Annotated in this window: 52 protein-coding genes and 4 tRNA genes; 38 read left to right on the top strand and 18 right to left on the bottom strand. The window is 70.7% G+C overall.

Annotated features, from left to right (window positions below; genetic code table 11):
* The 7 genes from ASG96_RS15385 to ASG96_RS15415 all read left to right on the top strand — a co-directional run.
* Positions 1-1,555 (top strand): DEAD/DEAH box helicase (locus tag ASG96_RS15385; RefSeq protein WP_235509178.1); only part of this gene is annotated, 1,555 nt, incomplete at its 5' end.
* Positions 1,556-1,583: 28 nt separating this feature from the next.
* Entirely contained in the window at positions 1,584-2,144 is a 561-nt protein-coding gene (locus ASG96_RS15390) for a YqgE/AlgH family protein (RefSeq protein ID WP_056759654.1), read from the top strand.
* A 1-nt stretch (position 2,145) separates the two neighbouring features.
* The gene (locus ASG96_RS15395) at positions 2,146-2,997 is read left to right on the top strand and encodes a glutamate racemase (RefSeq protein WP_200958652.1); all 852 of its coding nucleotides are present in this window, start codon (positions 2,146-2,148) and stop codon (positions 2,995-2,997) included.
* Positions 2,994-3,314 (top strand): DUF3039 domain-containing protein, encoded by a 321-nt coding sequence (locus tag ASG96_RS15400; RefSeq protein ID WP_056759497.1) that lies wholly within the window; start codon positions 2,994-2,996, stop codon positions 3,312-3,314. The genes ASG96_RS15395 and ASG96_RS15400 overlap by 4 nt, the downstream gene beginning before the upstream one ends.
* Before the next feature lie 142 nt (positions 3,315-3,456).
* The gene (locus ASG96_RS15405) at positions 3,457-4,422 is read left to right on the top strand and encodes a zinc metalloprotease (protein WP_056759495.1); all 966 of its coding nucleotides are present in this window, start codon (positions 3,457-3,459) and stop codon (positions 4,420-4,422) included.
* 126 nt (positions 4,423-4,548) lie between these two features.
* A complete protein-coding gene (locus ASG96_RS15410; protein ID WP_057588506.1) occupies positions 4,549-6,309 on the top strand; it encodes a DEAD/DEAH box helicase in 1,761 nt (586 codons plus the stop codon).
* A 137-nt stretch (positions 6,310-6,446) separates the two neighbouring features.
* Positions 6,447-8,297: a bifunctional UDP-sugar hydrolase/5'-nucleotidase gene (locus ASG96_RS15415; RefSeq protein ID WP_057588675.1), complete on the top strand. Its 1,851-nt coding sequence runs from the start codon at positions 6,447-6,449 to the stop codon at positions 8,295-8,297.
* A 368-nt stretch (positions 8,298-8,665) separates the two neighbouring features.
* On the opposite strand, the gene ASG96_RS15420 is transcribed toward ASG96_RS15415, so the two are convergent.
* Positions 8,666-9,976, bottom strand: a complete 1,311-nt coding sequence (locus ASG96_RS15420; protein ID WP_057588507.1) for an alpha-amylase family glycosyl hydrolase — start codon at positions 9,974-9,976, stop codon at positions 8,666-8,668.
* 85 nt (positions 9,977-10,061) lie between these two features.
* Positions 10,062-10,571, bottom strand: coding sequence for an Lrp/AsnC family transcriptional regulator (locus ASG96_RS15425; protein WP_056759490.1), 510 nt, complete (start codon positions 10,569-10,571; stop codon positions 10,062-10,064).
* A gap of 107 nt (positions 10,572-10,678) precedes the next feature.
* Between ASG96_RS15425 and hppD the strand changes: the two genes are divergently transcribed.
* The 3 genes from hppD (at position 10,679) to ASG96_RS15440 (ending at position 14,608) form a co-directional block, all read left to right on the top strand.
* A complete protein-coding gene (gene hppD, locus ASG96_RS15430; protein WP_057588508.1) occupies positions 10,679-11,911 on the top strand; it encodes a 4-hydroxyphenylpyruvate dioxygenase in 1,233 nt (410 codons plus the stop codon).
* A gap of 123 nt (positions 11,912-12,034) precedes the next feature.
* Positions 12,035-12,868 carry an RDD family protein gene (locus tag ASG96_RS15435; protein WP_057588509.1) on the top strand — a complete coding sequence of 278 codons (834 nt, stop codon included), beginning with the start codon at positions 12,035-12,037 and terminating at the stop codon, positions 12,866-12,868.
* Between the two features lie 177 nt (positions 12,869-13,045).
* Positions 13,046-14,608 carry a DHA2 family efflux MFS transporter permease subunit gene (locus ASG96_RS15440; protein WP_056759484.1) on the top strand — a complete coding sequence of 521 codons (1,563 nt, stop codon included), beginning with the start codon at positions 13,046-13,048 and terminating at the stop codon, positions 14,606-14,608.
* Between the two features lie 37 nt (positions 14,609-14,645).
* Here the strand turns inward: ASG96_RS15440 and fahA are convergent, their stop codons facing one another.
* The gene (fahA, locus tag ASG96_RS15445) at positions 14,646-15,896 is read right to left on the bottom strand and encodes a fumarylacetoacetase (RefSeq protein WP_369813607.1); all 1,251 of its coding nucleotides are present in this window, start codon (positions 15,894-15,896) and stop codon (positions 14,646-14,648) included.
* A gap of 2 nt (positions 15,897-15,898) precedes the next feature.
* Positions 15,899-16,753 (bottom strand): hypothetical protein, encoded by an 855-nt coding sequence (locus ASG96_RS15450; protein ID WP_057588511.1) that lies wholly within the window; start codon positions 16,751-16,753, stop codon positions 15,899-15,901.
* Positions 16,754-16,835: 82 nt separating this feature from the next.
* Between ASG96_RS15450 and ASG96_RS15455 the strand changes: the two genes are divergently transcribed.
* Both ASG96_RS15455 and ASG96_RS15460 read left to right on the top strand, forming a co-directional pair.
* Positions 16,836-18,110 (top strand): homogentisate 1,2-dioxygenase, encoded by a 1,275-nt coding sequence (locus ASG96_RS15455; protein ID WP_056759478.1) that lies wholly within the window; start codon positions 16,836-16,838, stop codon positions 18,108-18,110.
* A 4-nt stretch (positions 18,111-18,114) separates the two neighbouring features.
* A complete protein-coding gene (locus ASG96_RS15460; protein ID WP_056759476.1) occupies positions 18,115-18,786 on the top strand; it encodes an IclR family transcriptional regulator in 672 nt (223 codons plus the stop codon).
* 66 nt (positions 18,787-18,852) lie between these two features.
* Here the strand turns inward: ASG96_RS15460 and ASG96_RS15465 are convergent, their stop codons facing one another.
* Both ASG96_RS15465 and ASG96_RS15470 read right to left on the bottom strand, forming a co-directional pair.
* Positions 18,853-19,467, bottom strand: coding sequence for an isochorismatase family protein (locus tag ASG96_RS15465; RefSeq protein WP_056759474.1), 615 nt, complete (start codon positions 19,465-19,467; stop codon positions 18,853-18,855).
* A 3-nt stretch (positions 19,468-19,470) separates the two neighbouring features.
* On the bottom strand, positions 19,471-20,784 hold the full coding sequence (locus tag ASG96_RS15470; RefSeq protein ID WP_057588512.1) for a nicotinate phosphoribosyltransferase: 1,314 nt from the start codon (positions 20,782-20,784) through the stop codon (positions 19,471-19,473).
* 72 nt (positions 20,785-20,856) lie between these two features.
* On the opposite strand from ASG96_RS15470, the gene clpS reads away from it, so the two are divergent.
* The 7 genes from clpS to ASG96_RS15505 all read left to right on the top strand — a co-directional run bounded on the left by clpS (position 20,857) and on the right by ASG96_RS15505 (position 26,767).
* Positions 20,857-21,162, top strand: a complete 306-nt coding sequence (clpS, locus tag ASG96_RS15475; protein ID WP_056759470.1) for an ATP-dependent Clp protease adapter ClpS — start codon at positions 20,857-20,859, stop codon at positions 21,160-21,162.
* Positions 21,162-21,917 carry a DUF2017 domain-containing protein gene (locus tag ASG96_RS15480; RefSeq protein ID WP_057588513.1) on the top strand — a complete coding sequence of 252 codons (756 nt, stop codon included), beginning with the start codon at positions 21,162-21,164 and terminating at the stop codon, positions 21,915-21,917. The genes clpS and ASG96_RS15480 overlap by 1 nt, the downstream gene beginning before the upstream one ends.
* Before the next feature lie 56 nt (positions 21,918-21,973).
* Entirely contained in the window at positions 21,974-22,741 is a 768-nt protein-coding gene (locus ASG96_RS15485; RefSeq protein WP_057588514.1) for an MBL fold metallo-hydrolase, read from the top strand.
* 121 nt (positions 22,742-22,862) lie between these two features.
* Positions 22,863-23,732 carry an aldo/keto reductase gene (locus tag ASG96_RS15490; RefSeq protein WP_200958651.1) on the top strand — a complete coding sequence of 290 codons (870 nt, stop codon included), beginning with the start codon at positions 22,863-22,865 and terminating at the stop codon, positions 23,730-23,732.
* Positions 23,733-23,847: 115 nt separating this feature from the next.
* The gene (gene rph, locus ASG96_RS15495; RefSeq protein ID WP_057588676.1) at positions 23,848-24,588 is read left to right on the top strand and encodes a ribonuclease PH; all 741 of its coding nucleotides are present in this window, start codon (positions 23,848-23,850) and stop codon (positions 24,586-24,588) included.
* Positions 24,585-25,205 carry an RdgB/HAM1 family non-canonical purine NTP pyrophosphatase gene (gene rdgB / locus ASG96_RS15500; RefSeq protein ID WP_057588515.1) on the top strand — a complete coding sequence of 207 codons (621 nt, stop codon included), beginning with the start codon at positions 24,585-24,587 and terminating at the stop codon, positions 25,203-25,205. Before rph ends, rdgB begins: the two co-directional genes overlap by 4 nt.
* A complete protein-coding gene (locus tag ASG96_RS15505) occupies positions 25,202-26,767 on the top strand; it encodes a molybdopterin-dependent oxidoreductase (RefSeq protein WP_057588516.1) in 1,566 nt (521 codons plus the stop codon). Before rdgB ends, ASG96_RS15505 begins: the two co-directional genes overlap by 4 nt.
* Here ASG96_RS15505 and ASG96_RS15510 read toward each other — a convergent pair.
* The gene (locus tag ASG96_RS15510) at positions 26,754-27,179 is read right to left on the bottom strand and encodes a RidA family protein (protein ID WP_057588517.1); all 426 of its coding nucleotides are present in this window, start codon (positions 27,177-27,179) and stop codon (positions 26,754-26,756) included. The two genes, ASG96_RS15505 and ASG96_RS15510, sit on opposite strands and share 14 nt — an antisense overlap.
* Positions 27,176-27,400: a hypothetical protein gene (locus ASG96_RS15515; RefSeq protein ID WP_057588518.1), complete on the bottom strand. Its 225-nt coding sequence runs from the start codon at positions 27,398-27,400 to the stop codon at positions 27,176-27,178. Before ASG96_RS15515 ends, ASG96_RS15510 begins: the two co-directional genes overlap by 4 nt.
* A 98-nt stretch (positions 27,401-27,498) precedes the next feature.
* On the opposite strand from ASG96_RS15515, the gene ASG96_RS15520 reads away from it, so the two are divergent.
* The 4 genes from ASG96_RS15520 (at position 27,499) to ASG96_RS15535 (ending at position 28,770) form a co-directional block, all read left to right on the top strand.
* Positions 27,499-27,582, top strand: a tRNA-Leu gene (locus tag ASG96_RS15520).
* A 44-nt stretch (positions 27,583-27,626) separates the two neighbouring features.
* The gene (gene bcp / locus ASG96_RS15525; RefSeq protein ID WP_369813609.1) at positions 27,627-28,121 is read left to right on the top strand and encodes a thioredoxin-dependent thiol peroxidase; all 495 of its coding nucleotides are present in this window, start codon (positions 27,627-27,629) and stop codon (positions 28,119-28,121) included.
* Between the two features lie 29 nt (positions 28,122-28,150).
* Entirely contained in the window at positions 28,151-28,402 is a 252-nt protein-coding gene (locus tag ASG96_RS15530) for a DUF3618 domain-containing protein (RefSeq protein WP_056759456.1), read from the top strand.
* Between the two features lie 74 nt (positions 28,403-28,476).
* The gene (locus ASG96_RS15535) at positions 28,477-28,770 is read left to right on the top strand and encodes a co-chaperone GroES (protein ID WP_056759644.1); all 294 of its coding nucleotides are present in this window, start codon (positions 28,477-28,479) and stop codon (positions 28,768-28,770) included.
* 16 nt (positions 28,771-28,786) lie between these two features.
* Here ASG96_RS15535 and ASG96_RS15540 read toward each other — a convergent pair whose 3' ends face one another.
* Positions 28,787-29,590, bottom strand: a complete 804-nt coding sequence (locus ASG96_RS15540) for a hypothetical protein (RefSeq protein WP_056759454.1) — start codon at positions 29,588-29,590, stop codon at positions 28,787-28,789.
* Positions 29,591-30,182: 592 nt separating this feature from the next.
* On the opposite strand from ASG96_RS15540, the gene ASG96_RS15545 reads away from it, so the two are divergent.
* Positions 30,183-30,722, top strand: coding sequence for a gluconokinase (locus ASG96_RS15545; RefSeq protein ID WP_056759452.1), 540 nt, complete (start codon positions 30,183-30,185; stop codon positions 30,720-30,722).
* Complete coding sequence (locus ASG96_RS15550) at positions 30,722-32,329, top strand: GntP family permease (protein ID WP_235509179.1); 1,608 nt, start codon at positions 30,722-30,724, stop codon at positions 32,327-32,329. Before ASG96_RS15545 ends, ASG96_RS15550 begins: the two co-directional genes overlap by 1 nt.
* A 1,702-nt stretch (positions 32,330-34,031) precedes the next feature.
* Here ASG96_RS15550 and ASG96_RS22715 read toward each other — a convergent pair.
* Positions 34,032-34,295 (bottom strand): DUF6582 domain-containing protein, encoded by a 264-nt coding sequence (locus ASG96_RS22715; RefSeq protein ID WP_200958650.1) that lies wholly within the window; start codon positions 34,293-34,295, stop codon positions 34,032-34,034.
* Between the two features lie 450 nt (positions 34,296-34,745).
* On the opposite strand from ASG96_RS22715, the gene ASG96_RS15560 reads away from it, so the two are divergent.
* From ASG96_RS15560 to ASG96_RS15575, 4 genes are all read left to right on the top strand, one after another.
* Positions 34,746-35,558, top strand: coding sequence for a hypothetical protein (locus tag ASG96_RS15560; RefSeq protein ID WP_057588519.1), 813 nt, complete (start codon positions 34,746-34,748; stop codon positions 35,556-35,558).
* On the top strand, positions 35,558-36,031 hold the full coding sequence (locus ASG96_RS15565; protein WP_057588520.1) for a phage holin family protein: 474 nt from the start codon (positions 35,558-35,560) through the stop codon (positions 36,029-36,031). The genes ASG96_RS15560 and ASG96_RS15565 overlap by 1 nt, the downstream gene beginning before the upstream one ends.
* A 17-nt stretch (positions 36,032-36,048) precedes the next feature.
* Positions 36,049-36,666, top strand: a complete 618-nt coding sequence (locus ASG96_RS15570; RefSeq protein WP_235509180.1) for a DUF3618 domain-containing protein — start codon at positions 36,049-36,051, stop codon at positions 36,664-36,666.
* A 1,329-nt stretch (positions 36,667-37,995) separates the two neighbouring features.
* A complete protein-coding gene (locus tag ASG96_RS15575; protein ID WP_157610919.1) occupies positions 37,996-39,621 on the top strand; it encodes a sialidase family protein in 1,626 nt (541 codons plus the stop codon).
* Between the two features lie 447 nt (positions 39,622-40,068).
* Here ASG96_RS15575 and ASG96_RS15580 read toward each other — a convergent pair.
* Positions 40,069-40,144 (bottom strand) — tRNA-Lys (locus ASG96_RS15580).
* 440 nt (positions 40,145-40,584) lie between these two features.
* Between ASG96_RS15580 and ASG96_RS15585 the strand changes: the two genes are divergently transcribed.
* Positions 40,585-41,004 carry a DUF5994 family protein gene (locus tag ASG96_RS15585; RefSeq protein ID WP_057588523.1) on the top strand — a complete coding sequence of 140 codons (420 nt, stop codon included), beginning with the start codon at positions 40,585-40,587 and terminating at the stop codon, positions 41,002-41,004.
* Positions 41,005-41,038: 34 nt separating this feature from the next.
* Here the strand turns inward: ASG96_RS15585 and ASG96_RS15590 are convergent, their stop codons facing one another.
* The 4 genes from ASG96_RS15590 to orn form a co-directional block, all read right to left on the bottom strand.
* Positions 41,039-42,211, bottom strand: coding sequence for a glutamate--cysteine ligase (locus tag ASG96_RS15590; RefSeq protein ID WP_056759437.1), 1,173 nt, complete (start codon positions 42,209-42,211; stop codon positions 41,039-41,041).
* A 494-nt stretch (positions 42,212-42,705) separates the two neighbouring features.
* Positions 42,706-42,921, bottom strand: coding sequence for a three-helix bundle dimerization domain-containing protein (locus ASG96_RS15595; RefSeq protein WP_056759435.1), 216 nt, complete (start codon positions 42,919-42,921; stop codon positions 42,706-42,708).
* A gap of 174 nt (positions 42,922-43,095) precedes the next feature.
* Positions 43,096-43,171 (bottom strand) — tRNA-His (locus ASG96_RS15600).
* Positions 43,172-43,306: 135 nt separating this feature from the next.
* Positions 43,307-43,930 carry an oligoribonuclease gene (gene orn, locus ASG96_RS15605; RefSeq protein WP_200962705.1) on the bottom strand — a complete coding sequence of 208 codons (624 nt, stop codon included), beginning with the start codon at positions 43,928-43,930 and terminating at the stop codon, positions 43,307-43,309.
* Positions 43,931-43,999: 69 nt separating this feature from the next.
* Here orn and ASG96_RS15610 point away from each other — a divergent pair, with 69 nt between their 5' ends.
* From ASG96_RS15610 to ettA, 7 genes are all read left to right on the top strand, one after another.
* Positions 44,000-45,190, top strand: coding sequence for a PrsW family intramembrane metalloprotease (locus ASG96_RS15610; RefSeq protein WP_235509181.1), 1,191 nt, complete (start codon positions 44,000-44,002; stop codon positions 45,188-45,190).
* A gap of 56 nt (positions 45,191-45,246) precedes the next feature.
* Positions 45,247-45,319: transfer RNA gene (locus ASG96_RS15615), tRNA-Arg, on the top strand.
* 185 nt (positions 45,320-45,504) lie between these two features.
* A complete protein-coding gene (locus tag ASG96_RS15620; protein ID WP_057588526.1) occupies positions 45,505-47,214 on the top strand; it encodes a SulP family inorganic anion transporter in 1,710 nt (569 codons plus the stop codon).
* 188 nt (positions 47,215-47,402) lie between these two features.
* Positions 47,403-49,112: a dynamin family protein gene (locus tag ASG96_RS15625; RefSeq protein ID WP_235509182.1), complete on the top strand. Its 1,710-nt coding sequence runs from the start codon at positions 47,403-47,405 to the stop codon at positions 49,110-49,112.
* Complete coding sequence (locus tag ASG96_RS15630) at positions 49,109-50,815, top strand: GTPase (protein WP_057588528.1); 1,707 nt, start codon at positions 49,109-49,111, stop codon at positions 50,813-50,815. The genes ASG96_RS15625 and ASG96_RS15630 overlap by 4 nt, the downstream gene beginning before the upstream one ends.
* A 149-nt stretch (positions 50,816-50,964) precedes the next feature.
* Positions 50,965-51,573, top strand: coding sequence for a single-stranded DNA-binding protein (locus ASG96_RS15635; RefSeq protein ID WP_056759425.1), 609 nt, complete (start codon positions 50,965-50,967; stop codon positions 51,571-51,573).
* Positions 51,574-51,642: 69 nt separating this feature from the next.
* Complete coding sequence (gene ettA / locus ASG96_RS15640) at positions 51,643-53,325, top strand: energy-dependent translational throttle protein EttA (RefSeq protein WP_057588529.1); 1,683 nt, start codon at positions 51,643-51,645, stop codon at positions 53,323-53,325.
* 61 nt (positions 53,326-53,386) lie between these two features.
* Here the strand turns inward: ettA and ASG96_RS15645 are convergent, their stop codons facing one another.
* Together ASG96_RS15645 and ASG96_RS15650 are read right to left on the bottom strand one after the other, a co-directional pair.
* Positions 53,387-54,430 carry a magnesium transporter CorA family protein gene (locus tag ASG96_RS15645; protein ID WP_056759422.1) on the bottom strand — a complete coding sequence of 348 codons (1,044 nt, stop codon included), beginning with the start codon at positions 54,428-54,430 and terminating at the stop codon, positions 53,387-53,389.
* 35 nt (positions 54,431-54,465) lie between these two features.
* Positions 54,466-55,911, bottom strand: coding sequence for a PLP-dependent aminotransferase family protein (locus ASG96_RS15650; RefSeq protein WP_056759420.1), 1,446 nt, complete (start codon positions 55,909-55,911; stop codon positions 54,466-54,468).
* A gap of 61 nt (positions 55,912-55,972) precedes the next feature.
* Between ASG96_RS15650 and ASG96_RS15655 the strand changes: the two genes are divergently transcribed.
* Complete coding sequence (locus ASG96_RS15655) at positions 55,973-56,704, top strand: YitT family protein (protein WP_056759640.1); 732 nt, start codon at positions 55,973-55,975, stop codon at positions 56,702-56,704.
* Between the two features lie 3 nt (positions 56,705-56,707).
* Here ASG96_RS15655 and ASG96_RS15660 read toward each other — a convergent pair whose 3' ends face one another.
* Positions 56,708-57,220, bottom strand: a complete 513-nt coding sequence (locus tag ASG96_RS15660; RefSeq protein WP_235509183.1) for a 2'-5' RNA ligase family protein — start codon at positions 57,218-57,220, stop codon at positions 56,708-56,710.
* Between the last annotated feature and the right edge of the window lie 50 nt (positions 57,221-57,270).

Raw genomic sequence — 57,270 nt, forward strand, 5'->3', positions numbered from 1 at the left:
CGATGACCGGGGCGGCGACCGCTTCGCCGACCGCGCTCCCGTGAGCTTCGAGGACGCCGAGGCCGAGCGCATGGACGCCGACAGCTGGACCAAGTCGACGCGCGCCGACGTGTCCGACGGTCCCGTCGACGTCGCCGCCGACAACGGTTTCGCAGCCCTCGGCCTGCCCGAGCGGATCGTCGAGCGCCTGGCCCGCGAGGGCATCACCTCGCCGTTCCCCATCCAGACCGCGACGATCCCAGACGCGCTGGCCGGCAAGGACGTCCTCGGCCGTGGCCAGACCGGCTCGGGCAAGACGCTCGCCTTCGGCCTGCCCCTCATCGCCCGGCTCGTCGAGGCGGACCTGCCTCGTCGCCCGCGCAAGCCGCACGCCCTGATCCTCACGCCGACCCGCGAGCTCGCGATGCAGATCTCCGACGCGCTCGAGCCGCTCGTGCACGTCGCCGGCCTGCGCCACAAGCTCGTGGCCGGTGGCCTCAGCTACACGACGCAGATCAACGCCCTCAACAAGGGCGTCGACATCCTCATCGCGACGCCGGGCCGCCTCAACGACCTGCTCGAGCGGGGTGCCATCGAGATGGACGACATCGCGATCACCGTCCTCGACGAGGCCGACCACATGGCCGAGATGGGCTTCATGGCCGAGATCACGACGAGCCTCGACAAGATCCCGTCCGACGGCCAGCGCCTCCTCTTCTCGGCGACGCTCGACCGCGGCATCGACACCCTCGTCGAGAAGTACCTCACCGACCCGGTGACGCACTCGACGAACGACGCGACCGCGTCCGTCGAGGGCATGGACCACCACGTCCTGCTCATCGACCCGCAGCACAAGAAGGTCATCACGGCCGAGGTCGCCAACCGCGAGGGCCGCACCGTCGTGTTCTGCCGCACCAAGCTCGGCGCCGACCGCATCGCGCTCCAGCTGCGTGAGCAGGGCGTCATGGCGGCCGCGCTCCACGGCGGCCTCAACCAGGGCCAGCGCAACCGCGTGCTCGGCGCGTTCCGTGACGGCACCCTCCCGGTGCTCGTCGCCACCGACGTCGCCGCCCGTGGCATCCACGTCGACGACGTCTCGGTCGTCCTGCAGGTCGACCCGCCGGCCGACCACAAGGACTACCTCCACCGCTCCGGCCGCACGGCCCGCGCCGGCGACAAGGGCACCGTCGTGACCCTCGCGCTGCCGCACCAGCGCCGCACCATGGAGCGACAGCTCAAGGACGCCGGCCTCGAGATCTCGCCCGTCCGGGCCACGCCCGGCGACGCGATCATCGCGGCGACCGGTGCGACGACCCCCAGCGGCGTCGCGATCGCCGAGGACGACTTCCAGCGCCTCATCGCCGGTCCGAAGCAGCACCGTCGTGGGCCTGCCGGCCCGCGCGGTCCGCGTCAGGGCCAGCGCGGCGGCTTCCGCCCGCAGCACGGTGGCGGTCGTGACGACCGTCGTGACGACCGCCGTGACGACCGCCGTGGCCGTCGCAACGACCGTGGCGACGGTCTCGTCTCCCGCTGGGGCGACGACGAGCGCGGCGGTCACCGGGGCGCCCGCTTCTGAGCAGTCGCCGGTGTGGAAGGCTGGGCCCGTGAGCTCGACCTTCCACACCGGCCGCCTCCTCGTGGCGACGCCGTCCGTCGGGGGTGACGTGTTCCATCGGTCCGTCATCCTCATGCTGCACCACGACGACGGCGGCGCCCAGGGCGTCGTGCTCAACAAGCCGCTGTCGGCCGAGGTGGACTCGGTGCTGCCGGGCTGGCAGCGCGTCGTGACGGCCCCGCACGTGCTCTTCCAGGGCGGGCCGGTGTCGACGTCGTCGGCGCTCGGACTCGTCACGGTGCCGGGCGACGAGCCCGAGCCGCTCGGGGTCAAGCGCCTCTTCGGCTCGATCGGGCTGGTCGACCTCGACGTGCCGACGCCCGTCGTGGCGGCCGAGCTGGCGGGCCTGCGCATCTTCGCCGGCTACTCCGGCTGGGAGTCCGGCCAGCTCGAGAACGAGGTGCTGCGCGGCGACTGGTACGTCGTCGACGCAGAGGTGCGTGACGCGTTCACGCCCCGGCCGGACGGGCTGTGGCGCGAGGTGCTGCGGCGTCAGCGCGACACCCTCGCGTACGTCGCGAACTTCCCCGACGACCCGTCGATGAACTGACGTGGCCGTGACGGAGCCCGTGCGGCCCGAGACCGAGGACCATCCCGAGATGCCGAGGTCGACCAGGCGAGTTGCCTTCGTCGACAGCGGGCTCGGGCTCCTCGGGTATGCCGACGCGCTCCACGCGTTGCGCCCCGACCTCGGCCTCGTGCTGTCGCTCGACCCCGACAACATGCCGTACGGCCCGCGCACGCCCGAGGAGGTCCAGCGCCTGATCCTCGCGTCGGCGCGGGCCACCCTGCCGCACGAGCCCGACGCGATCGTCGTCGCGTGCAACACCGCCTCGGTGCACGGGCTCGGCGCCCTCCGGGCCGAGCTCGAGCCGGCCGTCCCCGTCATCGGCACGGTCCCGGCGATCCGGCCGGCGGCCGCTGCCGGCGGCCCCGTCGCCGTGTGGGCCACCGCGGCCACGACGTCGAGCGACTATCTCCGCGGACTCGTCGACGCCTTCGCCGCCGACGTCGAGACGTATGCGGTCGCGGCGCTCGGTCTCGCGGAGGCCATCGAGTCCGGCGACCCCCTGGCCGTCGACGAGTGCATCGCGTATGCCGCGTCCCAGACCCCCGCGGGCGTGCGCTCGCTCGTGCTCGGCTGCACGCACTACGGCCTCGTCGCCGACCGGATCGTCGCGGCCCTCGGCCAGGGCGTGACCATCCACGACTCACCGGTCGCCGTCGCGCGTCAGACGTTGCGCCGCATCGGTCTCGAGCCGGCGGCCGACGCGACCGAGGCGGGTGTCGAGGCGGTGCTCCTCAGCGGCCGACCCGGCGCGCTGCCGGCGTCGTGGGGGGCCTACCCGGCGGGGGAGCGGCTCCTTCGGGGTGCGGCAGGGCGGCATACACTCTCGTCATGAGCACGATGCCTCCCGACCCGTTCGAGCCCGAGCCGCTGCGGGGCACCAGCACGGCCACGATCGAGCGCGAGGAGGTCCGCGAGGAGCTCCAGGAGCCGGGCGACCACGAGCGCTTCTCGCACTACGTGCGCAAGGAGAAGATCCTCGAGAGCGCACTGTCGGGCGAGCCCGTCGTGGCCCTCTGCGGCAAGATCTGGGTCCCGGGCCGTGACCCGCAGAAGTTCCCGGTGTGCCCGGTGTGCAAGGAGATCTACGAAGGACTGCGAGACCCCCAGGACGGCGGCGACGGCGACCAGGGCGGCGGCGGACAGTCCTGACCGGCTCGTCCGGAGGTGCCTGACCTCGGGCTTTCCTTACGGGTTCTTTACTCGCCCCGGCGGCGCCACTGACTGTCGCGTACCTACAGTCGCTGGGATCGACGCCCGATCGGGCGTCGGGCCGGACGAGAAAGGTCACCTCATGAAGCTTCGCTCCCTGATGCTCGCGGCACCGCTCGCGCTCGCCGCGGCATCTCTCGTCGCGCCGGCGCACGCCGCGCCCGTGATCGACGGCCACGGCAGCGCCGCGTGCCTCGACCCCGAGACCGTCGGCGCGGTCGGAGCCCGTGGCAGCCACGGCACGGCGAAGGACCCGCACGAGCTGTCCGACGCCCAGGTGCGCGCCAACGAGGCGGCCCTCACGAAGGCCCTCGCGGCCAAGGGGCTGACCCGCGACTCGTCGGGCAAGGTCGTCCAGCAGGGGCAGAAGGGCAATCCCGGCACGGGCATGTTCGCGGCGACGAACGTGAAGGTCTACTGGCACACGATCACCAACGGCACCCAGGGCTCCGTGAGCGCCAGCGCGATCAACAGTCAGATCAGCGTCCTCAACAGCGCCTACTCCGGCACTGGTCTCAGCTTCACCCTCGCCGGCTCCGACTCGACGAGCAACGCGTCCTGGTACACCGTGACGCCGGGCTCCACGGCCGAGCGCAACATGAAGAGCGCTCTGCGCAAGGGCACGATGGCCGACCTCAACCTCTACTCGGCCAACATCGGCCAGGGCCTGCTCGGCTGGGCGACCTTCCCCAGGAGCAGCTACGACGTCATGGACGGCGTCGTCGTCCTCACGGCCTCACTGCCCGGCGGCAGCGCCACCAACTACAACAAGGGCGACACCGCCACCCACGAGGTGGGGCACTGGGTCGGGCTCTACCACACCTTCCAGGGCGGCTGTAAGGGCAACGGCGACTACGTGGCCGACACGCCCGCCGAGGCCAGTCCCGCCTACCAGTGCCCGACCGGCCGCGACACGTGCACGAGCCCCGGTCTCGACCCGATCAAGAACTTCATGGACTACACGTACGACGCCTGCATGAACACCTTCACGACCGGCCAGGTCTCGCGCATGCAGGCGCAGTGGACGGCCTACCGCGCCGGCAGCTGACCGCCCCCGCCCTGGGCGCGCTCGGACGCGAAAGCGACTGAGCGGCATACCATCCAGACCGAGGCCCCGCCCGCAAGGTGGGGCCTCGGCATGTCGTCCCCGGGGATTCGTTACGGTGGCCTCTCTATGAGTTCAGGGGCCGCCTTCCACCTCCCACCCGCCTTTCCCGAGCGGGCTGCGTGGGGTACCGCCAGCAAGCTGCGCGCGTGGCAGCAGGAGGCGCTCGACCTCTACCTCGAGAAGGCGCCGCGCGACTTCCTCGCGGTCGCGACGCCGGGTGCCGGCAAGACGACGTACGCACTGCGCGTGGCCACCGAGCTGCTGAGCGCGGGCATCGTGCACCGGGTCACCGTCGTGGCCCCCACGGAGCACCTCAAGACCCAGTGGGCCGACGCCGCAGCCCGGGTCGGCATCAGCCTCGACCCCAGGTTCAGCAACAGCATCGGCCGGCACAGCGACGACTACCACGGGGTCGCCGTGACCTATGCGCAGGTCGCGTCCCGCCCGTCGCTGCACCGCGAGCTGACGACGTCGCGGTCGACCCTCGTCATCCTCGACGAGGTGCACCACGGTGGTGACGCGAAGAGCTGGGGCGACGGCATCCGCGAGGCGTTCGAGCCCGCGACCCGCCGGCTGTCGCTGACCGGCACGCCCTTCCGCTCCGACACCTCGCCGATCCCGTTCGTCACCTACGAGCTCGACGCCGAGGGCACGCTCGTCAGCTCGAGCGACTACACGTACGGTTACGCCGAGGCGCTGCGCGACGGCGTCGTGCGCCCCGTCCTCTTCATGGCCTACGGCGGCAGCATGCGCTGGCGCACCAAGGCCGGCGACGAGCTCGAGGCCCGCCTCGGCGAGCCCATGACGAAGGACTTCGTCGCGCACGCGTGGCGCACGGCCCTCGACCCCAAGGGCGAGTGGATCCCCGCCGTCCTCGCCGCCGCCGACCGCCGCCTCACCGAGGTTCGTCGTCACGTCGAGGACGCCGGTGGTCTCGTCATCGCCTCCAACCAGACCCAGGCGAGGGCGTATGCCGCCATCCTCCGCTCGCTGACCGGCGAGGCCCCGACGGTCGTCCTCTCCGACGACCTCGGCGCCAGCAAGCGCATCGAGGACTTCGGCGCGAGCGACGAACGCTGGATGGTGGCCGTCCGCATGGTGTCCGAGGGCGTCGACGTGCCGCGCCTCGCGGTCGGCGTCTACGCCACGTCGACCTCGACGCCGCTCTTCTTCGCCCAGGCCGTCGGCCGCTTCGTGCGTGCCCGCAGGCGCGGCGAGACCGCATCGGTGTTCCTGCCGTCGGTGCCGGTCGTCCTCGACCACGCGTCGCGCCTCGAGGAGCAGCGCGACCACGCGCTCGACCGCAAGCCCGACCCCGACGACATCGGCCAGATGTGGGCCGAGGAGCAGAGCCTGCTGGACGAGGCCAACCGCGCGGACAAGGCGAGCGGGGCCCTCGACGAGGGCGCCTTCGAGGCGCTGGAGTCCGACGCGCACTTCGACCACGTGCTCTTCGACAAGCAGCAGTGGGGCATGCACGCCCAGATCGGGTCGGAGGACGAGGAGGAGTACCTCGGCCTGCCCGGCCTGCTCGAGCCCGACCAGGTCTCGGCACTGCTCCGTGAGCGACAGAGCCGGCAGGTCAAGAAGGCGCCGCAGGGGGCCTCGGCCCCGATGCCGGTGGCCGCGCACCGGGCGCTCGCGGCGCAGCGCAAGGAGCTCAACAAGCTCGTCGCCACCTACGCCCGCCAGAAGGGGCTGCCCCACGCCAACGTCCACATGGACCTGCGCCGGGTGTGCGGCGGACCCGATCTCGCCGCCGCCTCGTCCGACCAGGTGTCCGAGCGCATCGACAAGATCCGGCTCTGGCTCGTCGGCCGACGCTGAGGGTTCACGAAACCGGCCACCGCTGTCGGCCGCTGGGTGGATGGTCTCCGGCTATGGTCGTGCCCTGCGCCTCGGGGGCGAGCCGCGCACCGTGCACCGGGACTGCTCCGATCGAGCACCTGACAGCGAAGGACGACATGAGCACCGACCACACCCCTGACCTCCTCGGACCCTCGACCACCCGTCGCCAGCTGCTGGCCCTCGCCGCCGTCGGTGGCGCCGGCCTGGCCGCCATGGGCTCGGCCGAGCCCGCCACCGCCGCTCCGGCAGCGCCCGGTCCGGGCACCGACGGCGAGGTCGTCCGACTGACCGTCCTCGGCACGACCGACCTGCACGGCAACGTCTACAACTGGGACTACTTCAAGAACGTCGAGTACACCGACGGCAAGGCCAACGACATCGGCGTCGCCAAGGCGTCGTCGATCATCAAGGCGATCCGTGCCGAGGTCGGCGCCGAGCGCACGCTGACGATCGACGCGGGCGACACGATCCAGGGCACACCGCTCGCGTACTACTACGCCAAGATCGACCCGATCACGGGCGGCTCGACCCACCCGATGGCGGCCGCGATGAACCAGGTCGGCTACGACGCCGCCGCGCTCGGCAACCACGAGTACAACTACGGCCTCGAGACCCTGCGCGCCTTCGAGAAGCAGCTCGACTTCCCGCTGCTCTCGGCCAACTCGGTCGACTGGAACACCGGCGCTCCCGTCTTCAAGCCGTGGGTCATCAAGACCGTCAAGCTGCCCGACACGAAGGCGATCAAGATCGGCATCCTCGGCCTCGTCACGCCCGGCGTCGCGATCTGGGACAAGGCCAACGTCGAGGGCAAGGTGAGGTTCCCCGGCATCATCGAGCAGGCGAAGGTCATGGTGCCCCGGCTGAAGGCCGCCGGCGCCGACGTCGTCATCGTCGCCTGCCACTCCGGCGACAACGGCAAGTCCTCGTGGGGCGACGCGCTGCCCTACGTCGAGAACGCCAGCGCGCTCCTCGCCGAGCAGGTCCCCGGCATCGACGCGGTCCTCGTGGGCCACGCCCACCTCGAGATCCCGCAGCGCTACGTCACCAACGCGCAGACCGGCAAGCAGGTGCTGCTGTCCGAGCCGTACTACTGGGGCATGCGTGTGACCCGGATGTCGATCGATGTGCAGAAGGTGCGCGGCCAGTGGCAGGTCGTCCACTCCGAGGCGACGCTCTACAACTCCAACGTCGCCCCCGAGGACCCGGCCGTCACGGGGGCCGTGGCCGCCGCGCACCAGAAGGTGCTCACCTACGTCAACGGCGTCATCGGCACGTGCACGCAGGCCATGTCGGCCGCGACCTCGCGCTACGAGGACACCGCCGCGATCGACTTCATCAACTACGTCCAGGCCGACGCGGTCAAGAAGGCGCTCGTCGGCACGCCCGAGGAATCGCTCCCGGTCCTGTCGATCGCCGCACCGTTCAACAAGCTCGCCGCGATCCCGGCGGGCAACGTGACGATCCGCGACGTCGCCGGTCTCTACATCTACGACAACACGCTCCTCGGCATCGTCCTCACCGGCGCGCAGGTCAAGGCGTACCTCGAGAAGAGCGCCGAGTACTTCAAGCCGTGCACGACGACCGGCCCGGTCGCGGCCGACACGATCACGAACGCCAACGCGACGCCCGACTACAACTACGACGTCATGGGCGGGCTCGACGCCGACCTCACGTACGACATCGACCTCGCCAAGGCGGTGGGCTCGCGCATCGTGGACCTCGCGTACGCCGGCAGCCCGGTCGCGTCGGACGCGCGCTTCGTCGTGGCGATCAACAACTACCGCCAGTCCGGCGGTGGCAACTTCCCGGGCGTCGTGACGGCCCCGGTCGTCTACAACCGGCAGATCGAGATCCGCCAGCTGCTCATCGACTGGGCCACCGCCAACAAGGTCATCGACCCGACGGCCTTCGCGAGCATCGACTGGAGGCTCGTCAGCAACGGCAGCCCGATCGCCGTCACGCCCTGACGGCTCCGGCGCCAGGACGTGCCTCTCGACCACGGTCGGGGGGCACGTCCCGTCTGTGCACCGGGGGCGCCCCGCCGCTGGGAGGGCAGCGGGACGGCCCCGCCCCGGCCGACCGGTTGGTGGGATGTCGGCAGAGAGAGGCGTACCCGCCGGGACAGGGGAGCACCGACGGGTACGCACCTCCATCCTCGCGGATCGAGGGCCACTTCGTGAACGGTTTCGACGCGATCGCGTCATGATCTGCGACCTCGACCCTCTACCAGGTGACGGGACACGACCCCTGTGCCGTCTGGGGGCCTCGGGTTGCTCGTGGAGGGGTGCCCGGGGCCCCGCCCGTCGGCCGCGTCAGCGCCGCGCCCGTCGCCGCGTCAGGCGCCGACGAGCACCTGGTAGCCCCACGCCGGCAGGGTGTACGGCTGGCCCTTCTCGAGCTCGAGCGTCTCGCCGGTGAAGGCGTCCCGCCAGGCGCCGACCTGGGGGCCGTCCCCGAGCGTCACGGTGCGGTCCTCGTCGCTGAAGTTGAAGGCGCCGAAGACCCGGTCGTCGCCGACCGCCCGCACGAAGCTCAGGACCGACGCCTCGGCGGAGTTCGGCACCCGGACCATGCGCCCTCCCGCGGCGCCGTTCCACAGGGCGGGGTGCGCCTTCTTCAGGGCGAAGAGCTGCCGGTAGAGCTCGCCCTGCTCGTCCTCGCGCCAGTCGATCTCGTCCTTGTCGAAGAAGACGAGACGCTTGTCGCTGCCTGCCTCCTGACCGTTGTAGACGAGCGGCATTCCCTCGCTGACGACGGACAGCACGATCGAGGGCAGGAGCGCCTCCCCGAACTGCTCGTACTCGGTGCCCTCCCACGCGTTCTTGTCGTGGTTGCTGACGAAGAGCATCCGGTAGGCGTCGCGCTGGTAGAAGCGGTCGTTCCACGCGTAGTAGACCTTGAGCGCCTCGACGTCGGCCTTGCCGTGCGCGATCTTGTGGAGCGTCTCGTTCCAGCTCCAGCCGTACGTCATGTCGAAGGCACGCACGTGCAGGTCGCGTGACTCCCACTCGGCGAGCATGAAGACCGGCTTGATCTCGTCGAGCTCGCGGCGCACGTTGTCCCAGAAGTCCACCGGAACGAATCCCGCCACGTCGCAACGGAACCCGTCGACGTCGACGTCGCGCACCCAGAACTTCATGGCGTCGGTCATGTAGCGGCGCAGCTCGGGGTTGTCGTAGTCGAGGTCGATGATGTCGTCCCAGTCCCACCACGGCGTCGGCCGGAAGTCACCCTTCCAGTCGCGCGCGTACCAGTCGGGGTGCTCCTCCACGAGGGGGTTGTCCCAGGCGGTGTGGTTGGCGACCCAGTCGAGGATGACGCGCAGGCCGAGGCCGTGGGCGGTGTCGACGAAGTGGCGCAGGTCCTCGAGCGTGCCGAACTCCGGGTTGACGCCGAGGTAGTCCTTGACGGCGTACGGGCTGCCGAGCACGCCCTTGCGGTTCTGGTCGCCGATCGGGTGGACCGGCATGAGCCACACGATGTCGATGCCCAGGTCACGGATCCGTGGCAGGTGCGCCTCTGCCGCCCGGAAGGTGCCCTCGGGCGTGAAGTGGCGCTGGTTGATCTGGTAGATCGTGGCGCTGCGGCTCCACTCGGGGTGGGTGAGCTCGACGTCGGGCCGGGGGGCGTACGGGTTGGCGGTCACGAGTGGCTCCTGCTCCGGGTTGGTGAGATGCGGTGTGCTGCGAGGGCCGTGCGGGGAACGTGCGGGGTCGTGCGAGGGTCGCACGTCAGGACGACTCGTCGAGCAGGTGCTCGACGAGCGGGACCGTGCGGTGGTCGAGGCGGGTGGCGAGCGAGATGACGGTCGAGGCCCGCGTGACGTGGGCGTCGTCGACGACGCGGTCGATGACCCGTTGCAGGTCGGCGTTGTCGCGCCCGACGATCCGGATGAGCACGTCACCCGAGCCGGTGATGGTGTGCGCCTCGAGCACCTCCGGGATCGCGGCGAGGTGCTCGACGACGGGGGAGTGCCCACCGCGGCCCTGGCGGATCTCGAGGGTGCAGAAGGCGGTCACGGGGTAGCCGAGCGCGGCCGGGTCGACGTCGGGGGCCATGGAGCGGAGGACGCCGGTGCGCTGGAGCCGGTCGAGCCGGGCCTGTACCGTGCCGCGCGCGACGCCGAGCCGGCGGGACGCGCCGAGCACCCCGACACCCGGCTCGGTGAGCAGCAGGAGCAGGATGCGGCAGTCGAGCGCGTCGACCGCAGCGCGCGCCGACGGATCGGCAGGAGAGGTCATGGACAGAGTGTCCAGCACCACACGGCATACGGGCAACACTTTGTGCATGCTGCCTAGCCGTGATGGGCCCTGTTGCACACCGAGGCGCGCTCGGTCACTCTCGCTCCATGACCGACACGATGCCCTCCGCGGCCGCCGACCTCACCGATCAGGAGCGCGAGGCCGACCTCGACCTCGAGCAGCTCAAGCAGCTCGTCGGTCTCGTCGAGTACGACGAGAACACCGACGTCTTCCCCGTCACCGGATGGGACGCGATCGTCTTCGTCGCGGGCAACGCGACCCAGAGCGCGCACTACTACCAGAGCGCCTGGGGCATGGAGCTCGTCGCCTACTCGGGGCCCGAGAACGGCAACCGCGACCACAAGGCCTTCGTCCTCAAGAGCGGCTCCATCCGCTTCGTCATCAAGGGTGCCGTCGACCCCGCCAGCCCGCTCGCCGACCACCACCGCCGTCACGGCGACGGTGTCGTCGACATCGCCCTCGAGGTGCCTGACGTCGACAAGTGCGTCGCCCAGGCCGTCAAGGCCGGCGCGACCGTCCTCGAGCAGCCCACGGACCACACCGACGAGCACGGCACGGTGCGCACGGCCGCCATCGCGACCTACGGCGAGACCCGCCACACCCTCGTGCAGCGCCAGGTGAGCGGCCAGACGTATTCCGGCCCGTACCTTCCCGGCTACGTCCCGACCGCGTCGTCGATCGTCCGGCGCGAGGGCCAGCCGAAGCGCCTCTTCCAGGCCCTGGACCACATCGTCGGCAACGTCGAGCTCGGGCACATGGACGAGTGGGTCGCCTTCTACAACCGCGTCATGGGCTTCGTGAACATGGCCGAGTTCATCGGCGACGACATCGCCACCGACTACTCGGCCCTGATGAGCAAGGTCGTCGCCAACGGCAACCACCGCGTGAAGTTCCCGCTCAACGAGCCGGCCATCGCCAAGAAGAAGAGCCAGATCGACGAGTACCTCGAGTTCTACCGCGGCGCCGGTGCCCAGCACCTCGCCGTCGCGACCAACGACATCCTCGCCTCGGTCGACGCCCTGCGCGCCAACGGGGTCGAGTTCCTCGACACCCCCGACAGCTACTACGAGGACGCCGAGCTGCGCGAGCGCATCGGCAACGTCCGCGTGCCCATCGAGGAGCTGCAGAAGCGCAAGATCCTCGTCGACCGCGACGAGGACGGCTACCTCCTCCAGATCTTCACCAAGCCGCTCGGCGACCGCCCGACGGTCTTCTTCGAGCTCATCGAGCGGCACGGCTCGCTCGGCTTCGGCAAGGGCAACTTCAAGGCGCTCTTCGAGGCCATCGAGCGCGAGCAGGACAAGCGCGGCAACCTCTGAGGTGACCCTCGGCCCCGGCCTCGTCCCCGCCGTCAGGCGGGAACGGGCCGGGGCCGAGGCGCGTGTGGCACCACTCGGGGCGGCGCCGGTCTGGGAACGCGGATCCCGTGGCACAGTTGGGGCATGAGCCAGCAGCCTTCCGGGTGGTACGACGACCCCAGCAACACCGACATGCTCCGCTACTGGGACGGCGTGTCGTGGACCAACCACACCGCTCCGAAGAAGTCGCCGACCATCGGTCAGAGCACCATCGGCCTGCCGCACCAGAGCCCGCAGGGTCAGCAGGGGCAGGTCCCCGACCGCACCGGCGCGCCGACGCCGACGACGCCGATGCCGCAGGGCAGCGGGTGGCAGACCCAGTCCCAGGCGCCGCAGCAGCAGGCCCCGCAGGGCTACTACCAGCAGGCGCCGGCCAACACGCAGTGGATGCACAACATCCGCACCACGGCTGACGGGGTGCCGCTGGCCCCCTGGGGCAAGCGCTTCGCGGCGTGGGTCATCGACGGTCTCATCCTCGCGGTCGTCGGCGGGATCATCGCGTGGGCCGCGACACCGCGCCTGTCGGAGCTGTTCTCCGAAATGATGACGGCGGCCCAGGCCGGCAACCAGGCGCGCCTCGTCGAGATCCAGAACGAGCTCACGGGACCGGCGGTGCAGTTCTCGCTCTTCCTGTGGCTCATGGCGACGGCATACTGCCTCGTCTTCTGGACCACGATCGCCCAGACGCCGGGCAAGATGGCGCTCGGCATCAGCGTCCGTCGGGCCGCCGAGCCGGGGCCGCTGCCGCTCGGCACCGCCGTGCTGCGACGTCTCGTCCCGCTGGCCGGGCAGTTCGTGCCGTTCCTCTCCCTGCTCGACGGGCTCTGGCCGCTGTGGGACGACAAGCGGCAGGCGCTGCACGACAAGGTCGCGAGCACGCAGGTGGTCGAGGGCAAGCAGCCGCGCAAGCAGGGCTGACCCGGGCTGGCCCGGGCTGGCCCGGTCCGGACGGACGCGGGGCGTCGGCTCGGCCGGCGGCGTAACTCCCTTGCGCCGCTGTCGGTGGTCGGCGCGACAATGGACGCTGTGCGCGGGCCGGCCCCGCACCCTCGGCGCCGACGCCGCCGACGCACCCTCGTCCGAACCGGAGTCATCGTGTCTGCTCCCAGCGCCACCACCCAGCCCAGCTACCCCGACAAGATCGACGGGCCGGTCCTCAAGATCGCCGGCGTGGTCGTGCTCGGTGCGATCATGTCGATCCTCGACATCACCGTCGTCAACATCGCGCTACCGACGTTCCAGGTCGTCTTCGCCGAGAGCCCTGAGAACCCCCTGCCGTACTCCACGGTCGCGTGGACGGTGACGGCCTACACTCTTGCGCTCGCGACGGTCATCCCGCTCACGGGCTGGGCCGCCGACCGCTTCGGTACGAAGCGGCTCTACGTCCTCGCCGTCGTGCTGTTCACGGCCGGTTCGGCCCTGTGTGCCACGGCCGGGTCGATCGAGTTCCTCATCGGCTTCCGGGTGCTCCAGGGCCTCGGCGGCGGGATGCTCATGCCGCTCGGCATGACGATCATGACCCGTGCCGCCGGACCGGCGCGGATGGGTCGCCTCATGGCGATCCTGGGCGTGCCGATGCTGCTTGGCCCGATCTTCGGTCCCATCCTCGGCGGCTGGCTCATCGAGGTCGCGAGCTGGCACTGGATCTTCCTCATCAACGTCCCGATCGGCATCGTGGCCGTGCTGTACGCCCTGTGGGCGCTGCCGTCCGACGCCCCCGAGCCCTCCGAGTCCTTCGACCTCGTCGGCATGCTGCTCATGTCGCCCGGGCTCGCCCTCTTCCTCTACGGCATCAGCTCGATCCCGGGTGAGGGGACCTTCATCTCGAAGAAGGTCCTCGTCCCGCTCTGCATCGGGCTGTCCATGCTCGTCGCCTTCGTCTTCTACAGCTTCCGGCCCCAGCACCCGCTGCTCGACCTGCGGCTCTTCCGCAACCGCCGCCTCAGCGTCGCGACGATCACGATGTTCCTCTTCGCGGCGGCCTTCTTCGGTGGCCTGCTCCTCGTGCCGACCTACCTGCAGCAGGTCCGCGGTCTCGACACCCTGCACGCCGCCTTCCTCATGGTCCCGCAGGGTGTCGGCGCGATGGTGACGATGCCGATCGCGGGTGCCCTGTCCGACCGCATCCCGGTGGGCCGCATCGTGCCGTTCGGGCTGCTGGCGATCACTGCCGGCATGTTCGCCCTGACACAGGTGGGCACCGACACGCCCTACTGGGGCTTCATGGTCCCGGTGCTCTTCGTCATGGGCCTGGGCATGGGCGGCACGATGATGCCGCTCATGACCTCCGCGCTCAAGACGCTGCAGAGCCACCAGGTGGCGCGCGGCTCGACGCTGCTCAACATCACCCAGCAGATCGCGAGCTCGGTCGGTGTCGCGGTCATCTCGGTGGTGTTCACCAACTACCTCAGCGCCTCGGCGCTGGCCGGGCCGGCCATCGCGGCCCTCCACGACCCGACCCTCGTCGACGACGTCGGCGGACCGGCCGCCGTCCAGCAGGGCCTGGCCGAGGCCGCCGACGCCTTCGGGGCCACCTTCCTCGTCGCCGCAGTCCTCCTGGCCCTGACGCTGATCCCGGCCTCGTTCCTGCCGCGCAAGCACGAGGAGTCGCACTTCCTCGACGACCAGCCCGAGGCGGCGCCGGTCATCATGCACTGAACCCGGGCACGCGACGGCGTCGGCCGTCGCGGCTTCCTCAGCGTGCGGGACGGATGGTGCCGGTGACCTCGCCGAGACCGATGCGCGCACCATCGGGGCCCGGGGCCCATGCCGTCATGGTGACGGTGTCGCCGTCCTCGAGGAAGCCGCGCGTCGAGCCGTCGGCGAGCGTCAGCGGTTCGGTGCCGTTCCAGGTCAGCTCGAGCAGGCTGCCGCGGGTGTCGCGGTCGGGGCCGCTGATCGTCCCCGAGCCGAAGAGGTCGCCGTCCCGGATCGAGGCGCCGTTGACGGTGAGGTGCGCGAGCATCTGGGCCGGCGACCAGTACATCCCGGCGTGCTCGGGGCGCGAGACGACCGTGCCGTTGAGGCTCACCTCCACGTGCACGTCGAGACCGAAAGCATCGCCGCGCAGGTACGGCAGCACCTCCGGATCCAACTGTCCCGGAAGGGGAACGCGGGCTGCACCAAGAGCGTCGAGCGGCGTGACCCAGGCCGAGACCGATGTGGCGAAGGACTTCCCGAGGAACGGGCCCAGGGGGACGTACTCCCAGGCCTGGAGGTCGCGGGCGCTCCAGTCGTTGAGGATGACGACGCCGAAGAGATGGTCGGGTGCCTCGTCGACCGAGACGCGTGACCCGAGCTCGGTGCCGCCGCCGACGACGTAGCCGAGCTCGGCCTCGATGTCGAGGCGGATGCTCGGGCCGAAGACGGGGACCGGGTCGTTCGGGCCCTTGCGCTGGCCCGTGGGCCGGACGACGTCGGTCCCCGACACGACGACGGTGCCCGAGCGTCCGTGGTAGCCGATGGGCAGGTGCTTCCAGTTGGGCGGGAGGGCGGCGTTGTCGGGTCGGAAGATCTGCCCCACGTTGCTCGCGTGGTCCTCGCTCGCATAGAAGTCGACGTAGTCGGCGACCTCGATCGGCAGGTGCAGGGCGACGTCGCGAAGGGCGTGGATGTGCGGTGAGACGCCGTCGCGGTGCACGTCGTCACGCAGGATCTCGATGAGCCACTCGCGAGCAGCGGTCCACGCCGGGCGACCGAGTGCCAGGAAGGCGTTGAGGCTCGGAGTCTGCCACGCGGTCGCGAGATCAGGTCCGTCACCGACGAGCCCGGCGTCGCGTCCGATCGCGGCCACGGCGCCGGCGTCGAGCACGAGGTCACCGATGCGCACGCCGACGCGCCGTACGGGGTCGTCGGCCGTGCTGAAGACGCCGTAGGGGAGGGTGCCGATGCCGAAGGGGTGGTCGGCGGGGACGTCGAGCCAGGTGCTCGGCTGGGTGGGCGTCACGGTCATGACTCCTTCACGTGGACGAGTCCGAGCGCGCGGAGCTCGGTCAGGGGGTCGAGCACGCCGCAGCAGCCGAAGGCGGTGAAGCTCTCGCGGACGCGCTCGGCGTCGTCGGTGGGCAGGCTCGAGAGCGCGGTGACGACCACCTCGGTGTCCTGGCGGGCCAGCTCCCCGGCCAGCTCGTGGGCCTCGGCGCCGTTCAGGGCTTCGTGCGTCGCGAGGAGCACGTTGAGCAGCCCGTGCATCGGCCCGCCGCCGTGGGTGCCGCGGACCGCGTGGTGCAGCCCGCCGGTCAGCTTGAACGGGAGGCCGTGCAGCACGACGGCGTCGAGGAAGCCACCGAGCGCCCGCTCGTCGGGCCAGGGCCAGGTCGGTGTCGCCCCGGTGCGGAACTTCGCCGTCACGTCGTGCTCCTCGTCGACGGCCGCCGCGATGTCGTCGAGCCCGCGAGCCTGCTCCTCGCCGAGGCCGAGCTCGACGACGACCGGGACCTCGGCGACGAGGAGCTGTCGCCAGTCCGGCGACCAGCCGAGCTCGGCCGCCGTGACGAGCACCTGGTCGTCGTCCCGCAGCGACGTGAGGGCGTCGACGAGAGGCTGCACGGGGCTGCCGGGACGCACGACGAGGCTGACCTCGAGCGGTTGCCCGGCCGTGCGGGGGTCTGCCGCCGCGAGGGTCGCGAGATCGCCCGCCGACGCTGCCGGCACGAGGAGCGGCCCGATGTGGGCGGCATACGGCCCGGTGCGTCGGTCGAGGTGCTCGCGGACGGCCACGTCCAGCGGCGCGAGTCCGGGCGGGAAGACCGCGGCGTCGTCGACGAGGCGGTCGAAGAGCGGCGCGAACGGCGTCCTTGACATGACCGGGAGCGTACTCCACTGTTGCAATAGCGATACACCAGCGTCCGTTCACCGGACGCGCTCGACGGAGAGGCTCTCGCCCATGGCGCACTACCAGGCGATCGGAAGCATTCCGCCCAAGCGGCACACCCAGCACCGCCGCCCCGGCCGTGGTGCGACGCCGGGCGAGCTCTACTACGAGGAGCTCATGGGTGAGGAGGGCTTCAGCTCCGACAGCTCGCTGCTCTACCACCGCAACATCCCCTCGACGACGATCGGGGCGGCCGTCTGGGAGGTGCCCGACCAGTCGACGACCCCGAACCACCCGCTGACACCGCGGCACCTCAAGCTCCACGACCTCTTCGACGCCAAGGCGATCCGCGGCACCGACGTCGTCACGGGGCGGCGGCTCGTCCTCGGCAACGGCGACGTGCGCATCTCGTATGCCGTCGCCGGCGCTCCCAGCCCGTGGTACCGCAACGGCATCGGCGACGAGTGCGTCTACGTCGAGCGTGGCCGCGCCCGCGTCGAGACCGTCTTCGGTGCCTTCGAGGTGGGCGAGGGCGACTACGTCGTCATCCCGAGGGCCACGACCCACCGCTGGATCCCGAAGCGGTCGACGAAGGACCCGCTCCGCGCCTACTGCATCGAGGCCAACAGCCACATCGCCCCGCCGAAGCGCTACCTCAGCAAGTACGGCCAGCTCCTCGAGCACGCCCCCTACTGCGAGCGCGACCTACGCCAGCCCGACGGCCCGCTCCTCGCCGAGGACGTCGGCGCGAGCCCCGACGAGCAGACCGAGGTCTACATCAAGCACCGGGGCAACGGCCCGGGCGGTGTCGTCGGGACGATCCACACGCTGCCGTTCCACCCGCTCGACGTCGTCGGCTGGGACGGGTGCCTCTACCCCTACGTCTTCAACGTGCGCGACTTCGAGCCGATCACCGGGCGCATCCACCAGCCGCCGCCGGTGCACCAGGTCTTCGAGGGCTGGAACTTCGTCATCTGCAACTTCGTGCCGCGCAAGGTCGACTACCACCCGCTCGCGATCCCCGTGCCCTACTACCACTCGAACGTCGACAGCGACGAGATCATGTTCTACGTCGACGGCGACTACGAGGCGCGCAAGGGCTCCGGCATCGGCAAGGGCTCGATCTCGGTGCACCCGGGCGGACACCCGCACGGCCCGCAGCCGGGTGCGACCGAGGGCTCGATCGGCGTCGAGAGCTTCGACGAGCTCGCCGTCATGGTCGACACGTTCCGTCCGCTCGAGCTGGGCGAGGGCGGCCTGGCGGTCGACGACGGGCTCTACGCGATGTCGTGGTCGAAGGGGGCCGGCCGGCCGACGCCACCCGGCGGCGCCCACTCCGAGGGCTGACCGCGTGCCCGGACCCGACGCCCCGCGGGGTGAGTCCTCGCAGACGCTCGACCGCGGGATCCGCGTGCTCGAGGCGCTGGCCGGAGGTGGTGAGTCGGCCGGTCTGACGATCACCGAGCTCGCGACACGGCTCGGCGTCGGCAGGCCCGTCGTCTACCGCCTCGTCACGACGCTCGAGGAGCACCACCTCGTCTCGCGCGCGGCCGACGGGCGCGTGCGGCTCGCGCTCGGCATCAGCCGGCTCGCCTCTGCGGTGACGCCCGTCGTGCGCAGCGAGGCGCGGCCCGTGCTGCGGGAGCTCGCCGACGCCGTGGGTGCCACGGCGCACCTGACGATCGCTGAGGGTGACGAGGCCCTGGCCCTCGTCGTCGTCGAGCCCTCGTGGACCGACGTCCACGTCGCCTACCGCTCCGGCGCGCGGCACGGCCTCCACCAGGGAGCGGCAGGACGGGCGATCCTCGCAGGGCGTGCGGGGGAGAGCGGCGTCGTCGGCACCGACGGCGAGCTCCAGGCCGGTGCGCACGGGCTGGCCCTCTCGCTCTCGACCCGCGCCGATCCTGCGCCCGGCGGCGTCGAGGCCTCGGTCGGCGTCGTCTCCCTCGAGCCGCTCGACGTGCGCACGGTGGGTCGGCGGCTCGAGCACGCGGCCAGGGCCCTGCGCGCCGTCCTCCGCTGACCCCTCCCCCCTCCCGGGTGGGGAGGGAGCGTGGGGTGGTGGGGCCGCGTGACGCTGGGGAGGAGGTCAGGCGCCGACCCTGGGGGCGCCGAGAAGGTGGATGCCGGCCTCCTCCATCTCGCCGAGCGCTGCATCGGTGGTCGCGCGCGCGACCCCGGCCGTGAGGTCGAGCAGGACGGTCGTCCCGAACCCCTCGCGCCGGGCGTCGAGAGCCGTCGCGCGCACGCAGTGGTCCGTCGCGATGCCGACGACGTCGACTTGGGCGATGTCACGCTCCTTGAGCCAGGTGGCGAGCGCCACGCCCTCGTCATCGGTGGAGCAGCCCTCGAACCCGCTGTAGGCGGCGGCGTGCTCGCCCTTGTGGAAGACCGCCTCGATGTCGTCGAGGGCCCCGACGAGGTGGGGGTGGAAGTCGGCGCCGTCGCTGTCGGCGACACAGTGGACCGGCCACGAGTCGACGAAGTCCGGCGAGCTCGAGAAGTGGTCACCCGGGTCGACGTGCCAGTCGGCCGTCGCGACGACGTGGTCGTAGTCGGCGACGTGGGCGTTGACGTGGTCGCCGATCATCCGGGCGACGTCGGCGCCGCCGGCGACGGCGAGGGACCCTCCCTCGCAGAAGTCGTTCTGGACGTCGACGATGATGAGCGCCCGTCCGCCCTCGACCTGCGTGGATCCGGCCATGGCTCAGTCCTTCTCGTAGATGGTGGGGATCACGGGCTCGCCCCGCGAGAGCTGCGCTGCGGCCCTGGGAAGCTCGGCACGCGACGCCGCATGCCGCTCACGTGCCTCGTGGATGTCCTGGTGGTCGACGACCTCGCCCGCGCGGACGAGGTCGATCATGAGTGGCCGGTCGTTGCCGTCGTCGAGCGGGCGCTCGCCGATGCCGATGACCTCGGCCTGCGCCACGCCGGACTCGTTGAGCCTGCGCATCGCCCACTTCCGTCCACCGACCGACGTCTTGTCCTTGCTCTTCTTGGCGACACCCTGCATCCGGCCCGACTCGTCCTCGCGCTGGACCAGCTTGTAGACCATGGACGCCGTCGGTGCGCCCGATCCGGTCACGAGCGCCGTGCCGACGCCGTAGCCGCTCACCGGGCCGGCCGCGAGCCCGGCGATGGCGTACTCGTCGAGGTCCGAGGTGACGATGATCCGGGTGTCGGTGTTGCCGGCGGCGTCGAGCTGGGCGCGCACCTCGGTCGCCTGGATGAGCAGGTCGCCGGAGTCGAGCCGGACCGCTCCGAGCTCGGGTCCGGCGATCTCCATGGCGAGGGCCACCGCTGTCCTGACGTCGTAGGTGTCGACGAGGAGGGTCGTACCCTTGCCGAGCGACTCGACCTGGGCGGTGAAGGCCTCCTTCTCGGAGTCGTAGAGGAGGGTGAACGCGTGGGCGGCGGTCCCCGTCGTCGGCACCCCGTAGCGGCGGCCCGCCTCGAGGTTGCTCGTCGCGTCGAACCCCGCGATGTACGCGGCCCGCGCGGCTGCGACGGCCGACGCCTCGTGCGTGCGGCGTGAGCCCATCTCGATGCAGGGCCTGCCGATGGCGGCGGTCGTCATCCGCGAGGCCGCGGAGGCGATCGCCGTGTCGTGGTTGAGGATCGACAGGACGAGCGTCTCGAGGATCACGCCCTCGGCGAACGTCGACTCGACGACGAGCACCGGGGACTGCGGGAAGTAGCACTCACCCTCGGCGTAGCCGCTGACGTCACCGGAGAAGCGGTAGCCCTCGAGCCAGTCGACAGTGGCCCGGTCCACGACCTTCTGGTCGGAGAGGAAGCGCAGCTCGTCCTCGCCGAAGCGGAACTGCTCGAGCGCCTCGAGCACGCGGCCCGTGCCGGCGATGACGCCGTACCGGCGCCCGTCGGGCAGCCGGCGGGCGAACGCCTCGAAGACGCAGCGCCGGTGCGCCTCGCCCGAGGCGAGGGCGGCCTGGAGCATCGTCAGCTCGTAGTGGTCGGTCAGCAGCGCCGTGCTCGCGGCGCCAGGGCTCGTCGGGCTCACGGCTCCAGCCTAGGTGTCACCGGCCCCCGGGGACCGTCTGCCCCACGGGCCCCGTGGACCTAGGGTGGCCCTGTGACCGCAGCCACGCTCTCCCTCGCTCCCGTCGAGCAGGAGGTGACCTCGACCGACGAGGTCGTCGCGCCCGACGTGCCCTGGGTGACGATCGTCTGGAACGACCCCGTCAACCTCATGACGTACGTGACATGGGTCTTCGAGACGTACTTCGGCTACGCCCGGCCCAAGGCCGAGAAGCTGATGATGGACGTCCACGTCAAGGGCCGCGCGGTCGTCTCCAACGGGCCGCGTGAGTCGATGGAGCGCGACGCGGAGGCCCTGCAGGGCTACGGCCTCTGGGCCACCTTCGAGAAGGACAGCTGATGGCCCGGGCGTTCCTGCGCGAGCAGGACTGCTACGTCGGCCTCCTCGAGTCCACCGAGCGCACCGTGCTCCACGGCCTCATGCAGCAGACCCGCCTGCTGCTCTCGCCCGAGATCGAGCCGACCGGGGACGCCTTCGACGACCTCGTGGCGTCGATGGGCGTGTCGCTGAGTGCCGCGGACCAGCGCGCCGACGACGCCGACGATGCGGAAGGCACTGCGGCAGAGGCGGACTCGGCATCGCTCGCGGACCGCGATCCGGCCCTGGACCGGCTCCTGCCGACCGCCCACCGCGGTGACGACCAGATCGCCGCCGAGTTCCGCCGCCTGACGGAGGAGGGCCTGCGCCAGCGCAAGAGCGGCAACCTCGACGTCGCGCTCGCCTGCATCGACGAGGCTGTCGGCAACCGCGTCGTGCTGGACGAGTCCCAGGCGCCGGCCTTTCTCATGGCACTCACCGACGTCCGTCTCCTGCTCGGCGAGCGGATGGGCATGCGCACGGAGGAGGACGCCGAGGCGCTGCACGCCGCGATGGACGACATCGACGACGACGACCCGCTCGGGTACGCCATGGCCTGGTACGACTTCCTCACCTGGCTGCAGGAGACCCTGACCCAGGCGCTCATGGGCACCGACCTGCGCGAGGTCGTGGCGGCATACGACGACGATCTCGACGACGATCTCGACGACGATCTCGACGACGATCTCGAGGACACCCCGGACGACGACGGTCCTCCACCCGGCGACAGGGTGTGACGCATCCGACGCCGCGTCGCCCGGCCGGCGTCGGCGCCTGCACCTAGGCTCGTCACGTGGACGTCACGATCGTCGGGTGCTCGGGATCCTTCGCCGGTCCACGCTCGCCCGCATCGTCCTACCTCGTCCGCGCGGAGCACGAGGGCCGCACGTGGAGCATCGTGCTCGACCTCGGCAACGGCGCGCTCGGTGCGCTCCAGCGACACATCAAGCCGTATGCCGTGGACGCGGTCCTGCTGAGCCACCTGCACGTCGACCACTGCATCGACATGTGCGGCCTCTACGTCATGATGCGCTACCTCCCCGGAGGCCCGGGTCGCGCGACGATGCCCGTCTGGGGACCGCAGGGCACCGGGGTGCACCTCGCCCGCGCCTACGGCGGCGGCGAGGACGAGGACGTCCTCGGCGTCTTCGACTTCCACGACCTGCGCCACCGCGAGCCCGTGACGGTCGGACCGTTCACCATCACCCCGGTCCGCGTCAACCACCCCGTCGAGGCCTACGGCTTCCGCGTCGAGGCCGACGGTCGCGTGCTCGCCTACACCGGTGACACCGACACCTGCGACCAGCTCGCCGAGCTCCTGACGGGCGCCGACCTGGCGCTCACCGACTCGGCCTTCGTCGAAGGGCGCGACACCGTGCCCCACATCCACCTCTCCGGCCGTCGCGCGGCCGAGGCGGCCGTCCGGGCCGGGGGGGTGCGGCGCCTCATGTTGACCCACATCCCGGCGTGGAACGACCCCGAGGTGTGTCGCCGGGAGGCCGCCGCGGTGTGGCCGGGCTGTGTCGAGCTCGCCGAGCCGGACGCCACCTACCGCCTCTGACGGCCCGCACGGCAGGTGGTCGGTCCGCGAACGCGGGTATGGACCGTGACGGTACGGTTCGCGCCCGGCAGTCGCCGGACCGCGGGCCGACGACCGGAACGACCGAACCAAGGAGGCACCGTTGCAGCAGCGAACCATCGGATCGAGGAAGGTCAGCGCGATCGGGCTCGGGGGCATGCCGATGTCGATCGAGGGCCGGCCCGACGAGGACCGTTCGATCCGGACCATCCACGCGGCGCTCGACGCCGGCGTGACGCTCATCGACACGGCCGACGCCTACCACCGCGACGCCGGCGAGGTGGGTCACAACGAGTCGCTCATCGCCAAGGCCCTGTCGTCGTGGTCGGGCCGGCCGTCGGACGTGCTCGTCGCGACCAAGGGTGGCCACCTGCGCCCCGGCGACGGCTCGTGGACCCAGGACGGCCGACCCGAGCACCTCAAGGAGGCGGCCAAGGCCTCGCTCCAGCGGCTCGGCGGTGACGCCATCGGGCTCTACCAGTTCCACCGCCCCGACCCCGACGTGCCCTACGCGGAGTCCGTCGGTGCCCTCGTCGACCTGCTCGACGAGGGCGTCATCGAGATGGCCGGCATCTCCAACGCCGACCCTGCCCAGATCCGCGAGGCGCGAGAGGTGCTCGGTGGCCGGCTCGTGTCGGTGCAGAACCAGTTCTCGCCGGCCTTCCGCAGCAGTCGGCCCGAGCTCGACCTGTGCGCGGAGCTCGGCATCGCCTTCCTGCCGTGGAGCCCGCTCGGCGGCATCAGCAGGGCGGGCGACCTGGGCAGCCGACACGACGCGTTCGCGGAGGTGGCGAAGCGCCACGACGTGAGCCCCCAGAGAGTGGCGCTCGCCTGGGAGCTCGCCCTCGCCCCGACCGTCGTGCCCATCCCGGGCGCCTCGCGTCCTGAGAGCATCGAGGACTCGGTGCAGGCCGCCGACCTCGAGCTGTCGGCCGACGAGGTCGAGCGGCTCTCGGCCGAGACCCTCGACTGACGAGCCCACCGCACGTCGCCGGGACGGGTCCTTACGGTTCTCGAACGAGCCGTCGGGGCCCGTCCCCGCACCCGCGGTTGGGGCCTAGCGTGGAGTCATGGCTAGCCTCGTGGGCATGACTGACCGACATGACGGCCGTGCCCCCGACGAGACCCGCGAGGTGCGGATCACCCGCAACTGGCTCGACCACGCAGAGGGCAGCGTCCTCGTCGAGTTCGGGCGCACCCGCGTGCTCTGCGCAGCGTCCTTCACCGAGGGCGTGCCACGCTGGCTCAAGGGCAAGGGCACCGGCTGGGTCACCGCCGAGTACGCCATGCTGCCCCGCGCCACCAACACCCGTTCCGACCGCGAGAGCGTCAAGGGCCGCATCGGCGGCCGCACCCACGAGATCAGCCGCCTCATCGGCCGCAGCCTGCGCGCCGTCATCGACACCAAGGCGCTCGGGGAGAACACCATCGTCCTCGACTGCGACGTGCTCCAGGCCGACGGCGGCACCCGCACCGCCGCGATCACCGGGGCGTTCGTCGCCCTGACCGACGCGATCGAGCACGCCCGCGCCCAGGGCCTCATCGGCACGAAGGCCCAGCCGCTGACCGGTTCGGTGGCCGCCGTCTCCGTCGGCATCGTCGGAGGCCGTGCGGTCCTCGACCTCGACTACCCCGAGGACTCGACGGCCGAGACCGACATGAACGTCGTCATGACCGGCGACGGCCGCTTCATCGAGGTCCAGGGCACCGCCGAGGGCGCGCCCTTCGACCGCGACCTGCTCGGCCAGCTGCTCGACCTCGCCACGAAGGGCTGCGCCGACCTCACCGACCGCCAGCAGGCCGCGCTGGCCGAGGGGGTCGCCTCGTGACGCAGGTCGTCCTTGCCACCCGCAACGCGCACAAGGTCGAGGAGCTGCGCGAGATCCTCGCCGACGTCAGCGCCGACCTGGGCCTCGAGATCGTGGGGCTCGACGGCTTCCCCGACGCGCCGGACGTCCTCGAGGACGGCGTGACCTTCGAGCAGAACGCCATCCTCAAGGCCGCGTCCGCGGCCCACATGACGGGCCTGCCCGCACTGGCCGACGACTCGGGCCTCGCCGTCGACGTGCTCGGTGGGTCACCGGGAATCTTCAGCGCCCGGTGGTCCGGCGGCGGCGGTGACCGCGCCAACCTCGAGCTGCTCCTCGCTCAGCTCGGCGACGTCCGCGACGAGCACCGCGCCGCGGCGTTCGTCTGCGCGGCCGCGCTCGTGCTGCCCGACGGACGCTCCGCGGCGGAGCTCGGTCGCTTCCCCGGCACCGTCGGCCGCGAGCCCCGAGGGACCAACGGCTTCGGCTACGACCCGATCTTCCTGCCATCCGACCAGCCGGACGGCAACGAACGCACACTGGCGGAGTACGACGCCGACGAGAAGAACCACGTCTCGCACCGGGCGCTCGCCTTCCGTGCACTCGTGCCACATCTGAAGGAGCACCTGAGGCCATGACCACGACCAGCCCGGCCACCCGTCCCGAGACCGCCCCACAGCAGCCGGCTCGTCCGCTCTGGTGGGGAGCCGTCGACGGGCTGGTGGCCGGGCTGCTCACGGTCGGGCTCGCGACGCTCGCCGCCGCGCTGCTCACGGCCGTCGGGGGGTCGTCGGGGCAACCCGCGCCGATCGCGGCGGTGAGCGGGGCGTTCATCGACCGGACCCCGCCGTGGCTCAAGGACTTCGCCATCTCGACCTTCGGCACCAACGACAAGCGGGCGCTGCTCGTCGGCACCGTCGTCGTCCTCGCCATCGCCTGCGCCGCCGTCGGGATGCTCGCCAGCCGTCATCTCGTCGCGGGACTCGTCGTCTTCGCCGTCGTGGGCGTCATCGGCGCGGCCGCCGTGCTGACCCGGCCCGGTGCGGGCCCCGCGGACGTCCTGCCGACGATCCTCGGCACTGCCGCCGGCATCTGGTACCTCAGCCGCGCCGCGGCCCCGTCGGCGAGCGCGGCCGGCGCTGCCGACCCCGGGCGACGCTGGCTCATCGGGGGAGCGGTCGGTGCCGTCACGGCGTTCGCCGGCAGCTACCTCGGCGGTGACTCCGCGGCGGCCACCGTGTCGCGCGACGCCCTCAAGAGCACGCCCGTCAAGGGCACCAAGCTCGCGATCCCCGCCGGCGCCGACCTCGAGGTGCCGGGCCTCACCCCCTACATCGTCCCGAACGCCGACTTCTACCGCATCGACACGGCGATCGTCGTGCCGCGGATCGACGCCAACGACTGGAAGCTCAAGGTCACCGGGATGGTCGACCGCGAGATCGAGATCGACTGGAAGACGTTGCAGGGCAAGGAGATGCAGGAGGCGCTCGTCACCCTGACGTGCGTCTCCAACGAGGTCGGTGGGGACCTCGTCGGCAACGCCGTGTGGACCGGATGGCCCGTGCGTGAGCTGCTCGCGATGGCAGGTCCCAAGGCGGGTGCCGACATGGTGCTGCAGACGAGCATCGACGGCTTCACGGCGTCGACCCCGCTCGGCGCGCTCACCGACGACCGCAACGCCCTGCTCGCCATCCGTATGAACGGCGAGCCGCTGCCGTTCGAGCACGGGTTCCCGGTGCGCGTCGTCGTGCCCGGCCTCTACGGCTTCGTCTCGGCCACCAAGTGGGTCACCGAGCTCAAGGTGACGACGTATGCCGCCGACGTGGCCTACTGGACGCCGCGTGGCTGGTCGGCGACCGGCCCGATCAAGACGGCCTCGCGCATCGACGTCCCCAAGGCGGGTGCCGTCGTCAAGGCCGGCACCGTTGCCGTCGCGGGGGTCGCGTGGGCGCAGCACACCGGCATCTCCAAGGTCGAGGTCCAGGTCGACCAGCAGCCCTGGACCGCGGCGCGCCTGGCCGTCGACGCGAGCATCGACACGTGGCGCCAGTGGGTCTACGAGTGGGAGGCGACGCCGGGCAGCCACGAGGTGCGCGTGCGCGCCTACGACGCCAAGGGGCAGGTGCAGTCGCCCTACGAGGCGCCGCCTGCTCCCGACGGCGCCACCGGCATCCACGTGGTCACCGTCAGGGTGGAGTGACGCCCGTCGGGCTCGTCGCCTCGTCGTCTCCGGAGCCGACGACGGCCTCGGCCTCGATCTCGACGAGCAGGTCGGGGTCGATGAGCGCGGTGACCTGGACCATGGTCGAGGCCGGTCGCACCTCCGCGAAGACCTCGCCGTGGGCCCGACCGACCGCCTCCCAGTCGCGGATGTCGGTGACGAACATCCGGGTGCGCACGACGTCCGCGGGCGAGGCGCCACAGGCCGTCAGGGCCTCGACGACGATCTCGAGAGCGACCCGGGCCTGCGTGTAGGCGTCACCGGGCGCGACGACCCGTCCGTCGCGGATCGCGGTGGTCCCGGCGACGTGGACGGAGTCACCGACCCGAACGGCTCGCGAGTAGCCGACGACACCCTCCCAGGCGCTGCCCGTGCCGATGTTCCGCCTCATGACCGCAGGCTAGTCCTGACCTGCGAGGGCGTGGACGTGCTCGTCAGCGACGCCGACGGCAGGAGGAACCAGTGCCGTGCCACGCAGACGACCCGAGCGTGCTCGACGGGGCCGTCGGTGCCCTCGAGCACCGCCCGCTCGGTCACCTCGGCGAGCGCGCCGCACTCGGGGCACGGCGTCGTGTCCAGCGCCGCGCCGGCGTTCGCGTTCGTGATGTCCATGGGTTCCCTCCTCGTCCGCGTGCCATGGGAGACGGAGGGCCGGACGGTGGCTCCTGATACGCGGTCGCGGCCAACTACAGTGGGGGCCGCACCCGCGAGCGGACGTGGTGGAACTGGTAGACACGCAGGATTTAGGTTCCTGTGCCCTAGGTGTGCGGGTTCGAGTCCCGCCGTCCGCACCAGCCGGACCCGGCTCGTGCCCGGAACGGGTACGAGCCCGGCAGACATGACGACGAAGGAGCAGATCGTGACCGCACGACTCGAGCCCGGCGAGCAGGCCCCGGCCTTCAGCCTCACCGACGACACCGGCCAGACCGTCAGCCTCGCGGACTTCGCCGGCCGCAAGGTCATCGTCTACTTCTACCCGGCGGCCATGACGCCGGGGTGCACCAAGCAGGCCTGCGACTTCAGCGAGTCGCTCGACTCGCTGAAGAAGGACGGCTACGAGGTCGTCGGCATCTCGAAGGACAAGCCGGCGACGCTCGCGAAGTTCCGGGAGCGAGACCACCTCACCATCCCGCTGCTCAGCGACGAGGACCTCGCGGTGCACACGGCATACGGCGCCTGGGGTGAGAAGAAGCTCTACGGCAAGACCGTCGAGGGGGTCATCCGGTCGACGTTCGTCGTCGACGAGGAGGGCAAGGTCGCCCACGCGTTCTACAACGTCAAGGCGACCGGACACGTGGCCAAGCTCCGTCGCGACCTCGGCATCGCCGACTAGAGTCGCATCGTCCCCCGAAAGGAAGCCAGATGAGCGAGACCGTACGCATCGAGCAGGACATCCAGGCCGCCCGCGCGCGCCTCGAGGGCACCGTCAACGAGCTGGCCTACCGCGCCCAGCCGCAGGTCATCGCCCAACGCCAGGTGCAGGGGCTCAGGCTGCGCCTCGCCGCCGCCACGCACACCGAGGACGGTGACCTGCGCATCGAGCGGATCGGTGCCGTCGTCGCGGCAGCGGTCGTCGTCGTGGTCGCCATCGGCCTGCTCCGCCGCCGGCGCTGAGCCGGTCCGCCGAACGCCTCACACCCGTGGCCAAGAAGGATGCCGCCGCCGCGGCGGCCCGACTGCCCGTCCGGATGCTGCACGACCGCGTCCTCGTCTCCCTCGAGAGCGAGGGGGAGCGGCGCTCCGGCGGTGGCATCCTCATCCCCGCCACGGCGTCGGTGGGCAAGCGGCTCGCCTGGGCCGAGGTCGTGGCGACGGGCGCCAACGTGCGGCAGGTCGAGCTGGGCGACCGCGTCCTCTTCGACCCGGAGGACCGCGGCGAGGTCGAGCTGCACGGCAAGGACTACGTCCTGCTGCGAGAGCGCGACATCCACGCCGTGGCCGCCCGGCGCGTCGACGACGGCCAGACCGGCCTCTACCTCTGAGGGGTCTCTCCTCGGGTCAGTCGGGACGCAGCCCGAGCTTGCGCAGCAGGCCCGGGCCCGGCCAGACGGGCTTGCTCGGCAGCGGCCACTTCTTCGGGTCCTTCCGGTTGAGCATCACGTACTTGTCGAAGCAGACCTGCTGCGCCACCGGCCCGTAGAGGTCGGCGGACTCGGTCATCCACGCCTTCTGGTGGGAGGCGCGGTAGTCGGCCGGCATCGAGTCCCACAGCGCCTTGTTGAAACGGCGGACCGAGGGGTTGCGCTTGCCCGGCCGGATGGCCTCGTCATCGACGCCGTCCACCACCATTGTGGTCAGACCCTCTCCACCGAGCCCGGGGATCATCGTGCCGGCGAAGTCCGCCGACCACCCGCGATAGGTGATGCCCCACGCCTTGGTGATCTCGTCGATGCCGACGTCGCCGACCTTGCCCTTGGCGGGCCAGTCGGTCGAGCGCACCCGACCTCCGCCGACGGACAGGGCGATGTGGCCGTGCTTGCCGCCAGCCCAGTAGACGGGGGCGCCGGCCGGGGCGTCGGTGCCGCCGCGTCGTCTCGCGGCCCGCGCCCACGCCGCGTTGGCGTCGGCGAGGCCGAACCGGTGCGGGGCTGCGATGCAGTTCCACACGAAGTTGCAGCACATGCCCACGGGCAGGTAGGTCGTGAAGGCCCGCGCCTTGCCGACGCTCGCGCCCGGTCCGCGGACCGTCACGCCACGGTCGCCCCCACCGGGGGGCGGGGGTTCGTCGGTCCACGGGAGGTCGGGTGTCACCTCGCGCTCGCCCTGGTCGCCTCGGTCCAGCTCGTCGTCCCAGCCGCTCATCGCATCTCCCCTCGGGCCGGCGACGCGGTCACCCGCGTCACGGGGTGGTACGTCCCATGGTCCAAGGGAGGCGCGGCGCTGTCAGCCTGATACGCGAATCCGGACGGGTGTGCCGTCCGGTTCGCCCAGGCGGCGCTCGGCGGGCAAGGCCACACCGCGCAGTGCCGGAACGGTGGAAGTGGACGGATCGCGACTCCCCCTTCGACGACAACCTCGGAGGTCCTGGCGAGAGGTGAGCGAGTCTCTACAACGCGCCGGCCGATGGCTCCGACCGGCGCACGCACCAATGAGGCCGGTGGCGACACGCCATACCTTCTCGGCTCGTCGTGGCCGCCGGGGGTGGATCGCCATCGGCGACCGTGCCGGCCAACACAAGTGACAGGAAATCCCTTTACGGGGCGCGCCCTGCTGGACACTGACAGGGTGCGACGGAATCCGCCGGGGCCACTCGTGGCGCTGGCTGCCATCAGTCTTGGTGTGGAGACGCAGCCCCACAAGTTGAGATCCCCGCTTCGAATGGTCGCCGCCGCACCTGCGTAAATGCCTGCTGCCCAAAGACCTCCGGAAGGCGACGGCGCGCTACGTTCGGAGAATGCTGGACAGCCAAAGCGGTCCCGACCCGGACGTGGTCGTCGTCATGGGAGTGTCCGGGAGCGGGAAGTCGACGGTCGCGAAAGGCCTGTCGACTGTCCTTGGGTGGGAGTTCGCCGAGGGTGACGCCTTTCACCCCGAGGCCAACGTCGCGAAGATGCGCAGCGGCACGCCGCTCACGGACGAGGACCGTTGGCCGTGGCTCGAGGCGATCGGGGCGTGGATCTCGCGCAAGGAGAGCCGCGGTGAGTCGGCGGTCGTGACGTGTTCGGCGTTGCGCCGTGTCTACCGCGACCTGCTCCGCGAAGGCAGACCGCACGTCCGGTTCCTGCACGTGACGGCTGAGTCCGATGTCATCCGCGACCGGATGGAGCACCGTCCGGGCCACTACATGCCACCGTCCCTGCTGCCCAGCCAGCTGGCCACGCTCGAGCCGCTCGGAGCCGACGAGCCCGGCGTGACCATCAGCAACGAGGGGAGCGCCGCTCAGGTCCTGGACCGGGCGCTTGCTGCCCTCGGCCACCGTAAGGAGCACGCCTGATGTCTCTGATCGCACTTCCCGCCGTCCTGTCCACGGCCGTTCCCGGCGGACTGCCGGCCGCCGATGCACCCCCGGTGTATGCCGGGAACGCGCAGCTGGTCGCGGCGTGCATCCTCGGCATCCTTGCCGTCGTCGTGCTCATCACGTGGGCCAAGGTCCACCCGTTCCTGTCACTGATGCTCGGCTCTGCGGTTCTCGGAGCGGTGGCCACGATGCCGCCCGGCGAAACGGTCAAGAGCTTTGTGGCCGGGTTCGGCACGACGGCCGGGGCAGTGGGCATCCTCATCGCGCTGGGGGCGATGATCGGCAAGCTGCTCGAGGACTCCGGCGGCGCCAACCGGATCGTCGGGACGATGGTCGGACGCGTCGGGCCAGGTCGCCTGCCGTGGGTGATGGCAGCCATCGCTGCCATTCTCGGGTTGCCGTTGTTCTTCGAGGTGGGCGTGGTGCTGCTCGTCCCGGTGGTCGTCCTCGTGGCCCAACGGACGGGGTTGTCGTTGATGAAGGTCGGCATCCCTGCGCTGGCAGGGCTCTCGGTCCTGCACGGGTTGGTGCCGCCGCACCCCGGCCCGCTGACCGCGATCGGTCTGCTCAGCGCGGACCTCGGGCGCACGCTGATCTTCGGCATCATCATCGCGATACCGACCGTGGTCGTGGCCGGCCCCCTGCTCGCGCGTTTCGTCGACCAGTGGGTGCCCAAGTCCGCGGATGACCTGGTGCTGTTGGGCTCGGCGTCCGGCGGCACGGCGACGGTGACCCGTCCGGCGGTGCCCGCCGGTGCTCGTGCCACGGACCGCGAGGACGCGGTCGGGGGGCCCCCCGGCGACGACGGCCGCGCTGAGTCGGTCGGCGCTCGGACCGCCGATACCGGTGAGAGTGCCGGGGCCGACCGCGGGCTGGGCTCCTTCGAGGAACCGTTGGCGCCCGGACGCAAGCGGGTCGGCTTCGCGACGGCCATCATCGGCATCACCCTGCCGGTTGTCCTGATGCTCGTCGACGCGATCACCAAGCTGCTCGTCACCGACGAGGAGGCGGGGGTCCGCACGACCATGGACTTCATCGGGACCCCCATCGTCGCCCTGCTCATCGCGGTGCTCTACTGCTACATCGCCCTGGGGCTCGGGTCGGGCCTGAACAAGAGCCAGGTCAGCGACTCGGTCGGGTCCGCGCTGCCGGCCATCGCGAGCATCATCCTCATCGTCGCCGCCGGTGGCGGGTTCAAGCAGACGCTGATCGACGCCGGGGTCGGCAACGTCATCAAGGACTGGGCAGAAGGCGTCAGCATCTCGGTGCTGCTGCTCGGATGGCTCGTCGCTGTGCTCATCCGACTGGGTACGGGGTCGGCCACGGTCGCCACCATCACCGCGGCCGGCATCGTCGCGCCGCTGGCGCCCACCCTCTCGGCCAACCACCTCGCGCTGCTCGTCCTTGCGATCGGCTGCGGCTCGCTGTTCTTCTCGCACGTCAACGACGCGGGGTTCTGGCTCGTCAAGGAGTACTTCGGTCTGACCGTGGGCGAGACGATCAAGTCGTGGTCCGTGATGGAGACCGTCATCTCGGTGTTCGGCTTTGCCCTCGTGATGGTGGCCAGCGTCATCGTCACCTGACGGAAGGATGTGCCGCCAGCCGGCGGATGCTCGTCCGGCGACCGAGTGACAGGCACGGTCCACCGCCGGCGAGAGACTGTGTCTCGGTCGCGCAGAAGCTTCGGCGGCTGCCTCATCGCGGCGGCCCAGTTCGGTTCTGGGCGGCGCGCGACCAGGAGCCAGAAGCAGACGCTCTGCTCCGATACTGACGGCATGAGTCCATCCGTGGTCAGTGTCCTCCTGATGGTCTTGGTCGTCGGGGCCGCCAGCCTGTGGGTGCTCGAGGATGCCCGGACCCGGATCGAGCGGGATCGACCCGTCGTCGCGACCTGGGCGGCCTCACGGTTGACCGGCCGGAAGTGTGGGCGGCCCTGTGCCTCTTGGCGCTGGTGCTGTTCTTGCCGCTCTACCTCGTGGCCCGAAGGTCCGAGTAGCCAGACGTGGCGCTGGTGTGCCCGGTTATCGGCGGGTCTGGTTGACATGTCAAGTGTTCGTGAGGCCAGTAGCACCTACCCCCGCGCGGCCCGATCGTCATGCGCGAGCTGGTGTCACACAGTTCCAGCTCGTACTCGATGGCTGTGCGTCGTACGACGAAGGCCTCTGACCGGCACGCCACAGTCCCTCGCCGCGGTGCAGGTCCGGGAGCTGGGCGCGTTCGGCGGTCGACAGACCGAGCTCGAGTGCGTGCTCGGCGGGTTCCGCGACCGCAGCAACGTTCGTCGCCCGCCGACCAGACCGGACGGGCGCGTCCATCGCTGACGATGGACGTCTACCTGGGCCGGGGCCACGGGGCGGAGCGGCAGCCGCGGCGCTCAAAGGGGCCACACGTCTGACCCTCCCGAGTAACAGCTGGGGGACAGCAGAAGAGCCCGGCCGCAACGGCCGGGCTCTTGACGTGCGTATCTGGTGCGCCGTCAGGGACTCGAACCCCGAACCCAGTCGGTTCGGCGCCCTTTGCGCTTCGCATCGCGTCGACGTCTCTCCACGCCTCTGACCTGAAGGTATGCCGTCCCAACGTTCTCAGTCTGTCTCGTGGCCACCGCTTGGTTCCCGTCCAAAACGTCGGCGCGGCCACCGGCCCAACCATGCATCCTGTTCCGCACTGCTGGATCGGCACTGGTAGCAGGCTCCTCGACCGCGGATTGATGGTCACCGCCCAGCTGTAACGCCCGAAGCGACGTCCACTCGCTGATCTGTGGTCCTTGGTTGAGAGTCGTGTGTGGTGCATCGACCAGGACGTCATGATGTGGCCGTCAGGCGACACCATCGGGCATAGAGCTGTCGTGGGATTGGGCCATGAAGAGGGGCATTCGAATGGCTGCGCAATTACCCGACGTTGAACGTCAGTGGGCGGCTCAGAAGCGCGACTTCGTTGCTGACCGACACGTCGAGCTAGCCGGCGAGCGGGACGCGGCCGGCGACATGAGAGACATGACCGCCAGCCTTGGGGGTCAACCTGTCGTGACCATCTGGAGGGTCGGGCACCCAGATCAGGATGCCCTTTCGACAGCCTGACGCAGGGCACGGCAACGACGGTTCCACCCGTTCGCGCGTCGCCCAGAACACGCCTGGGGCCGAACAGGCGGCGTCATGACGCACCGTGCGCAACGCATCGCTCCTACGAGCGGATCGCGGAAATGGGTGTGGTGTCGTTGAGGACGGACGAGAGAAGTCGAGTCGGCGGAGCCGATCCGCTCCGACGAGAGTCGCCGAGCCAGGTGCTTCAGTCGTCCTTCTTCAGGCTCGGGTACTTCTTCTCCACGGCCGCACGGACCTTCTTCTGTTCGGCGGCGGAGCCATGCTGTGCGACGCGCGCCAAGGCATTCCGCGCATGCTCAAGGTCGGGGATCGGGTACTTCTCCTGCTCCGGCAACGCGAAGGATGACTTCTTCAGGTTCTTACGGTTCTCGCCGCTACTCAGGTCTTTCGTCATGCAGATGACCCCTTTGCTCAGCAGGGACAGCGCGTGGATGCTGCTGCTTGTCACGTACCCAGACAGAGGTGAAGGCGACACCTTCGCGAACGAGGCCAAGGCTGAACGCCACGATCCCCGGGGCAGCGATGTCCGTCAGGTCGTCCTGCAAGGCTGAGTCGCCGTACTGGCCGAGTCCCTCGAGGGCTTGCCGCGTCTCCGGGATCGGTTCCATGCTCTTGAAGTACCCATCGGGCTCGCCTGCCCGAACCCCGAGGTGAACCCAGGGTGAGTCGGTGAGCGTCGTGGGAGGCGCCCATCGCGTGCGGAGTGGCCTGAGAGGACAGCCGGAGGGGACGGACCCGGGGGGCGTACAACATACCCGCTCCAGCAGATCCCAATCTTTTTGGCCGAATCGGCCTGAGTTGCAAAGGGTTTGGGTATTCCTTCAGTGCAACAACCGCGCGATGTGGAGGCTCGAGAAGCTGGCCGGTCCCGTCGTGCGGCCACCGAAGGGAAGAACCCATGACCGAACGACCGTATGACACGGCCACGCCCGTCGACGTCGCCGGAACCTCCACCTACGCCTCTGGTGCCGACCTCGGCACCAGCGGCGACCTGACGCCCCAGCACGCCGACGACAGCACGACCGCGGTCGTCGGCGACGGGGCGAAGTCCGTGGTCTCCGACACCGCCCAGAGCGGTCGTCACGTGGCCGAGACCGCTGCCGGCGGCGTCAAGGATGTCACGTCCGAGGTCACCACGCAGCTGCGCCAGCTCTTCGACCAGGTCCGCTCCGAGCTCGACGGCCAAGCGTCGTTCCAGGGTGAGCGCGCAGCCGGCGGACTCCGCTCGATCGCCGACGAGCTCAAGCAGATGGCGTCGAGCACCGACAAGCAGGGCATTGCCGGAGAGCTGGCGCAGCAGGCCTCCGACCGTGCTCACTCCGCCGCGGACTGGCTGTCCGACCGACAGCCCGGCGACATGGTCGACGAGCTGCGCTCGTTCGCCCGACGTCGTCCCGGCACCTTCCTCCTCGGCGCCGCAGTGCTGGGCGTGCTCGGCGGACGGATGACTCGCGGGCTGACCGGTGAGTCGGGCTCCGCAGGTGCCACGGGCTCAGGCTCGGCCACCGGCGGGGGCAACGGTCGCCCCGGATCCGGTACGCACGCGTCGGTTCCCACCCCCACCGCAGCGATGGGTACCCCGTCCGATGACGCCGCCCCGTATGCCGTCGGGATCCGCGACAGCGAGACCCACGCCGTCACGCCGTCAGTCGGCTCGACAGCGGCCGTCCAGGCCGACCTGGGCACCGAGGGCTATGGCGGGGTCCGCTGATGAGCACGTGGCCCGACGCGGCCCACGGGCCTGAGGCGACGGCATACGCCGAGGTGCCCCCAGTCGGCGAAGGAGCCCACGACAAGGCAGAGCGCGCGTCGCTCGGTGAGCTCGTCGGCGACATCAGCGCGGGCCTCTCGACCTTGCTGCGTCAGGAAGTCGAGCTCGCCAAGGCGGAGGCCCGCGAGTCGGCGACACGGGCCGGTAAGGCCGCCGGACAGTTCGGCGCCGCGGCGCTCGCCGCGTGGATGACGCTCCTGTTCCTCTCCCTCGCCGTATGGGAGTGGCTCTCCAGCGCCCTGGAGAGCCGAGGGTGGGCTGCCATCGTCGTCATGGCCGTCTGGGGGATCGTCGCCGCGGTCTTCGCGATGGTCGGCCGACGGACAACCAGACAGATCCAGGGAATGCCGCGCACGACGGAGACCGCCAAGCGGGTCCCCGATGCGCTGATGGGAAACGAGGAAGCGCGATGACCATGAACGACCCGACCGTGAACACATCGACCACCACGACGACGAACGACCCGGACGCGATCCGCGCGGACATCGAGCGGACCCGCGAGGGGCTGAGCCGTGACGTCAACGCCCTCGGCGAGTCGGTGAGCCCCAGCCACCTGGCGCACCGCCAGGCGGACAAGGTCAAGGACCATGCAGCATCGGTCCGCGACCGGGTCATGGGCACGGCGTCCGACGCCGGAGACAAGACCTCGCAGATCGCCCACGGGGCCGGTGACTCTGCCGCCCAGGCGAGCGACTCGCTCAAGCGCCGGGCGCGCGGAAACCCGCTGGCGGCTGGGATGATCGCGCTCGGGGCCGGATGGCTCCTCGGCTCGCTCCTGCCCGCGTCGGAGAAGGAGCGGGAACTCTCGCAGGACGTCAAGGACCGCGCGGCTCCCGTCATCGACGAGGTGCAGAACGTGGCCAAGACCGTGGCGAGCGAGTCCGCCGACCACCTGAAGGAGCCGGCCCAGGAGGCTGCGGAAGCGGTCAAGGAGTCCGCTCGTAGCGCGGCTGCCGACGTCAAGCAGGATGGTCAGCAGGCGGTCGATGAGGTGCGCGGCAGCGCGTCCGACGCCGCCGACACGGTCCGGTACCGGTCCCAGGACTGACTCGTAGGTGTGGAGCTCGAAGGGCCGGCGGGAGTGCTCGCCGGCCCTTCGGTCGTCCCCGGGCCACGACGCGAGGCGCGAGCCTGACTCAGGCGGATGCCCCCACCATCGCGAGCAGCCGTTCACCGAGGACCGCGAGCGTGCGGCGCTGAAGGCGGCTCACGGCCATGAGCGTGGGGTGGAGGACGTCGGCGACCTCTGCGTCAGCTCCTGTGTGAAGCGCAAGTGAGTCATCTGCTTCGCGAAAGGACGTGGCTCAGGCGCTCGACCGGCCGAAGACGCCGGTCGAGCTCATCGAGTCGAGCAGGATTCGACTAGAGCCGCTGCACGCAGCGGCGATGGCGCACCTCTGCCGCGTATCGAAGGCTGCCAAGAACGACATCGTGCTGCTCGCTTAGGAGGCGCAAGCGGGTTGACGCGGACGCCTTGGCCTGGATCACGTCGGAGTCCTTCCGAAAGACCAACGCTACGATCCTCGACGAGGCAGGTTTGAGGGCCCGCCAGGTCGCCGACCAGCTCGGCCATGCCCGGCCGTCTTTGACCATAGACGTCTACCTGGCCGAGGTGCCAAGGGCGGGGCGGCCGCCGCTGAACTGCAGGACGCCGTCGGTGCGGACAGGTCTGAGCAAAGTGGGGGGTTTCGTGGATAGCAGAAGAGCCCGGCCGCAAGGGCCGGGCTCTTGACCTGCATATCTGGTGCGCCGCCAGGGACTCGAACCCCGAACCCAGTGAGTTTCGGCGCCTCTTGCGCGTCCCATCGCGTCGACGCCTCTTCGCGCCTCTGACCTGCAGGGATGCGATCCCGACGTGCTCGCTCTGTCTCGTCGCCACCGCTTGGTTCCCGTCCAAAAGTGGCTGGTTTCGCGTCTCCCTAGCTAGGAGGTGTCCGGACACTTCCCGGACCTGTCGTACGACCGTATTCCTGTGCCCCAGCCGCCTCTGACTCTTCGAGGACCGCTCTAGTGTTCTGGGACGCAGGAGCACGGAAAATGACGATTGGTGTTCCATCCGGCGGGACGTTGCGTTGGTCTCGCAGGCGGAGCGTGACCGGCTGCTGGCTGCATTCTTGCGGTCGGGCGTAGTCTGAAGTTTTGTCACGGCACAGGCCTACCCCGGGGCGAACCCGTTGTTTGCCCGGACCTGGCCGCGCGTAAGGAGTCCGCTATGCGCCTCTTGCGACGCTGTCTGGTTTTCACCGCTGCACTCGGACTGGGTGCCCTGGGAGCCCTAGGGGCCTCAGCGGCGCAGCCCGCACCTACGGTCGACGCTCTCGTGAGCGTGGGGAGCCCCTCGTCGAACCATCCCCAGAACGCGTCCAACGAGCCGTCCTTGGCGGTCAGCGCGGCCCGGCCGGACGTGCTGGCCGCCGGCTCCAACGACCTGGTGGACATGCAGCCGTGCTCACGCCAGGCGTCCACCGACCATGCCGCGTGCTCGTTCCCGCTCGGCACGTTCAACCTGGGCGTCGGCCTGTCTGCGGTGCATTTCTCGTTCGACCGCGGCCACAGCTGGATTCAGCCGACGTACTCGGGGCTGACGGCGGCGGACTGCAGTCCGGTCCAGGAACCGTGCGTCCCGCACGTCGGGCCGATCCACACCGTTCCCAACTACTACGAGAACGGCTTGCGCTCGCGAAGCGACACCGGGGTGTCCTTCGGGCCGGCCCCAGGTGCTGACGGCTTCTCCTGGGCCAACGGCGACCGGCTCTACTTCTCCAGTCTCGCCACGAATCTCACCGACACCGTGATGCGCGATGGGAACTCCGGCCAGAACGGCTTCACCGCGGTCACCGTCTCACACATCGACAACGTGACTGCGGACCGGGTCGGGAACCAGGCCAACTGGTCGCGGCCGTACTTCGCCGCGCCCCAGGCGGCGTTCAGCTCGGGCTTGGACAAGGAGCAGATCTGGGCGGACAACGCCGAGTCCAGCCCGTTCTTCGGCAACGTGTACGTCTGCTACTCCGATTTCCACAGTCTGAGCGGAGGCAACTCCTTCCCGCTCAAGCCGATGGTCTCGACCTCCCGCGACGGCGGGGTGAGCTGGAAACAACACCAGGTTGCGCCTGCGGTCGCCAATGCCAAGCAGGGCGCGTACGACGGGTGCACGGTGCGGACCGACAGCCACGGTGTCGTGTATGCCTTCTTCACGCACTTCGGCGGCACCAGCCTGGCCGGCTTCCACGCGGTGATCACGTCCCTCGACGGCGGCCAGACCTGGCGTCAGCCGAAGGACGTGGTCGCGATCACCGATCCGTGCTTCCACACCGACCCGGTGACCGGTCGTTGCATCGTGGATGGCGTCGCGGGTGCACGCACCGACCTCGCCGCGATGCCGAGCGTGGACATTGCCAACGGGGCCCCGACGGGCGCGGATGCCACGAACGAGATCGTCGACTCCTGGGTCGACGGAGCGCTCGGCCCTGACCACGAGAAGGTCATGCTCGCGTACTCGACCAACGGCGCAGCCTCGTTCAGCCCGCCGACCGCGATCTCCCCCGCCGGAGACATCCCCACGTATGCCGCACCCGCCATCAGCCCGGACGGCACTCGGGTCTACGTGGTGTCCCAGGCGTTCACGCAGCCATTCCAGGCGACCACGGCCGATCCCCGGCCCGAGCACGGCGTGCTGCAGGCTGCCGCGATCGGAGCGGGCGGCGCCCCCGGCGCCTGGGTCACGGAGTACTCCGGCCCGCTCGGCGATGCACGCGGTACCTCGCAGGGCAGGATCCTCTACAACGAGTTCCTCGGCGACTACGTGTACGCCATCGCCACGCGCACCTATGGTGCCGGAGTCTGGACCGACACCCGCCGCGCCATGGACTGCCCTGCGCTCGACACCTGGCGCCAGCAGTCGTCGGACGCTGCACAGGTGACGCTTCCGGCACCGTGGCCCTTGGGCGACTGCCCGGCAAGTTTCGGCAACAACGACATCTTCAGCGCCACAACCGGATGAGGTGGCCGGCCCGTACTCGCGCACCGCAGCCGGGTGGACCACCAGCGTCGCTGGGCTGGAAGTCCATCAGGCCGCGCTCTCGGGTTACGGAACTCAACTCCGCCTTGCGCTCTGGGCCGACGAGCTGCGTAGTGCGCTTCGCGACGCCACAGTCACAGCGATCTAGGACTGGTGCGCTCATTGAGGGCCAGGTCCAGTGATGCGTGATGGCACCCCAGGCGGCCAGTCAAGACGTGTGGGGCGGGCTTGGGGGTTAGAAGATCACCAAGCCGTTCTGGCATCGCGGGAAAGGACGCTCGTTCGGTCCGTGCCGAGGTGCCAAGAGCGGGGCGGCCGCCGCGGCACTCGAAGCAGCCCTCACCTCCGACCCTCCCGAGTCAAAAGTGGCCGGTTTCGTGGACAGCAGAAGAGCCCGGCCGCAACGGCCGGGCTCTTGACCTGCATATCTGGTGCGCCGCCAGGGACTCGAACCCCGAACCCAGTGATTAAGAGTCACTTGCTCTGCCAATTGAGCTAGCGGCGCAACGAGGGGAAACGTTAGCAGCCGTCCCGGGCCGGGACAAAATCGGTCGGCGCCGGGCATCTCGCGGCCCGAGGTCGTGCGCCGGCCGGGCCCGGGCGTCCCCGTGCTGCGGGCGGATTCGCGCGCCTACGGGGTCGCGCTCGCCGTCGAGATGAGCGACAGCGCGAGGCCGACGACGATGACGCCGATGATGACGCCGACGGTGATCCGCTGGGCCTTCTTGTTCCCCATGAGCATGTCCCCCATTGTGCGGCATGCCGCGGAGGCGGCTTCAGGGCATCACCAGCGGCGTACGGTGGACATGAGACAGGGTCACCCCGTCAGGGTCGCCCTCGTCGGCAGCAAAGGACCCGACCCTTGCGCGGCGTCGGTCCTCCATGGCAGGAAGTGACGAGCGAGCCGCGGCCACCCCATCCCGTCACGCTCCCCGAGGAGCCACCGTGAACGCCCTGCCCCAGTCCTTGCTCCTCCCCGCTGCCGTCGACGGCGAGATGCCCGCGAACGGTCTCCCGAGTCGCCTGTCCCTGTCGGACCATCCGGGGGTGAACGCATCCGACGGCGTCTGGTGGCCCCGGTCGACCGACCTCCGCGTCGAAGTGCCGCTCCTCGACGTCGCTGTTCACGACCGGACCAACGCGCGCATCGCACGGTTCGGCTACGAGCGAACGGGGTGGGCGGAGGCGCCACGAAGGGTGGGCAGCCCGATCGGCATCACGCACCTCGGCTGGTTCGAGCACAGCCGCTTCCCCGACCACGTCCTGCTGTCGCTGAGCAACTACGGCAGGCTCGTGCTCACGGTCGTCCCACCGGACACCGAGGAAGAGACGGCACGCACCGCGCTGGCGACCGCCGGCGACTAGGGCCGTCGGGCGGCGCGCCCGTCGACGCCGGACGTCACCGGCCGTCAGACACGAGCATCGCCCTCACGGCGGCGCGGAGGTCCCCGCTGCCGTCGCCCGTGACGGCGGCACGCATCCGCTGGTAGCCGGCGCCGTCGCGCAGGATGTCCTCGATGCCTGCGAGCTCCCTCGTGCACGCGAGTCGCCGCGCCGTGGGCTGGAGCTGCTCGAGCAGGTCGTGGATGTCGTCGACGACGTGGACCTCCGTGTTGTCGGCGTCGCGGATGATGATGGCCTCGAGCCCGTAGCGGGCCGCGCGCCACTTGTTCTCCTGCACGTGCCACGGCGGCAGGGGGCGAGCGAGGACACCTTCGTCGAGCTCGTGCTCGAGGTGCGCGACGAGGCAGTGGATGAGCGCGGCGACGGCGGCCACGTCCTGCGGGCGTGAGAAGCCGTCACAGGCCCGGACCTCGATGGTGCCCAGGCGCAGCGACGGCCTGACGTCCCAGCGCAGCTCGCTCGCATCGGCGATGACCCCGGTGGTGAAGACGTCGTGGAGGTACGTGCGGTACTGCGCCCACGTCTCGAACTGGAAGGGCAGGCCCGCCGTGGGGAGCTGTTGAAACAGCATCGTGCGGTTGCTCGCGTAGCCGGTGTCGGCTCCGGAGCCGTAGGGCGACGATGCGGACAGGGCCGTGAGGTGCGGGTGATAGGTCAGCAGGGCGTTGACGAGCGGCCAGACCTTGGCGGCGGACCTGACCCCCACGTGGACGTGGACGCCGAAGATCACCATCTGTCGGCCCCACCACTGGGTGCGGTCGATGAGGGTCGCGTAACGCTGACCCTCGGTGACCTGCTGGTCCTCCCACCGGGCGAAGGGGTGCGCGCCACCGCCGTAGAGCAGGACGTCCAGCTCGGTGGCGGCCCGCTGCACGCGCCCGAGGCCGTCGGCGAGGTCCGCAGCCGCCTGCTCCGCATTCGCGCAGACGCCCGTGACGATCTCGACCGTGTTGCGCAGCAGCTCCTGCGTCACGGTCGAACGAGACTTCGTCTGCCGGGCATGACCGGTGTCCTCGGGCCCGTTGGCCAGGCCGAGCAGCTCGACGGCACGCGAGGTGAGGTCGAGGGTGGTCGGGTCGAGCAGCCCGAGCTCCCACTCGACGCCCAGGGTCTGACCTGCGGACGGCGAGAACCGCGCGTCCACGGCCCGCTGGCTCTGGTCGGTCATGGGTTACCTCGGGGGTCGTCGGGACGCGACCGCAGGGCAGCGCTGCGTGCTGCGGGCCGGTGTGAAACGGCTGTCCCGAGCCTAGCCGCGCCCGCCCCACGCCGACCAAGGACCGACACGGGCCCGCGGCCTCTTGCTCGCGCCGCGGGCGCACCAACACGGTGGTTGATGGTGGCTCGACGGCCCTGTCGAGGCCGCGATCGACGAGGCCCGGCTGACCATGCCAGCCTGACGCAGGGCTCGTCCGTCTCCCGTCCGGTTGACGGGTGGGGCCCCAGGCACCCCTCCATGAGCAGACCCGGGGCCCCGCGACGACGGCAGCTTGGGGGTCAACCCGTCGTCACCATGTAGACGCTCGAGGAGCCGGTTCATGACGCGCTTTCGGCGGCGTGGCGCCCGGACTGCGTCCAACCGGTGGGGCAAGGTCCGTGCCGCGCGCCCGTCGATGCCCCCTGTCTCGGCGGGCGCGCCCACGTCCCCGAGGACGGCGGGCCCTACCGTCCTTCGAGCGCATCCGTGGGTTCGTGGTCGGCGATGGCCGCGAGACGATCGCGGGCGTTGTGCTCCACGAGCAGCGGGACGAAGGTTCGGATCCCGCCCGTCAGCTCCGAGTGCGCCAGCCGGACAGCGGCTTCGACGACAGCGACGTCAAGCATCGGAAAGCGTTCAGCGAGGCGCGCCTCGACCGCGTGAATCTCGTGGGCTTCCATCCGGCGATCCATGGATACGGGGCTCCTCTTGCAACACGACATCTCAACGGAAGAGCAACACCTGATGAGACACCCGGAGAACACCGGATGACAAGGCCCAGTCGGTACGCACGGGCCCGCGCCCTGAATGTGTGACAAAAAGAGCCGCCCCGCACTCTCGTGCGGGGCGGCGTCTGGGGTGAGTGACGGGACTTGAACCCGCGGCCACCTGGACCACAACCAGGTGCTCTACCAGCTGAGCTACACCCACCATGCACAACACGAGCCGGGCCCGAAGGCTCGGCGCCGTGTCACGGCGTCGACAATGCTACAGGCTCTCGTGAGGTGCTGATGACCACCCCGCCCGGCGGCATACGCCATCGCCCGAAGGGCCACGAGCGAGTGCTCAGTGCTCGATGACGTGAGGTGAAGCGAGCGCCTTCGCGGTGGCGCTGTCGGGACCGGGCTGCGGCACGAAGACCGCCGCGCGGTAGTAGCGCAGCTCGGCGATCGACTCGCGGATGTCGGCGAGGGCGCGGTGGCCGCCGGACTTCTTCGGGGCGTTGAAGTAGACGCGGGGATACCACCGGCGCGAGAGCTCCTTGATGGAGCTGACGTCGATGATCCGGTAGTGGAGGTAGGACTCGAGCACCGGCATGTCGCGCGAGAGGAACCCGCGGTCGGTGGCCACGGTGTTGCCGCCGAGCGGCGCCTTGCGGGGCTCGGGGACGAAGGTGCGGACGTAGTCGAGCACGATGTGCTCGGCCTCCTTCAGGGTCACCCCCGAGTTGAGCTCGGTGATGAGGCCCGAGCTCGTGTGCATGTCGCGGACGAAGTCGTCCATCTGCTCGAGGGCCTCGTCCGGCGGCTTGACGACGACGTCGATGCCGTCGCCGAGCTGGTTGAGCTCGAAGTCCGTGACGAGAGCGGCCACCTCCACGAGGGCGTCGGACTTCAGGGACAGGCCCGTCATCTCGCAGTCGATCCAGATGATCCGGTCGGCGATGGCTCGGTGGTTGGTGTCGCTCACCGGTCCACCATAGAGGCTGAGGAGGACGACCCCGGGTGCACGGGCCCAGCGCTGCACTAGCCTGCCCTCATGACCTCAGGGGACGTGACGACACAGGGGGAGGGCGCGAGCCCGGGCGGTCCGGCGCAGCAATGGAGTCCGGTGCGCAACCCGACCCGGAGACCGATGCTGCGCACGGCCCTCACCATCGGCGTCGCGGCGTCCGCCTTCCTCGTCTGCCTGCTCATCCTGCTCGGCATCCTCGACGAGCGGCTCACGACCCAGACGCTCATCACGTCCGCGCTCATGGCGATCATCCCGCTGCTCGTCATCGTGCCGACCTTCCTGTGGCTCGACCGCTACGAGGCCGAGCCGGCGCGCTACATCGTCTTCGCGTTCCTCTGGGGTGCGCTCGTGGCGGTCGTGGGTGCCTTCTTCCTCAACACCTTCGGGCTCAAGCTGCTCGTCGAGGCGCGGTGGACCGACCCGCTCGAGACGGGCGCCGTCTACCTCGCGCCGATCACCGAGGAGACCCTCAAGGGCCTGGGCATCCTGCTCATCTACCTGCTCCGGCGCCGTGAGTTCGACGGCATCATCGACGGCATCGTCTACGGCGGGCTCATCGGTGCGGGCTTCGCGTTCAGCGAGAACATCCTCTACCTCGGACAGGCCTACAACGAGTACGGCGGCGAGGGCCTCACGTCGACGTTCCTCGTCCGTGGTCTCATGGGCCCGTTCGGGCACCCGCTCTTCACGGCCCTGACCGGCATCGGCATCGGCGTCGCCGTCACCGCCCGACGACCGGCGGTGCGCGTCGTCGCGATCCTCACCGGCTGGTTCTGCGCCATGCTGCTCCACGGGCTCTGGAACCTCACGGCGCTCGCCGGGATGGACGGCTTCTTCGCCGCCTACGTGACCTACCAGGTGCCGCTCTTCCTCGCCTTCGTCGGCTTCCTCTTCTGGCTCCGACGCCGGGAGGGCCGCCTCATGGGGCGCTACCTCTCGCCGTATGCCGACGCCGGCTGGCTCACGCACGCCGAGGTCACGATGCTCTCGAATCTGCAGCTGCGCCGGGCGGCGCGGGCCTGGGCGCGGCAGAACGGCGGGCGTCCTGCGAAGCAGTCGATGGACGCCTTCCAGGACAGCGCGAGCGACCTCGCCCTGTTGCGGTCGCGGCTCGTCCGCGGCACCGCCGAGGAGGGCGCGTCGGAGCGCGAGATGGTGCTCCTCGAGGCGATCACGGCGCACCGTCGCGACTTCGTCGGCTCGCCCGTGACCTGAGCGGGCGGGACGGCCCGGGGTGCCTATCATTGGACGGCGCCCGGATCGGGCGACCGGCCCCTGTAGCTCAGCGGATAGAGCAAGAGCCTTCTAATCTCTTGGTCGCAGGTTCGAGTCCTGCCGGGGGCACTCGATCGGCCGCGAACCCGGGCCGCGGCGGAGCAGGTCTCGGCCGCAAGGACTCGGCGCCGACCCGGCCCGAATCCGTGACGCCGCCGCCCCCGACTGCGATCATGAGACCGTCAGCCGGCACGCGATGGAGCGCACCCACCAACGGGTCGCTCTCGCGGCCTGACGGGAGGGATGACGCTCTCATGGCAGGTCGCACCACGGGAACGAGCCGGATCCCCATCCTCGGCTGGCTGCGGTCGTACGACCGCAGCTGGTTGCGTGGCGACCTGATCGCGGGGATCACCGTCCTCGCGCTCGTCGTCCCGAAGAACCTCGGGTACGCCGGCATCGCCGGCATCCCCGTGCAGAACGGCCTGTACGCGGCGGCAGCCGGTGCGATCCTCTACGCGATCTTCGGCACCAGCCGGCAGATCTCGGTGGGGCCGAGCTCGGGGCTGGCGGCGGTCGCCGCGAGTGCCGTCCTCGCCGCCGGCATTGCCGACGAGAAGGCGGTCGCGTCGTTCGTCGCCGGCATCACCCTCGCCTCGGGCGTGCTCTACCTGCTCGTCGCGGTGCTGAAGGTGGGCTGGATCGCGCAGTTCCTCTCCCGTGCGGTCGTCACCGGCTTCCTCTTCGGTGCAGCGGTCGACGTCGTCATCGGTGAGCTCCCGAAGCTGACCGGCACGAAGGTGTCCGGGAGCAACCCCCTCCAGGAGCTGTGGTCCTGGGTGACGACACTCGGGGACGTGCACGGCACGACCGTCGTGGTCGGGCTGGTCTCGCTCGCAGTCGTGTTCGGTCTGCGCGTCGTCGCCCCCAAGGTCCCGGGAGCCCTGGTGCTGGTGGTCGGCGGACTGCTCGCCTCGTGGCTGCTCGGCCTGGGCGATCGAGGCGTGGCGCTCGTCGGAGAGGTGCCGCGAGGGCTGCCCGCCTTCGTCGTGCCAGACATGGCACTGATGTGGGACCACGTCGGCGTCGGGGCCGTCGCCGCCTTCGCCCTCGTGCTGATCGGCTTCTCACAGACCGCTGGCGACGCCCGCGCCTTCGCCGCCAAGCACCGCTACCAGATCGACATCGACCAAGAGTCCGTGGCGCAGGGCTTCGCGAACGCCGGGTCCGGCCTCCTGCAGGGAATGCCCGTCTCGACCAGTCTCTCGGCGAGCTCGCTCAACGACCACTCCGGTGCCAGGTCGGGGCTCGCCTCGCTCACCACCGGGTTCAGCGTCCTGCTGACCCTGCTGCTCCTGGCACCGCTCTTCTCCGACCTGCCCAAGCCGGTGCTGGCCGCGATCATCATCGAGGCCGTCGTCATGGGGATGATGGACCTCCCGGAGATGAGGCGGCTCTTCCGCGTCAAACGGTTCGACTTCGGGGTGGCCGTCGCGGCCCTGCTCGGCGCGCTCGTCTTCGGCGTGCTGGCCGGGGTCATCATCGGCGTGGCGCTCTCGATCTTCTGGCTCATCAAGGTCTCCACGCGACCGCACATCCCGACGCTCGCGCGCGAGCCGGGCACGGACGTCTACCGTGACCTTGCGGACCACCCTGACGGCGAGGTGGTCCCCGGCATCGTGGTGATCCGGATGGACGGCGGGCTGTTCTTCGCGACGTCCGACGCCCTCGAGGACCGTGTCCGGGAGGTCATCCACGAGGACCCGGCGGTCAAGGCAATCGTCCTGGACTGCGGCGGCATCGACTACGTCGACTCCCAGGGGTCCGCCAAGATGGCCGACGTGCTCGACCTGGCCGAGGACTCCGGCGTCGTCCTGCGACTGGCCAGGCTCAAGGCGGCCGTACGCGCGACGCTCGAGCTCGACGGCGTCATGGAGCGCCTCGGCGCCGACCACGTCCACGGCAACGTCGCGCGGGCCGTCGAGGCCGAGCGCCGGGCAAGGGCCGCCAGCCCGGACGCGTGACGGGCACACACGCGGCGAGCCGCCCGCGCGCATGACGGCCGGCGGGCCGCGTGCCGGGCCGGACGACCGTGTCCGGTGGGCGGATGCGGGCACCGCGTGGCATCGTCAGGTCACGACTCGGGGTATGTCGTGGGGGCGCGCCGCCTTTCAGTTTGGTTGTGCCCACTGCGACACGGAAGGATACGGGCGTGGCAGGTGATTCAGGGGTGGGCAATGCCCGTCTCCTCGCGAGCGTTCAGGCACTTCGGTCTGCCGTCGCCGACGCCTCCCTGCCCCTCGACCTGCCCACCGCGCCGGCCGCACGGCTCGTGCGCAGTCGCCTGCTCGACCAGCTCGACGACTACGTCATCCCGCGGCTGACGTCGCTCGACGCCCCGCTGCTCGCCGTCGTCGGCGGCTCGACCGGTGCCGGCAAGTCGACTCTCGTCAACTCGGTCGTCGGGCGCGAGGTCACCCTGCCCGGTGTCCTGCGGCCGACCACCCGCTCGCCGGTGCTGATCCACCACCCCTCCGACGCGGCCTGGTTCTCCGGGCCGCGCATCCTGCCGACCCTGGCCCGCATCACCGGGCGCCACTCGTCGTCCGACGGCCCGGGCGCGGTGCGGCTGGTCTCGACGGACGAGGTCGCAGCCGGTCTGGCCCTGCTCGACGCCCCCGACATCGACAGCGTCGTCGAGGCCAACCGCGACCTCGCGACCCAGCTGCTCGCCGCCGCCGACCTCTGGGTCTTCGTCACGACGGCCGCCCGCTACGCGGACGCCGTCCCGTGGGAGCTGCTGCGCGAGGCCTCGGAGCGGGGCACCGCTGTCGCCGTCGTCCTCGACCGCGTGCCCACCGTGGCCGTCGACGACATCCGCACGCATTTCGCGTCGATGCTGCGCGAGCAGGGTCTCGACCAGGCACCGATCTTCACGGTCGTCGAGTCAGAGCTCGTCGACGGGCTGCTGCCCGCCGACCAGACCGAACGGCTGCGGGGTTGGCTCGCGGCGCTCGCCGGCGACGCCCAGGCTCGTGCCGACGTCGTCCGTCAGACCCTCCACGGTGCGCTTGTCTCCCTCGACACGCGCACCCAGGGGCTCATCGCGGCATCCGAGCAGCAGACCGCGGCCGGCCGCGCCCTCGTCGACGCTGCAGCAGCGGCCTACGCCGACGCGAAGACCCAGGTCCACGAGGGGATGCTCGACGGCACGCTGCTGCGCGGCGAGGTGCTGGCGCGCTGGCAGGAGTTCGTCGGCACCGGTGAGTTCTTCCGGCAGGTCGAGTCGACCGTGTCCCGGGTGCGCGACCGCTTCACCTCCTTCCTCAAGGGCGAACCGGCCCGCGCCGACCACCTCGGCGAGGCGCTCCAGTCCGGCGTCGAGTCGCTCGTCGTCAACCGGGCCGAGCTGGCTGCGAGCGCGATCGCGCGCGCCTGGCGCACGCTGCCCGGCGGCGACCAGCTGCTGACCGCCGACCCGGGCCTCGCGCGCTCGGGCACGGACGTCGACACCCGGACCCAGCGCCTCGTGCGCGACTGGCAGGGTGACATCCTCCAGATGGTCCGCGACGAGGGTCGCGACCGTCGCACGACCGCCCGGATCATGGCCTACGGCGTCAACGGCCTCGGGGTGGTCCTCATGCTCGTGACGTTCGCGAGCACGGCGGGCATCACCGGTGCCGAGGTGGGCATCGCCGGCGGCACTGCCGTCGTCGGCCAGAAGCTCCTCGAGGCCGTCTTCGGCGACCAGGCCGTCCGCGAGCTCGCACGCAAGGCCCGCGAGCAGCTGGGCGCTCGCGTCGACGAGCTGTATGCCGCCGAGCTCGCCCGCTACGAAGGAGCTGTCACGACGTTGCAGGTCGACACCGACCAGACCGAGCGCCTCACCGCGGCCGCCGCGGCCGTCGAGGACGCGCGATGAGCCCGATCAGGCCGGGTCGCGCCAAGGTGGCGACGGTCTCGGCGGCCGAGCTGGGCACCCGGACGACGGAGCTGTCGATGGCGCTCGTGTCGGGCGCCGACGAGCTCGACCCCTCGGGGGTCGAGGTCGCACGACGGGTCGTCGACAAGGCCGTCGAGCGCTCCGGCATCGCCGGGGACCACACGGTCGTGGCGCTCGCGGGAGCCACCGGCAGCGGCAAGTCCTCCCTCTTCAACGCCCTCGTCGGCGGCGACGTCGCCGCCATCGGCGCGCGGCGGCCGACGACGTCACGTCCGACGGCCGGCCTCTGGGGCGACGCCGACGCGTCCGAGCTGCTCGACTGGCTGGGGGTGGCCGCGCGTCACGTCGTCGACACGGCACCCGGCGCGGGGGAGGGGCCGGTCGACGACTCGCGCGCCGTCCAGGTCGTGGGTTCGCTCGACGGACTGGTGCTCCTCGACCTTCCGGACTTCGACTCCCGTGAGCTCGAGCACCGACGGGAGGCCGAGCGGGTGCTCGAGCTCGTCGACGTCTTCGTCTGGGTGACCGACCCGCAGAAGTACGCCGACGCGCGACTGCACGACGAGTTCGTCACCCTGATGTCGCACCACGACGCCGTCACGCTGGGAGTGCTCAACCAGTCCGACCGGCTCACGGCCGAGGGCGTCAAGACCCTGACGCAGGACCTCGCGAGGCTCCTCGTCGCCGACGGCGTCGCCGACGCGAAGGTCATCGCGACGTCCACGGTGACCGGTCAGGGCATCGCCGACCTCAGGCAGCGACTGGCGAATGCCGTTGCGGGACATGCGGCGTCGCGTCAGCGCCTCAAGGCGGACGTCGTCGGTGCCGCGACGAGGCTGCGTCCCGGCGTCGCCGACACCGAGGCCGACGTGGGCCGCGTGCCGCGCGAGGCGCTGGATGCGTCGTTGGCGCGCGCGGCGGGTGTCCCCATCGTCCTCGACGCGGTTGCGCGCGACTACCGCCGCGAGGCGTTCGCGCACACCGGCTGGCTCTTCGCCCGCTGGACCAAGGGTTTCGCGGCGGATCCGCTCCGCCGCCTCCGCCTCGACCGGACCGGCGGTCGACCTCCGATCCCGGTCGAGATCGACGGTGCCGACGTGCGCGCCGTGCTCGGTCGCTCGTCCATCCCGGCGCCCACCGTGTCGACCGCGTCGGCCGTCGACCTCGCCACGCGCAGCTTCGTGCGCGACGCGTCCGAGGGGCTGCCGGTGCGCTGGACCCAGGCCGTCGAGGACGCCGTCGTCGGCGGCGACGGGACGCTCAGCGACTCGCTCGACCGCGCCGTCATCGGCACGTCCCTGCGAGCGCGCCGTCCGGTCTGGTGGTTCGTCGTCAACATCCTCCAGTGGGTGCTGGGTCTCGTCGCCCTCGCGGGGCTCGTCTGGTATGCCGTGCTCTGGGTCTTCGCGCTGCTGCAGCTCCCGCGTCCCGAGACGCCCGCCGTCGGCATCCTGCCGCTGCCGCTCGTCATGCTCGTCGTCGGGGTGCTGCTCGGGATCGGGCTGGGCATCCTGTCGCGATGGTGGGCGCGCGTCGGTGCCCGGCACCGACGGACCGTCGTCGGCAAGCGGCTGACCGAGTCGGTCGCCGCGGTGGCCGACGAGCACATCCTCATCCCCGTCGACGAGGTCCTCCTGCGTCACCGCGAGACACGCGAGCACCTCGAGGCCGCTGCCGGCTGACGAGCCGGTGAAGACGCCGTCCACATCCCCTCGGGTGACGGCACCACTGTCCACAGTCGGCGCCGGACGTCTGTCGGCGCGGCTCGGCTGGTCCGAAGGTGGGTTCCAGGCGGCGCGAGGCCGCCCCTGGAAACCTCCGAGGAGCACCGATGAACGAGACCCGCATCACCGTGCACGGCAACGTCGTGAGCGAGCCCGTCGAGCGACAGGGACGCAACGGCAGCATCTTCACGACCTTCCGCATCGCCACGACGCCCTACCGCCGCACCGGCGACGGCCGCTTCGTCGACGGCGACACCAGCTTCTACAGCGTCATCGCGTTCAACGCGCTCGCCGCCAACGCCGCCTCGGCGCTGCGCAAGGGCCACCCTGTCATCGTGGAGGGCAACCTCGCGATCAAGCAGTACGTCGGCAACGACGGGCAGCCGCGGACCTCTCCCGAGATCGACGCCGACCACGTCGGCCACGACCTGTCGTGGGGTCGCGCCAGCTTCGAGCGCATCAGCCGCGCGGCGGCGCTCGGCCAGGACCGCACTGCGGACCCCGACGTCCAGGCGTCGGTGCGCGCGCTGACCGAGGGCGGTTCGGTTGACCCCGATGGGCGCCCGGCCCACGTCGACGCGGACGGGGTCGTCGACGACGACTTCGACCTCGGAGGGCAGTCCGCGGCGGGTGGGCGTGACGACGGCGACGGGGTGCTCGCGACGGGTGACCCCGAGACCGACGACTACGAGGTCGTCGAGCAGCTCACGGCCTGAAAGGACCGGCGGTCCGCGAGCGCGGACACCGATTCGGTGCCGCGCTCGCTGACAGATAGCCTTCTGCGCATGGCCGAGTACATCTACACCATGACCCGTGCGCGCAAGGCACACAACGAGAAGGTCATCCTCGATGACGTCTCGATGTCCTTCTACCCCGGCGCGAAGATCGGCATGGTCGGCCCCAACGGCGCCGGCAAGTCGACGATCCTCAAGATCATGGCCGGACTCGACCAGCCGAGCAACGGCGAGGCGCGGCTGGCGCCCGGCGCGACCGTCGGCATCCTGCTCCAGGAGCCCCCGCTCAACGAGGACAAGACCGTCCTGGGCAACGTCGAGGAGGGCGCCGGCGAGATCAAGGCGAAGCTCGACCGCTACAACGAGATCTCGGCCGAGATGGCCGATCCCGACGCCGACTACGACGCGCTGCTCACCGAGATGGGCAAGCTGCAGGAGGACATCGACCACGCCGACGCGTGGGACCTCGACAGCCAACTCGAGCAGGCCATGGACGCGCTGCGCTGCCCGCCGCCGGACTCGCCCGTCACCAACCTCTCCGGTGGTGAGCGTCGACGCGTCGCCCTGTGCAAGCTGCTCCTGCAGAAGCCCGACCTGCTGCTGCTCGACGAGCCCACCAACCACCTCGACGCCGAGTCGGTCCTCTGGCTCGAGCAGCACCTCGAGTCCTACCCCGGCGCCGTCATCGCGGTCACCCACGACCGCTACTTCCTCGACAACGTCGCGCAGTGGATCGCCGAGGTCGACCGCGGCCGTCTCTACCCCTACGAGGGCAACTACTCGACCTACCTCGAGAAGAAGTCCGAGCGCCTGACGATCCAGGGCAAGAAGGACGCCAAGCTGGCCAAGCGGCTCAAGACCGAGCTCGAGTGGGTCCGCAGCAACGCCAAGGGCCGTCAGGTCAAGAGCAAGGCTCGTCTCGCGCGCTACGAGGAGATGGCGGCCGAGGCCGAGCGCACCCGCAAGCTCGACTTCGAGGAGCTCCAGATCCCGCCGGGCCCGCGCCTGGGCTCGACGGTCATCGAGGTCAAGAACCTCAAGAAGGGGTTCGGCGAGCGCGTCCTCATCGACAACCTGTCGTTCTCGCTGCCCCGCAACGGCATCGTGGGCGTCATCGGCCCCAACGGTGTCGGCAAGTCGACGCTCTTCAAGACGATCGTCGGCTTCGAGGAGCCCGACGGCGGCGAGGTCAAGATCGGCGAGACGGTCAAGATCTCCTACGTCGACCAGGGCCGCGAGGGCCTCGACCCCAAGAAGAACCTCTGGGAGATCGTGTCCGACGGCCTCGACCACATGAAGGTCGGCAACGTCGAGATCCCGTCGCGGGCCTACGTCTCCCAGTTCGGCTTCAAGGGCCCCGACCAGCAGAAGCTGTCGGGCGTCCTCTCCGGTGGCGAGCGCAACCGACTCAACCTCGCCCTCACGCTCAAGCAGGGCGGCAACCTGCTGCTCCTCGACGAGCCGACCAACGACCTCGACGTCGAGACCCTGGGCTCGCTCGAGAACGCGCTCCTCGAGTTCTCCGGCTGCGCCGTCGTGATCACTCACGACCGGTGGTTCCTCGACCGGGTCGCGACGCACATCCTCGCCTACGAGGGCACCGAGGATAACCCCGCGAACTGGTACTGGTTCGAGGGCAACTTCGACTCCTACGAGGCCAACAAGGTCGAGCGGCTCGGCCCGGAGGCCGCGCGCCCGCACCGCGTCACGTACCGCAAGCTGACGCGCGACTGACCCGTCCTGAGGCCAGCGCCGACGGGAGGACCGGGAGGCACGGCATCCCGGTCCTCCTTCGTCAGATCCAGTTCTTGCGCCGGAAGACGCCGTAGAGGGTGACCGCCACGCCGGCGATGACGGCCGCGCTGAACAGCACGCCCCACGGACGCCCGAAGCCGGGGTAGGGCACGTTCTGGCCGAACCACCCGGTGACCGCCGTCGGGACGGCGATGATCGCGGCCCATCCGGTGAGCTTCTTCATCACGGTGTTGAGCCGGGCGTCCTGCAGCGAGAGGTTGGTCTCGAAGATCGTCGTCACCATGTCTCGCAGGGACTCCGTCCACTCGGCGGCGCGCAGGACGTGGTCGTAGAGGTCGTCGTAGAAGCCGTCGAGCTCGGTGTGCCGCTGGTCGAGCTCGCCGCGGTGCCGGAGCACGGCGTTGACGACGTCCCGCATCGGGAGCACGACCCGTCGCAGCTCGACGAGCTCCTTGCGCAGCCGGTAGGTGCGCACCTGCACGGCGTGCATTCGGCCCCGCTCGTCGAAGAGGAGGTCCTCGAGCTGCTCGATGGCGTCGTCGAGCTGCTGGATCGCCTCGAAGTGCCCGTCGACCACGGTGTCGAGCAGCCCGTGCACGAGCGCCCCCACGCCGAGCTGGAGCAGCTGGGGGTCGTCGTTCCACCGGTCGAGGACCTGCTGCATGTCGTAGTCGTCACGTCCACGGACGGTGATGATGCCGCCGGGGAGGACGAAGGCCGAGATCCGGGTCGTGCGCAGGCGGGACTCGCGTCCCGGGGCGTCGAGGTCCTCGACGGCTCCTGCCGTGTCGCCGCCGCCCTCCAGCCGGGTCGCGTAGACGGTGAGGAAGGTGTGCTTGGCGTGCCGGGTCGCCTTGGGTCGCTCACCGGCGGAGACCGCGTCCTCGACGGCGTGCGGGTCGAGCCCCAGCTCCTGAGCCAGGGCGCGGAGACCGGCATGGTCCGGCTCGCAGAGGTCGACCCAGATCAGAGAGCCCTCGCGTCCCAGGAGCTCGGACACGTCCTCGAGGGGGAAGCCCTCGTCGACGACCTTGCCGTGCTCCCACCGGCAGGAGGTGATGCGCCCGGCTCCCGTGTTGTCCACGCGCCCAGTCTCGCAGGCCCGTGGCCTGTGACCCGTCAGGCGATGAGCGGGGTGACCTCGCGGGTCGTCGGACGTTCGCCGAGTGCGAGCTGCCACGCGCTCGCGAGGCGGCGGCCGACCTCGTCGGCCTCGTCGGGCGCGACGCAGAAGGGGACCCGGACCCAGCGGGCGAAGCCGCCCTCGACCCCGAACTGACCACCCCGGGCCAGCCGCACCCCGGCCGTCTCGGCGACGCGGGCGAGCTCGTCGCCGCGGGCCTCGGGCAGCTCGCACCAGAGGTTGAGCCCGCCGGTCGGCACCTCGAACCTCCAGTCGGGCACGTGCCGCCGAAGGGCTGCGACGAGGGCGTCGCGTCGGGACCGCGCCTCCCGACGTCGCTCGCCCAGGAGCGCCTCTCCCTGGTGGAGCAGGTCGGTGACGACGAGCTGCTCGAGGATCGCCGTGCCGAGGTCGAGGCTGTGCCGGGCCTCGATGACGGCCTCGGCTCCACCCTCGGGAGCCCGCACCCAGCCGACCCGCAGTCCGCCCCACCACGTCTTGCCGGCGCTGCCGAGGGTGTGGGTCTGCCGGGACGAGGCGGCGAACGGCGCCGGCCGCCGCACTCCCGCGTTCTCGTCGAGGCCGAGCTCGACGAACGTCTCGTCGACGACGGGGACGACGTTCGCACGCGACAGCACCGCACCCAGGGCGTGTCGGGTCGCGGTGTCCATGACGAGCCCGGTCGGGTTCTGGTGGTCGGGGATGAGGTATGCCGCCCGGGCGCCGCTCTGACGCAGGCCGACCTCGATCGCGTCGACGTCCCACCCCGAGGCCGTCAGCTGGGCGGCCACCGCGCGGTACGCCGAACGCCGCACTCCCACGATGGCGTTCGGGTAGGTGGGGCTCTCGACGAGGACACGGTCGCCGATCTCGAGCTGTGAGCGCAGGACGGCCGACAGGCCGCCGTGCGCGCCCGAGGTGATGACGACCTGTTCCGGTGAGGTCGACAGGCCTCGCGCTTCGAACCAGGCGGCGACGGCGGCCCTGGTCTCGGGGAGCCCGCGCGGGTCGTAGCCGGCGGTCGCGAGGAAGCGCGGGAGCTCGACGACGGCCCGCTCGTAGGCCGCGGTGACCCCGGCCGCGGCCGGCAGGGCGGCATACGTGAGGTCGATGACGTCGGGTGGGACGTCGGTGGGGATGAGGCCGGCCTGGGACAGGGCCAGCCCGGACGGCCCGGTCGGAAGGCAGACGACGCTGCCCGAGCCGCGGCGGGTCGCCACGAACCCCTCGTCGCGCAGGGCGTCGAGGGCGGTCCCCACGGTGGTCCGGCTCAGGCCGAGCTCGGTGGTGAGGGCGCGCTCGCTCGGCAGTCGGGTGCCCACGAGCAGCCGCCCGTCCGAGACGAGGCGGCGGATGCCGTCGGCAAGGCCCCGGTAGGCGGGTCGGGGGAGCGGATCGGACCCGATAAGCAGGGCCAGTGAGCGAGCCGAGATGGTGCGCATCGGTCCACTGTCCCACGATTGGCCCTTAAAAGGCAGTCCACCACCGCCCAGGATGGAGCACATGAGACGTCATGTCGCGCTCGCCAACCTCACCCCGCGCCAGCAGCTGCGCGCCGGCCGTCTGCCGCGCCGCCTGGTCCAGCTCCTCGGCGGGCTCGTGCTCTACGGCGTCTCCATGGCGATGATGATCCGCTCGACGCTGGGTCTCGACCCCTGGGACGTCTTCCATGCCGGCATCGCCACCCACGTGCCGTTGACGTTCGGTCAGGTGACGATCGTCGTCGGTGCCCTCGTGTTGCTGCTCTGGGTGCCGCTGCGGCAGTGGCCCGGACTCGGCACCGTGGCCAACGTCGTCGTCATCGGGCTGGCGGCCGACGCCGGGCTCGCGCTCATCGGATCTCCCGAGGCGTTGTGGGCGCGCGTGCTGCTGCTCGGCTCCGGCATCGTGCTCAACGGCATCGCAGGCGGCCTCTACATCGGCAGCCAGCTCGGCCCGGGGCCGCGTGACGGCCTCATGACGGGTTTCGCGCGGCGCTCGGGACTGTCGATCCGGCTCGTCCGCACGAGCATCGAGCTCGTCGTGCTGTTGGTGGGCTGGCTGCTCGGCGGCCCCGTCGGGCTCGGCACCGTGCTGTATGCCGTCTCCATCGGCCCGCTCGTCCAGTTCTTCCTGCCCCGCCTGACCGTCGACCTCGGCCTGGACGACCACGTCGAGGCGTCGCCGTCGGACGTCACCGAGGAGGGTGTCGCGGTCGTGACGCCGACCTCGGCGCTGGGATCGACGACGAGCTGACCGTCAGCCGCCGAGCTGCCACGAGCGGAGCACCCGGCAGGCGCCCGGCTCGTACCACGCGAGGTCGATCCGCTCGGCCCGGCACCGGGCCGGGACGTAGGGACCCACGTGCCGGCGGGTCGACTCCCCGCTGACGTCCTCGGACGCGGCGTCGAGCGTCAGGTGCGGGACGACGTCACCGAAGCGGCCGGCATACGGCGGGCACTGCGGGAAGGCCGCCCAGAGCGTCTCCGTGAGCGCGGCGAACGGGGCGGACGGCTCGGGGAGGAGGTGCACGATCCCGTTGGGGAACGTGTCGACGACATCGAGCGTGAAGTCGAACGGCCTGGTGGCGGCAGCGATCTCGGCGACGGCGTCGAGCACCGCGTCCGTGAGCGACGCCCCGTCGAGGAAGGGTGCGAGGGCCGTGACGTGGGCGTGGACGAAGTCCGGGTCGGACGAGACGTAGTCGATGTCGTAGTGCCGCGCACGGGCCACCACGAACGGTTCGAGGGCGGGCACCGGCACCTGGAGCACGGAGTGTCCGCTCGCGGGCGCCGCGCTCCCGTCCGAGCACGGTGGGGGCG

Origin of the sequence: Terrabacter sp. Soil810 (genome assembly GCF_001429645.1) — a bacterium.
In the GTDB taxonomy this organism is placed as follows: Bacteria; Actinomycetota; Actinomycetes; order Actinomycetales; family Dermatophilaceae; genus Terrabacter.

Coding starts and splice junctions, on each gene's coding strand:
- ASG96_RS15400 (WP_056759497.1), top strand. CDS start 2,994: ATGAGCACGATGCCTCCCGACCCGTTCGAGCCCGAGCCGCTGCGGGGC.
- ASG96_RS15435 (WP_057588509.1), top strand. CDS start 12,035: ATGAGCCAGCAGCCTTCCGGGTGGTACGACGACCCCAGCAACACCGAC.
- ASG96_RS15635 (WP_056759425.1), top strand. CDS start 50,965: ATGAACGAGACCCGCATCACCGTGCACGGCAACGTCGTGAGCGAGCCC.
- ettA (WP_057588529.1), top strand. CDS start 51,643: ATGGCCGAGTACATCTACACCATGACCCGTGCGCGCAAGGCACACAAC.
- ASG96_RS15405 (WP_056759495.1), top strand. CDS start 3,457: ATGAAGCTTCGCTCCCTGATGCTCGCGGCACCGCTCGCGCTCGCCGCG.
- ASG96_RS15465 (WP_056759474.1), bottom strand. CDS start 19,467: ATGGCCGGATCCACGCAGGTCGAGGGCGGACGGGCGCTCATCATCGTC.
- ASG96_RS15480 (WP_057588513.1), top strand. CDS start 21,162: ATGGCCCGGGCGTTCCTGCGCGAGCAGGACTGCTACGTCGGCCTCCTC.
- ASG96_RS15545 (WP_056759452.1), top strand. CDS start 30,183: ATGCTGGACAGCCAAAGCGGTCCCGACCCGGACGTGGTCGTCGTCATG.
- ASG96_RS15415 (WP_057588675.1), top strand. CDS start 6,447: ATGAGCACCGACCACACCCCTGACCTCCTCGGACCCTCGACCACCCGT.
- ASG96_RS15560 (WP_057588519.1), top strand. CDS start 34,746: ATGACCGAACGACCGTATGACACGGCCACGCCCGTCGACGTCGCCGGA.
- ASG96_RS15565 (WP_057588520.1), top strand. CDS start 35,558: ATGAGCACGTGGCCCGACGCGGCCCACGGGCCTGAGGCGACGGCATAC.
- ASG96_RS15515 (WP_057588518.1), bottom strand. CDS start 27,400: ATGGACATCACGAACGCGAACGCCGGCGCGGCGCTGGACACGACGCCG.
- ASG96_RS15510 (WP_057588517.1), bottom strand. CDS start 27,179: ATGAGGCGGAACATCGGCACGGGCAGCGCCTGGGAGGGTGTCGTCGGC.
- hppD (WP_057588508.1), top strand. CDS start 10,679: ATGACCGACACGATGCCCTCCGCGGCCGCCGACCTCACCGATCAGGAG.
- ASG96_RS15450 (WP_057588511.1), bottom strand. CDS start 16,753: ATGTCAAGGACGCCGTTCGCGCCGCTCTTCGACCGCCTCGTCGACGAC.
- bcp (WP_369813609.1), top strand. CDS start 27,627: ATGACGACGAAGGAGCAGATCGTGACCGCACGACTCGAGCCCGGCGAG.
- ASG96_RS15655 (WP_056759640.1), top strand. CDS start 55,973: ATGAGACGTCATGTCGCGCTCGCCAACCTCACCCCGCGCCAGCAGCTG.
- ASG96_RS15630 (WP_057588528.1), top strand. CDS start 49,109: ATGAGCCCGATCAGGCCGGGTCGCGCCAAGGTGGCGACGGTCTCGGCG.
- rph (WP_057588676.1), top strand. CDS start 23,848: ATGACTGACCGACATGACGGCCGTGCCCCCGACGAGACCCGCGAGGTG.
- ASG96_RS15530 (WP_056759456.1), top strand. CDS start 28,151: ATGAGCGAGACCGTACGCATCGAGCAGGACATCCAGGCCGCCCGCGCG.
- ASG96_RS15410 (WP_057588506.1), top strand. CDS start 4,549: ATGAGTTCAGGGGCCGCCTTCCACCTCCCACCCGCCTTTCCCGAGCGG.
- ASG96_RS15455 (WP_056759478.1), top strand. CDS start 16,836: ATGGCGCACTACCAGGCGATCGGAAGCATTCCGCCCAAGCGGCACACC.
- ASG96_RS15425 (WP_056759490.1), bottom strand. CDS start 10,571: ATGACCTCTCCTGCCGATCCGTCGGCGCGCGCTGCGGTCGACGCGCTC.
- ASG96_RS15650 (WP_056759420.1), bottom strand. CDS start 55,911: ATGCGCACCATCTCGGCTCGCTCACTGGCCCTGCTTATCGGGTCCGAT.
- ASG96_RS15540 (WP_056759454.1), bottom strand. CDS start 29,590: ATGAGCGGCTGGGACGACGAGCTGGACCGAGGCGACCAGGGCGAGCGC.
- ASG96_RS15595 (WP_056759435.1), bottom strand. CDS start 42,921: ATGGAAGCCCACGAGATTCACGCGGTCGAGGCGCGCCTCGCTGAACGC.
- ASG96_RS15620 (WP_057588526.1), top strand. CDS start 45,505: ATGGCAGGTCGCACCACGGGAACGAGCCGGATCCCCATCCTCGGCTGG.
- ASG96_RS15535 (WP_056759644.1), top strand. CDS start 28,477: ATGCTGCACGACCGCGTCCTCGTCTCCCTCGAGAGCGAGGGGGAGCGG.
- ASG96_RS15505 (WP_057588516.1), top strand. CDS start 25,202: ATGACCACGACCAGCCCGGCCACCCGTCCCGAGACCGCCCCACAGCAG.
- ASG96_RS15610 (WP_235509181.1), top strand. CDS start 44,000: ATGACCTCAGGGGACGTGACGACACAGGGGGAGGGCGCGAGCCCGGGC.
- ASG96_RS15550 (WP_235509179.1), top strand. CDS start 30,722: ATGTCTCTGATCGCACTTCCCGCCGTCCTGTCCACGGCCGTTCCCGGC.
- ASG96_RS15590 (WP_056759437.1), bottom strand. CDS start 42,211: ATGACCGACCAGAGCCAGCGGGCCGTGGACGCGCGGTTCTCGCCGTCC.